Consider the following 57,671-nt stretch of genomic DNA (forward strand, 5'->3'; position numbering starts at 1 on the left):
TTTCGATGTAATATTGAAAAAAAAAGGCTATCCGATAAGGTAGCCTTTTTTGTTTTATCTAACTTCGTTATTCAAAATTAAATCTAGATATAAATTTATTTTGTCTTTTAGTTCTTTTCTTGGGGTAATAAAATCTAAGAAACCGTGTTCTAGGACAAATTCGGCAGTTTGAAATCCTTCTGGTAAATCTTTTCCTGTTGTGTCTCTTACAACACGAGGTCCTGCAAAACCAATTAGTGCACCAGGCTCAGAGATGTTTATATCGCCTAGCATAGCATAAGAAGCGGTTGTTCCTCCAGTTGTTGGGTCGGTACATAGTGAGATGTATGGGATTTTTGCTTCAGCAAGTTGTGCTAGTTTTGCTGAAGTTTTTGCCAATTGCATTAACGAATAAGCTGCTTCCATCATACGAGCACCTCCAGATTTGGAAATCATAACAAAAGGAATTTTGTTTTTGATAGAGTGGTCTATTCCACGAGCAATTTTTTCTCCTACAACAGCGCCCATCGAACCTCCAATAAAAGCAAAATCCATACAACAAATCACTAAATCTCTCCCTTTAGATTTTCCTACGGCAGTACGAACAGCATCTTTTAGTTTAGTTTTTTGCATCACATCTACTAAACGATCAGCGTATTTTTTTGTATCTACAAATCCTAGTGGATCTTTCGAGGTCATATTGGCATCAAGCTCTGTAAATTCGTTATTGTCAAACAATATATGAAAATATTCGGCACTTCCTATGCGAACATGAAAATCGTCTTCTGGACTTACCCAAAGGTTTCTTGCAAGCTCTTCGGCGTCAATAATTTTTCCTGTAGGGGATTTGTACCAAAGTCCTTTTGGAACATCCATTTTATCTTCGGTAGCTGTCGTAATTCCTTTTTCTTTTCTTTTAAACCAACTCATTTTTTTAATGTATAATGGATAACTAACAAATAATTATTTAATTGCTAATTATCAATTGTTATTATAATGTATCTACGTTATTTAAATCAGCAAAAGCTTGTTCTAATCTTGTGTTGAAAGTTATTTCGCCTTCACGAATCCATTTTCTTGGATCGTAGTATTTTTTATTTGGTAATTCATCGCCTTCTGGATTTCCAATTTGAGTTTTCAGATAATCAACATTTTTCACCACATAATCACGAACTCCTTCTGTGTAAGCGAATTGCAAATCTGTGTCAAGATTCATTTTTATAACACCATAGCCTATGGCTTCTCTAATTTCTTCGAGTGTTGAACCTGAACCACCATGAAAAACAAAATCGACTGGGTTTGCACCTGTGTTAAATTTATTTTGCACATAATCTTGAGAGTTTTTTAGGATTTTAGGCGTTAGATTTACGTTTCCAGGTTTGTAAACACCGTGTACGTTCCCGAAAGCGGCTGCAATGGTAAAACGAGGAGATATTTTTATGAGTTCTTCGTATGCGTATGCTACTTCTTCGGGCTGTGTGTATAATTTTGAGCTATCTACATCTGAATTGTCTACGCCATCTTCTTCGCCACCAGTAATTCCTAATTCGATTTCTAGAGTCATTCCTATTTTGCTCATTCGAGCTAAATAGGTTTTGCAAATTTCTATATTTTCTTCGATAGGTTCTTCAGACAAGTCGATCATGTGAGAAGAATATAATGGTTTTCCTGTTTCGGCAAAATGTTTTTCTGAAGCATCAAGTAAACCGTCTATCCAGGGTAATAATTTTTTTGCGCAATGGTCTGTGTGCAAAATTACGGTTGCACCATAAGCTTCTGCTAATGTATGAATGTGTTTTGCCCCAGCAATACCACCCAGAATGGCTGCTTTTTCGTTTTCATTAGATAATGATTTTCCAGCATTAAACAAACAACCTCCATTAGAAAACTGAATTATTACTGGAGCATTTAGTTTTGCTGCTGTTTCCATAACTGCATTTACGGTGCTTGATCCAGTTACGTTTATAGCTGGAAGCGCAAAACCTTTTTGCTTGGCGTAATTAAAAATTTCCTGAACCTGATCCCCAGTTGCAACGCCTGGTTTTATATTATGTGCCATTTTTTATTTTTTTAAGATTTACAAAATTACTAATTTAACTTTTAGAACGGATAGTTTATACCAAAATTCACTACTGTTTTGCTCAAATTTAATTCTTTAAACCATCTTTCTGTTTCTAGTTTTGCGGGATTGTAGGTTTTGAAACCAAAGTCTAGTCGGAATACAAAGAATTTAAAATCATATCTGAGTCCTAATCCTGTTCCTAATGCTAAACTTTTTAACGAAGAAATTCCAGAAAAAACTTTGGTTTCATCAGTCTCACTATCAAAAACGTTCCAAATATTTCCACAATCTGCAAAAACAGCACCATTTAAATTGCCAAATAGTTTGTATCTAAATTCGGCATTTAAAGCAATTTTCATATTGGCTTCATTAAAATCGTTTAGTCCTCCAGAGTTTCCAGGGCCTAGACTATAAGATTGCCAAGCCCTGTTGTCGTTAGATCCTCCTGCAAAGTAGCTTCTTGCGAATGGGACTGATTTAGAATTTCCGTAGGGAATTGCTATTCCAAAGAAGCTTCTTACTGCAAATGATTTTCCGTTTGTTAAATCCCAATTTTTTGCATAATCGAACTCTCCTTTTATATATTGCGAATATTGAAGACCAAAAACATTTCTAGTTCCGTCCTCTTTTTTAGTTTGCTTGGCAAGGCCAGATGCTAAGGAGAGAATGTTTCCTGCGCTTTCTAATTTTCCTCTAAAACTATAAAATTCTTTATCGAAAATATCCGTTTTTGAATCTTTTGAATAGCTGAAGTTTGCTGCAAATATCAAATTATTTTCCGTTAGTCGGTCTTTTCTTTCTTTGATGCTTTTTATCAATTTATAATCGGCAGTTTGTGTGGTTAACAAGGCATATTTATGGTTTAGTACATCATCTATAAAATTATTAACACCACCATTTTCTTTAGAAAGGTCGTTGTTATTGTTGTTGTATGTTTTTGCTAAACCATTTAATTTATTGTAGGTTGAGCGATATACATTAAAATAGTTGTCTATATTAATGTTTTTTACATACTGAATATTTACTAAATCAAATTTTGCAATTGTATTTTTTTTAGGTATCCAATTGTAATTGATGGCAGCAGTAAAATTTTCTTTGTCTAAGCCAATATTTGTTTGTTTTGCATAACCTGCGCTAATAATACTAGAGGGTAACATGGTTTTGGGAATTATTCTATTGGTTTTAAAGGGAAGAAATATTCTAGGAAAATTTAACCTGATATCAGCTCCTACTTCTGATATATTAAAAAATTTATTCCCTGTAATTGCAACGTCTCTCGACGAGCCAATGTTACCATGCAATCCTATTTCCAATGTTTCGGCACCTCTAAATATGTTTCGTATTGAAACTCCTGAGCCTCCAGTTATACCAAAAATTTGAATATTGGAACGTGTAAAATCGGCATTGGCGTTAAAATGAAATTTTGGTTTAGATGTCAGGTAAATATTAGCTTGAAGTGATTTCGATATTGTGTCCTCAATATATTGAACATTAGGATAATTAAATACTTTTAAGTTGCTTAACGAACGCAATGTTAAGGATCTTTTGTCATCGTTATACAAACTGTCTTTTTGTATAAAAACGGCATCGGTAATGGCTTTTGCTCTGTATCTTAGTTTGTTAGGGCTGTAAAGGTTGAAGTTTTTGTACGTTGTGCTATCGTTTTTCGATTTGTTTTTTGCCGTAGTATTATCTACAAAAAGATTAACCTGACTTATGTGGTATATTTTGTAGGGTTTCGATCGAATAGAATCTTCGGTTTTAGTAACTTGATCGGTAATGTTAATTTTTACGGGTGCTTTTTTATTTGGGTTTAGCGTATCGACTACAAAATGAATGCTTTGTTGCTGAAAATGATATACACCATGGTTCCTGAAATAATTGGTTATTCGAGATCGTTCGTTACTAAAATTGGCTACTTTATATTGTTGCCCTTTTTTAATATACGATTTAGATTTAGAAAGTAAATATAACGAATCGAGCGCAGGGGTTTCAATTTCGTGCGAAATAGTATCTAAAAAAGTCGCATCTCCTGTTGTTACTGTATATTGTATGTTGCCTCGTTTTTTTTCTTGATAGGTAACCAGAAATTTCACATTGGCATCAAAAAAGCCTTGGTTAAAATAATAATCTTTTAATCTTTTTGCCGATTTTTTTGCTTTTAATGTGTCTATGATTATAGGTGGTTCGCCAGTTCGTCTTAAGAAGCTGTGCCAGCCAGAATACCAAAAAGATTGTCCTAATCTGTCTACTTGTTTTTTAGAAAGCCATTTTGCTTGTTGCTTATATTTTGCCGGATTAGCTATATACTTTGCTCTAAAAATAGAGTCGGTATTATTTTTAGCAAGGTTAAACATGTTTAAACGCAACTTATATCCAAAAATAGAAGTATTTGTTTGTTGTGCTAATTGCGAAATGATGTTTTCTTGCGAATTTTTTTCCCCGTTTACAAGAATTTCATTTTTAAGCAAGAGATGTTTACCAGCAGGAACTTTTTTTACCACATTACATGCCGTAATAAGTGCTATAATTAGAATAAATAATGATATTTTTGTAGTAATATTGCCCAAACGATTCTGAAATTTATTTCAAAAATACACTTTTTTATGGTTACTAGAAACCAAATAAAACTTATAACGAGTTTAGTTCAAAAAAAATACCGAAAACAGTACCAATTATTTTTTGCCGAAGGCGCAAAAGTAATTCAGGAATTGTTGCAATCTAATTTCGAATTAGAACATTTGTATTGTACAAAACCTATGTTTTCTGATGTTTCAGAATTAAAAAAAACAATAATTTCTGATTCCGATTTAAAAAAAATAACGGCTTTAACTACTGCAAACGATTGTTTGGCAGTTTTTAAAATTCCGCAAGAAAAACAAATTGAAAATTCGGGATTAATAGTAGCACTAGACGATATTCGTGATCCTGGAAATTTAGGAACCATAATCCGTTTGTGCGATTGGTTTGGAATCGCTCAAATTGTATGTTCCGAACAAACCGTCGATGTGTATAATCCTAAAGTAGTGCAGGCTACAATGGGATCTATTACTCGAGTAAATATTACATATCTAGATTTAGAAACTTATTTAGCCGAAGCAAAAACAGCCGTTTTTGGTACTTTTATGGACGGCAAAGACATATACAAAACACAATTACCTCCCTCAGGAATTATAGTTTTGGGTAACGAGGCCAACGGGATTTCTAAACTAATAGAAGAAAAAGTGACACAAAAAATTACAATTCCTCGTTTTGGGGACTTACAACGCACCGAAAGCCTAAATGTTGCAACAGCAACAGCTATTGTTTTAAGCGAATTTAAGAGAACTTGCTAATGAAAAGCAAAATTTATAAAAATTCCTCGAGTTCTCATTTGGTCTATATTTCCTGTCCAAGGACTATTTGGGTTGTTGTCTGGAATTAATTCGTTTTTCATACCAAAAACGCCTCTTATAGAAGGCGAAAATTTAAAATATTCCATATACAAATCTATCCCCAAACCTAGTTCGTAATTGCTTGTATTCTTGGTCATTCTGAAGCGATTGCTCGAATTATCGTCGGGAGAATTAGCATTACTAGACAAATTCATATCGGTCGAAATACCGCCAAGTACATAAGGTCTTACGTTTCCAATTCTTTTTGACGAAAATTTAAGTAGTAATGGGAAATGAATATTCGTTGTTTTTACCTCACGAAGCGCATCAACACTATTTGTAAAATGCGGAAAATGTAAATTTCTTTGAGCCGTTGACAGCCCTGGCTCGAAACGCAAATTAAGATACTCCATTAGTCGTAAATCAGCAATCAAACCTACATTAAAACCGGTCTGGCTATCTATAATAATGTCTTGGTCGTCATATTTTTTATCAATTTTAAAATCATAATTGTTAAAACCAAGATAAAAACCAAAATAGACCCTTTGCTTATCGAAATTTTCGAGATTTAAAAGCGCCTTTTTTGCAAACATGCTTTTTCTGAAAACCTGAGCATTTGCAACGGTTGATATTGTTATAAGTACTATTAATAAGCTTTTTTTACTCATTGTGAATCGTAAAATTTATAATTATTTTTTAGAAGCGCAGTAGATGGTTGCTACGCCAAATGTTTGAGGCAAATGTTTTACTTCTATAAACCCAATTTTTTGTAAAATATTGTTCAGTTTTTCTCCGTAAGGAAAAATAGAAGCAGAATCCGACAAATATTGATACGCCACTTTGTCTTTAGAAAACATTTTGCCTATAATAGGTAATATGTTTTTAGTATAAAAACCGTAACCTTGTTTGAAAGGAAATTTTTCTGGAACCGATGTTTCTAAAATTACAAAAACACCATTTGGTTTTAGTACACGCAATATTTCGGTTAGTCCAATTTCTAGGTTTTCAAAATTTCTAATCCCAAAAGCTACCGTTACCGCATCGAAAGTGTTCTCCTCGAAAGGAATTTTTTCCGAATCGCCTAGAATCATCTCTATTTTAGGGGATAATTTTTTAGCTTCTATTTTTTGTTTTCCCACTTCTAGCATTCCTATCGAAATGTCTAATCCTATGATTTTTTCAGCTTTGGTATTGGCTAATAAAATGGCTAAATCTCCAGTTCCTGTGGCAATATCTAAAATGTTATTTGGATTTTTTGCGGCAACCATTTTTAGGATTTTCTTGCGCCATTTTACATCGATACCAAACGAGATAACTCTATTCAGATTATCGTATTTTGACGAAATGGTATCAAACATTTTTGCGACCTGTTCTTTCTTTCCAAGTTCAGAATCTTTGTACGGTTTTGTGCTAATAGACATAAAAAATATTTTAGCAAATATAAAACTAAATTCCGAATGTTTAGAAAATGGTGTATTATAGGTGTATTAAACTTTTTATTTTTTTTATCTAACTAAAGTTAGTTAGATAAAAAAACACCACATATCTGGTATTGTGTGTTTTAATTTGTTTGTGTAAGTTTATAATCTAATAAAGTTCTTTTAATTAGTAGTATTTAATAGTCTTAGATTAATGTAGCGGGGTAGTACAATTTGTTGCATTTCTTCATCAAAATTGGCAATTATGTTTTTTCAATTGTAATTTTAAGTGCAAACGTTTTTTTGGTTAATTTTTTTTGGAGATTTTAGTTTTTTTTTCGCTTCTTTCTTAGTGGTATTTGAAGGGGTGGTGTTAAAATTTTTTCTCTGTTTTTATTGGCTTATATGATTTTGGTGAAATAATAAACGCAAAATCGATTTTTGATTGTCGAATTAAATACCATTAAAACAGCTTATTAGTATAAATAACACTTCGTTTTTGGAGTGTTATTTTTTTATGTTTAATTCTAGAAGAAACAGCTTTTTTTAAATCTCGTTATTTGGGCGTTACCAAAAAGGGTCTGCCTTTGCATTACAACCGAAGTTCTTGAAACTTCTATGAAAATATGCTGAAAATCCTTAACACAAAATCCTGTAAGTAATCGATTTTTTTTCTAACAAACAGTCTTATTTGGTTTAAATTATTTTAGTATAAGTTTCGAAAGTAAACGAAAATTGATGTTTTTCGTCTTTTTCATGAAACTGAGAAGAGACTAATTCCCATTTTGTTAAATCTATTGTTGGGAAAAACGCATCAGCATCAAAATCGCCATGCACACGAGTGAGTTCTATGCAATTGGCGATATTTATAGATTGTTTGTAAATTTCGCCACCGCCAATAATAAAAATAGTTTTGTTTTTCGGACAAATATCAATAGCCTTTTCGATTGAATCTACTACAAAGCAATCCTCAGGAAGACTGTAATTCTTGTTTCGAGTAATAACAATGTGGGTTCGGTTGGGTAATGGTTTAGGGAAACTTTCAAAAGTTTTTCTTCCCATAATAATATGATGGCCTGAGGTTATGGCTTTAAATCTTTTAAAATCATCGGGTAAATGCCAAATAATCTGATTGTCTTTTCCCAATTCGTTGTTCTTGCCAGCTGCTGCAATAATTGTAATCATTATTTGTTATTTGTATCTAAATCTTTTTGTAATTGCTCTATTTTTCGTTCTTGTTTGGCAATAAGTTTGTCTATTTGTGTACGTTCCCAGTTTTTGTTCATAAAACTATCGGTAATAAAAACCCTAATAAAATGCAGGACAAACAGGAAGCTTAAAATGGTAATTACCCACAAAAACCAGTATGTTTCAGGGTAAAATCCTAATAATTTATTTATTACCACAGAAAATATACTGAGCAATACAAAAAAAACAAAATGAAAATACAATTGTTTTTTTTGTTTCAAACGTTGTCTGGCGTATTCGTATTGTTCGTGTTGAGCGTTTTCCATAGTATTTAAATTATGGCTAAAGATAATTTTTTTTTTGGAAAAATATTTGACAAAAAAAATAAAACTATAATTTATAAGTTACAGAGAGTATGAAAATTCTTGGTAAGACGTAGGTTATTTGCTCACTGATCTATAATCTGAAAACGAATAATTATTCTTTACTTTATTGTCTAATAAGTTATTTGCAAATATTTCGAATTCGAACGGATTATTATTTTTTTGATAGCGGATAGATGTATTTGCAACTTCGTAAAAATTGATTTGATTCATACTGTTTGTGTTTTTTAAATTTTGATATTCCATTTTGTACGTCCAAAATTTAAGAAAAGTTAATTCAAAATCGGCATTAATTTCGTCCGAACGGTAGGCTGTTTTGGTAAGACCCGAAAGTTGGTTGAAACCCTTTGTATATCCAATATTAAAATCAGGCCATTTTCTGTAAGCGGTTTTTAGTGAAAATCCTATTTTTTGATTGTTTTTGTCGTTTATGGTCGTAATTTTATTAACGGTTTGAATATAATTTAGCCAATTTAAATGGGTGTTTAATTTTAAACTAAACCGATAAATTTTTTTGCTAATGGAACTATTTATAGCCCAATTTGTTTCTGGATTATTGGTTAATATAGGTGTGTTGTATTGGTTTATTCCCTTTATTTCAACCTTATTTCTAGTTGTTTGTACTTTTTTAGTGTAATTTGCCATGAGATTAATCATGACTCCTTGGTACATATTTATCTTCGAATAGCCAATATTTGCCGAATGATATTGCTCATTTTCTAATAAGGAATTTCCTTTAAAAACTAGATTGTAGGTTTGTAGCGTAAACTGGTTGGCTATCTGACTAACTTCAGGAAATGTATTTGATAATTTGTAGGCAAAATTGATAGATTCTGACTGGTTGAATTCGTAATCGCTATTCCATTGTGGTTGAAAAAGTGTTTTTGATATCGAATAATCAGTGTTTGTTTGATTGCTTAGTAAATGATACCAGTGAAGGTATATGCCGGGTTTATTTGTCCATTTTCCTAGTTTAAATTTGTATTCAAAGCCAATATAAGTATCATTTAATTTGTAATTTGTATTGTTTCCAAAACCAGCAGCAGAAAAATCATTAATAGTTCCGTTGGTTAGCCATTGCTTTTCGGAAGTTTGAAAACTAGATGTTCCGTAATTATTCCCAATATTAGAATACAAATGGTTAAAATTATTAATAATCCAATAATGTTTAAACAAAGCATCGATACTATTATTTTTTGTTTTTTTTATTTGTTCGATGGTATAATTATTATCACTTTGTAGCGGAATTAAGCTAGATAAAAAAGCTTGGTTGGTAAACCAATGACTATTAGGCTTGTTTTTCTCATACGTTTGGTTGATTACAAAAGTGGTTGTGTGATTGCTATTAATGCTCTTATGCCATTCTATATATTGTTTGATTGATGTGTTGTCGGCATTTTTTTGTGTTTCAAAAAAATTGAAATTAATATTCGCAACCGAATTTATAGTAGTGTTTGTTTTATTGTTACTACACTGATATTGTATGTTATAATACCATTTTTCTTTGTCGTTTGGCGAATAATCTAGTTTGATATTTGCAATACCTAAAATTGCACGATTGTTGTTGTTTTCAGATTTGTTTTCGGAAACGAATAGCGTATTTTGTAAATAAGTGTTCCTGTTTTCTATTCTTGAAGCGGTAAGTGCTTTAGAGAGTATCCCGTAACCAGAAAATGTTAATTTCTGTGAGGCATCATAACTAAAATTTGTGGCGCTAAACTGGGATTTGTTTAGTACTACATTTGTATTATCATCTGCGAATGAATATAAATTTGTAAATGATTTTCGCCCCGATAGAATACTACTTCTACCTCCGTCAAAACGCATTAAATCATCAAAAGTAAAGGTGCTTTTGCCTATATTATTGCTATCGCCTATGTAACTAATGTTTGTTTTAGGACTGTAAAAAAATATTCCTGCATGACCTAAATAAAAGCCGTTATTACCTGCTAATTCAACCCCTGCTTCTATATCGCCAAAAACAAATTTCTTTTTGTCTTCTTTTAATTTTACATTTATTGCCAGATCGTCGGAATGGGAGACTTGCTTCATAAATCCTACTTGGTTAAAATGATCTATAAGTTCAATTTTATCTAAGGCATCGGCGGGAATGTTCTCGACAGCTAGCTTGGAACCACCGCCAAAAAACGATTTTCCTTCTACCATCATTTTAGTTACTTTCTTGCCTTGTACAGTAACACCACCATTTTTATCGACCTCGACACCAGGTAGTTTTTCTAGGATTTCTTTCATTTTGCGCTCATGGCCGTTGGCAAAACTTTTTACATTAAATATTAGCGTATCTTTAGATTAAACGGCAACCGCTCCTTTTATGTGTGCATGCGATTCGTATCCTTCGAGTGTGAAATCTTCAAATTTAAAATCGAAAATATTTTTTACTGCTGGATTCAAAATCATTTTGGGTAATGGTTTTGGCTCGCGTGACAATTGTAGCGCTACTTGTTCGAAATGATTATTGTAAATATGTGCATCGCCAAAAGTATGTATGAATTCTCCTGCTTGCAAATCGCAAACTTGTGCAATCATCATTGTAAATAAGGCGTATGAGGCAATGTTGAAAGGAACTCCTAAAAAGATATCGGCGCTACGCTGGTATAATTGGCAAGAGAGTTTTCCTTCTGAAACATAAAACTGAAAAAAAGCATGGCAGGGGGGTAAAGCTACTTTTGCATTGGCAACATTTTCTGCAAATGATTTTGTGGTGTCTGGTAAAACCGAAGGATTCCAAGCAGAAACAAGCATTCTACGGCTGTTTGGATTGGTTTTTAGGGTTTCTATTAATTCGGTAATTTGGTCTATTTCTTCGTTATTCCAGTTGCGCCATTGGTGTCCGTAAACGGGACCTAATTCGCCATTTTCGTCTGCCCAATCGTCCCAAATTTTTACGCCATTTTGTTGTAGGTATGCAATATTTGTTTCTCCTTTTAGGAACCAAAGTAATTCATGAATTATAGACTTTAGATGTAGTTTTTTTGTGGTAACCATAGGGAAACCTTCGGCAAGATTGAAACGCATTTGGTAACCAAAAACACTTTTTGTTCCTGTTCCTGTTCTGTCGCCTTTTTGGGTTCCGTTGTTTAGAACGTGTTTTACTAAATCTAAATATTGCTTCATTTTTTTGGCTTTGTGCTTTAAGCAGTATGCCTTAAGCTTATTGCCTAGTGCCTTTTGCGTAATGCCTTTTTTATATTTCTCTTTTCGATATTTCGTCTCTTATTTTGGCTGCTTTTTCGTAGTCTTCGTCATTTACGGCGGCTTCTAATATTTCTTGCAGTTCGGATAAACTGTATTTTGTGAATAAATTTTTGCTGTCGTTGCTTTCTTGCGAAAATGGTTCGGAAGCAGAAAGTACGCTGTCTAGGTCGTGTTCTGGACTGTCTGAGTCTGGATTTATTTTTAAGAATATTCCTGCTTTGTCTAGTATGTTTTTGTAAGTAAATATGGGTGCGTTAAAGCGTAGTGCTAGTGCAATGGCATCGGAAGTTCGGGCGTCTATGATTTCTTCTATTTTATCGCGTTCGCAAATCATGCTGGAGTAAAATACGCCATCTACTAATTTGTGAATGATGACTTGTTTGATTATTATGTCGAATCTTTCGGCAAAGGTTTTAAATAGATCGTGTGTGAGCGGACGGGGTGGTTTTATTTCTTTTTCGAGCGCAATTGCGATTGATTGTGCTTCGAAAGCGCCAATTACGATGGGTAATTTTCGGTCGCCATCTACTTCGTTCAGAATAAGTGCATAGGCACCATTTTGTGTCTGACTGTATGATATTCCTTTTATTGTTAGTTTTACTAAACTCATCTTTAGATCTTAGATTTTAGATTTTAGAAATTATAAAATCTATATTTTTTTGATATGAATTGGATTTTCGGATAGATTCCAAAAAGGCAATACAATTTCCTATTTAGCCCTGATAGCAGCAAGTATCCTTGTCATTGCGAGGCACGAGCAGTTTTTTTGACAAGATACTGCGGATAGCAGGTATATGGTTTGCAAAGTAACAAAAACTTTTGGCTTCAAAAAAACCTTAAATAAAAAAAATGAGCTACATAATTTGGGGTTATATAGCTCATTTGTATGGAAAGTGTTGTTTTATGAGTTTTGTGCTTTGAAAGCTTTTAGTTTTTCGGTTAATCTTGGAAGGATCTCGAAAGCATCGCCTACGATTCCGTAATCTGCAACTTTAAAGAATGGTGCTTCTGGGTCTGTGTTGATGACTACTTTTACTTTTGATGAATTGATTCCTGCAATGTGCTGAATGGCTCCTGAGATTCCTACGGCAATGTATAGGTTGGTGGCTACTGGTTTTCCGGTTTGTCCTACGTGCTCGCTGTGAGGTCTCCAGCCTAAGTCAGATACTGGTTTAGAGCAAGCGGTTGCGGCACCAAGAACAGCGGCTAAATCTTCTATCATTGCCCAGTTTTCGGGTCCTTTAAGGCCACGACCTCCTGAGACTACTACATCAGCATCTGCAATGGTTACTTTTCCTGATCCTTTTTCTACTGATTGTACTTGTACTGAGAAATCGGCATCGGAAATAGTTGGTGCAAAATCTTCGGCGGTTGCTGCTCCGGTATTTTCGAAAATTCCGTAAGAGTTTTTGCTTAAACACAGTACTTTTATGTCGGTATTTATTTGGGTAATATTGAAGGCTTTGTTAGAGAAAGCGGTTCTTTTTACTTGAAATGGTGACATGTTTGTGGGTAATCCTACAACATTTGAAGCAAATCCTGCCTCGAGCGATACTGATACGAGTGGTGCAAGATATAAACTATCTGTTGATGAGGATAGTAAAATTAATTTTGCGTTTTCTTTTTGCGCTGCTTGTTTGATGGTGTCTGCGTAAGCTTTTGCTGTAAAATTAGCCAATTTGTCGTTGGTAACTTTTAGTACTTTGTCTATTCCGTAGTTAGAAAGTTCTGAAACATCGTTCATGTTTACAGTAATTGCTGTAACGGTTTGTCCTGTTGTTTCTGCAATTTTTTTGGCGTAAGAAGCCAGTTCGAAAGCTACTTTCTTAAATTTTCCTTCTGCTGATTCTGCATATATTAATATTGACATAATAATTTTAGATTTTAAATTTCAGATTTCAAATTTTAAAAATTGAAACCGAAAATAATTATTTATTTTAGAATTTGAAGTGAATTATAATGTTTAATTTAGAGGTTGTGTTTGCTTTTTAAGCAATCTTATATCTAAATTTTAGAATCTTATATCACTTTAGCCTCGTTGTGTAATAAGTTGATTAATTCGTCTAGGTTGTCAGCATTTATTAGTTTTACAGCTGATTTTGCGGCAGGTTTTTCAAACTTAACCGCTTTGGTTTCTGATGTTGCACTAATAGGTTCTAGGATTGTTAAGGCTTTGGTTCTTGCAGTCATGATTCCTCTCATGTTCGGGATGCGCAAATCTTTTTCCTCGACTAATCCTTTTTGACCACCAACGATTAATGGTAAAGTAGTTGAAACGATTTCTTTTCCGCCATCTATTTCGCGAGATGCTTTTGCGGTAGTTCCGTCTATAGTTAATTCGGTACAAGAATTTACAAAATTCATGTCTAATATCCCAGCAATCATGCCAGGTACCATTCCTCCGTTATAATCTAACGATTCTTTACCTGCAATAACAAGGTCGTAACCGCCATTTTTTATAACTTCTGCTAGTTGTTTGGCTACAAAAAAACCATCGGTTGGGTTTGCATTAATACGAATTGCTTCGTTAGCGCCAATGGCTAATGCTTTTCTTAGCGTAGGCTCTGTGTCTGGGCCACCAACGTTTACAACAGTTACATTTGCGCCTTGTTGCTCTTGGAACCAGATGGCTCTTGTAAGGCCAAATTCGTCATTTGGATTAATTACAAATTGTACGCCATTGGTGTCAAATTCTGAGTCACCATTGGTAAAATTAATTTTTGAAGTGGTATCAGGAACGTGGCTGATGCAAACTAATATTTTCATGTGCTTTGTCTTAAGATTGAAAAACAAAAATAAGATAAATAATTTAAATAATATACTATGCGTGCATAATATTTTTAAGAAATTATTTCGTTTTTGAAATGATTATTTTCAATAAATTGAAGTATGAATAATAATTATGCTTTTATATGATTTTTAATTTTTACTTTTGCTGTTCAATTTTACAGATATACATAAAAATATATGAGAACGATACAATTTAGAGAAGCCATTTGTGAAGCCATGAGCGAAGAAATGCGTCGTGATGAATCAGTTTACTTAATGGGTGAAGAAGTGGCCGAATATAACGGTGCTTATAAAGCCTCAAAAGGAATGTTAGATGAGTTTGGTGCAAAAAGAGTTATAGATACACCAATTGCAGAACTTGGTTTTGCTGGTATTGCAGTAGGATCTGCAATGAATGGTTGTCGTCCTATTGTGGAATATATGACTTTCAATTTCTCGTTAGTTGGTATCGATCAAATTATCAATAATGCAGCAAAAATGCGTCAAATGAGTGCAGGTCAGTTTCCAATGCCAATGGTTTTTCGTGGGCCAACTGCTTCGGCAGGGCAATTAGGGGCAACACACTCGCAAGCTTTCGAAAACTGGTTTGCCAATACTCCAGGGCTAAAAGTTGTTGTGCCAAGTACTGTTTATGATGCAAAAGGTTTGCTAAAAGCAGCCATTCGTGATAATGACCCAGTTATTTTTATGGAATCCGAACAAATGTACGGAGATAAAGGAGAAGTGCCAGAAGGAGATTATATTATTCCTCTTGGTGTTGCAGATATAAAAAGAGCAGGAACTGATGTTACAATTGTTTCTTTTGGAAAAATTATAAAAGAGGCTCATATTGCTGCCGACGAATTAGCCAAAGAAGGTATTTCATGCGAAATTATCGACTTACGAACAGTTCGACCTATGGATTATGAAACTATTTTAACTTCTGTTAAAAAAACAAATAGATTAGTAGTTCTAGAAGAAGCTTGGCCTTTTGCTTCAGTGGCTTCAGAAATTACTTATATAGTACAAGAACGCGCTTTCGATTTTCTAGATGCACCAATACAAAGGATCACTACTGCCGATACCCCAGCACCATATTCGCCAACTTTACTAAAAGAATGGTTGCCTAACGCACAAGATGTTGTTAAAGCGGTAAAAAAAGTAATGTATAAATAAATTATTAAACGTTCTTAGATTATTGCAAGTCTAAAAGCCTGATTGCCTAGTGGTCTAAGTAGTTTAAAAAAAAACTATATTTGAAACTTCATCATTCATTGATGAAGTTTTTTAGTTAACATTTTGTATGAAAAAAATATTTATAATCTTCGGTTTCTTGCTATCAATAAGTAATGTCGCACAAACTAAAGTAAGTGGTGTTGTTTATGACGATACCAATGCAACTGTTCCTTATGCAAATTTATGTTTTAAAGGGACTCGAGAATGTGTGACGTCCGACGAAAATGGGCGATTTTATTTAGAATCTGAATCCGATAGAAAAATTTTATCAATTTCATTTGTAGGTTTTAAAACTAAAGAAATTATTCTTACCAAAGCGGTAAATTATGACATGAAAATTTCTTTTTCAGGAGCAAATACACTAGATGAGGTTAAGATATTTTCTGGAAAAACGTCTAAAAAAAACAACCCAGCACTCGATATTCTTCGAAAAATATGGGAACGAAAACGTAAAAATGGTTTGCGTCAGTTTAACCAATACCAAATGAATAAATATGAAAAAGTAGAGTTTGATATGAATACCATCGACTCTGCTTTTATGAAAAATATAGTTTTTAAAGGGATGGAATTTATTTTTAAACAAGTAGATACCTCAAAGATTACAGGAAAAACATACTTGCCTGTTTTTATAAACGAATCATTATCTGAGGTTTATGGAGACAATACAAACGGTAAGACGAAAGAGGTATTAAAAGCAAACAAAAATTCAGGGTTAGGAACAGGAAATGGCGTAGATACTTTTATTAAAGATTTATATCCGCAATATGATATTTATAATAATTATCTTAGTTTTTTCGACAAAAATTTTGTTAGTCCACTGTCTAAAACAGGAATTAACACCTATAATTATGTATTAAGTGACAGCGCATTTGTAGATAAAAAATGGTGTTATAATATTGTGTTTTATCCACGCAGAAAAAACGAACTAACTTTTAAAGGCGATTTTTGGGTAAATGATACCACATTTGCCATCAAAAAAATAAACCTTACCGCATCGAAAAGCGCAAATGTAAACTGGGTAAAAGAAATATATATAGAACAAGAATTTGATGTTTTAAACGATTCTGTTTTTCTTTTAAAAAGAGATTACATGATGTCAGATTTTGCACTTAATAAAAAAGAATCATCAAAAGGAGTTTACGGAAAACGCACTACACTTTATAGTGATCATAAATTTAATGAAGTCAAGTCTGATAAGTTTTACAAAGAAGATGTAAATAATTTCGATCAAAGTATATTTACAAAGTCTGACGAATTTTGGCAAGAAAATCGTGCAGAATCTTTAAATAAAGATGAAGCAGGAATATATAAAATGCTAGACACTCTTAAAACAGTCAGGAAGTTTAAACAAATGTACACGCTTGCAGGGATTTTAGGTACAGGTTATGTGTTAAACGGCAAAATAGATTACGGCCCAATATTTTCATTTATAGGATATAACGATGTTGAAGGGCTAAGATTACGAGTAGGAGGAAGAACCTATTTTAGTCCAAATGACAAATGGCGATTGCAAGGCTATACGGCATACGGATTTAAGGACGATAAAGTAAAATATGGATTTTCTGGAAAATGGATGGTCGATCCTAAAAGCAGGCTAATACTATCAGCAGGAAACCGCCGTGATATAGAGCAAATAGGGGTAAGCCTTACAACATCTAATGATATTATGGGAAGAAGTTTTGCTTCCTCATCAATATTTGCAGGAGGAGATAGGAGTAAATTAACAAATGTAAATTTAACCTCAATCGGAGCAGGATTCGAACCCTACAAAAATTTAATATTCAAAGCAGGATTGTCATACAGGACTTTAGCCTCTGCATCATCAAAATTTAGTTTAGATTTTTATAAAACCCTGCCTAGTACATTAAATCCAAATGGCATAAAACAATCAGAGGTACGACAATCAGAAGTAGAAATTGGAGTAGATTATATGCCAGGCAGAAAAGTGGTAGGCTATGGTGTAGAACAATTACAAGTAGATAAAAATTACCCCAGAATATATATAAATTACAATCAAGGCTTTAAAGGGATCTTAAACAGTGATTTTGAATATAAAAAACTACAATTATATTACCGTCAGCCAATATTAATTGCAGGAATGGGACGCTTGCTCACAACATTCGAAGTAGGAAAAATATTTGGGGGCGTACCATTAGGGCTTATAGCAGTCATACCAGGAAACCAATCCTATTTTATAATAGAAAACACATACAGTCAGTTAAATTATTACGAGTTAGTTACAGATCAATACGCATCATTGCACCTAGAACACGATTTTAACGGAAGGCTTTTTTCTAGAATACCCTATCTAAAAAAATTAAATTTACGAGAAATTATAGGAATAAAATCTATATACGGAAGTGTGTCAGACCAGAATATAGCCCTAAACGCATCAGGATTTAAATACCAAGCTCCTACAAATGGTTATTGGGAATACCATGCAGGAATAGGAAATATATTTAAAGTATTCAGACTCGATTTTGCTTGGAGAGGCAGTTATGAAAATCTTCCAGAAGCTAATAAATTCTCAATTAAAGGGTCTTTCGGATTCTATTTCTAGATACTTTATTCAGTTTTATGACACAATATTTATTTTGGTTGAAGCAAAAAAAAAGGTTTTTCGTTTCAAAGAAAGCTTCTTGAGTTCTAAATGAAATAAAAGAATTGTGAAGTAATTTAGGCTAGAGTTAGCAGTATGATTCGAAGAAAAAACATATAATGTTCAGAATTAAAAAACAAGAATACACATTAGTATTAAAAATAAATTACAAAAAAAACTAACTTCAAGCGCCTAAATTGTAACTTTTTACTACTTTTGCATTCTCAAAAAAATAAGAAAATGACAACAGATAAAATAGAAACTTTCGACGTTCTAGTCGAAATTCCAAGAGGAAGTAGAAACAAATACGAATACGATTTCGATTTAAAAAGAATGCGTTTCGATCGTATGTTGTTCTCCTCAATGATGTATCCAGCAGATTACGGATTTATACCAGAAACATTAGCGCTAGATGGAGATCCGCTAGACGTATTAGTGCTACTAACAAAACCAACCTTTCCTGGTTGTGTGATCGAAGTAAAGCCAATAGGTATTTTTAATATGGCAGACGACAAAGGGCAAGATGAAAAAATAATTTGCGTTCCTGTTTCTGATCCAATCTGGAATTCGTTAAACGATTTGTCAGATATTAATGCCCATTTAGTGAAAGAAATCGAACACTTTTTTCAAGTTTACAAAGACCTAGAAAACAAAAAAGTAGAGGTAAAAGGGTGGGGAGATGTAAAAGAAGCAAAAGAAATTATAGCACAATGTGTAGCTCGTTTTCAAGCAATAGAAAACAAACCAGCAGGATTATTTAGCATTAAATAGTTTTTTATTCCTATAAAAAAAAGCAACATTCTGAAAAGAGTGTTGCTTTTTTTATAATATTATCCTAAAATTAATAAATTGCAGCAGGTTTTCTGGTTAGTCGATTACCCCATTTTCGATAATACTAAAACTTTTCTCTTTACAATTTATTTCGGCATTTAATCCGTATGGGATTGTAAATGTAGGGCTTGTATGTCCGAAATTCATTTCTGTTACAATAGGCAACTCTGTTAATTGTAATTCGTCTCTAATAATTTGCAATAAAATTTTGTTGTACTCTTTTGTAAATTGATTGTTGTATGGTCTTCCTAGAATGACTGCTTTTATTTTATGAAAAACCCCTTGAGCGGCATAATTCCAAATAATCCATTTAAAATTCATGGGAGGCATCATAACTTCTGAAGTTTCTAAAAATAAAATGCTATCTTCCCAATCACTTGGTTGAAACCAATATTCAGTTGATTTTAGAAATTCTAATACTTCAAGACAGCCACCTATTAGTTTTCCTTGAACTTTAGTTTTTCCTTGTAAAAAATTCCAACCATTATTTGGAGTTAATTCTCGTTTTTTATTTGCTAATGATTTATCTGTCCATTCGAGTCTTTCGCTTGTCCAGCCGTTACTATTTGGTAAAATTTGTCCAATTGGCTCGGACGAAAAAAGCGTTTTCTTAATGTCATCTATTTGGTATTGTAGCATTCCTCCGTTTTCTGCAAAACCCACCAATATTGATGTTCCGTAAAACGAAGATAATCCTGCCTTATAACAAGTAAGATGTGTAATGGTACTGTCTGAAAAGCCTAAAAATATTTTTGGATTTTTAGTGATAATTGAGAGGTCTAAATAAGGTAAGATTCTAACGCTGTCTTCTCCGCCAATATTTGTGATGATTGCTTTTATAGAATTATCTGAAAAAGCCTCCATTAAATCATCTGCTCTTGCTTGTGGGTTTTTATTTAACCAGTCGGCAGATTTTAAAGCATTTTTTGTTTCGATTACCTCTACTTTAAAATTGTCTTCAAGCTGTTTTTTTCCAGTCTGATAACGGTAGGGGAATTCTCCAGCACCTCCCCACGACAAGGAAATGGTGGCTACTTTATCTCCTGGTTTTAATGCTTTCGGTTTAATAAGTGTTTTCATATAAATTCTAACTAACGTTTTTTAGGCGTAGGTTGCTTATACTAAAATAATTTAAATTTTCAAATTTGCCAATTATTTTTAGAATAAACCTTAATTTAACTTAAAATTAATTTGTAATCCTTCTAATTCATTTAGTAATTCGTTTGAGATTTTAATTTTCAGTTTGCGGCTGTTCATAGAAATTTTATTAATTATTTTTGTTTCTTCGACTTCGGTAGTAATTGTTGGTTCTGGATTTTCAGATTCTTGAATGTCTCCATTTTCGTCTAATGCAACTTCTATATCATTGGCTTCTAGAGGTACTGCTTCAATTTGTTTTTTAATTCGTTCTAATTCTAAAATATCAAAAGATACAGTATTATCTCCTTTATTCGCATCAAAAATAGTAATCAATTGAGAAACTAACTCTTCTTGCAAAACGTTTATATCTAAGTGTATGACTAATTTTTTTGCGAAAATTCGCAAGACATCTTGTATAGATTCTACTTGCAGAAAGTTAATTTGCGGATCCGATTTTTTACCTGTATCCCGATTTACCCAACCGTCTTTTATATTAACTCGGATATACACAAACTGATTTTGTACTAGAAAATGTCTGAATTTTAGGTATTCTTCATTAAAAATTCTGAACTCATTATTTTCATCATATCCTTCTAAAACAAAGGTTGCCCAGCCTTTTCCGTTTTTAGCAGTTCTGTGTTGTACATTGGTTACAATACCTCCAAAAGCAAGGTTTTTGCCTACGAATTGTTCTAGATTTTTTAGAGATTCGAGTTTGTTGTTGCAAAAATATTTCATCTCGAACTTGTAATCATCTAAAGGATGACCTGAAATATATATCCCAACAACTTCTTTTTCTTTGGCTAGTTTTTCCATCGTATTCCACTCTTCACAGGGTGGTATTAGAGGTTCAGAAATTTGCACATCGCTCGTGTCTCCAAACAAACTGACTTGCGACGAATTTTCGTTTTCTTGAAATTTAGCGCCAAATCGTATGGCTTTTTCGTAGAAAGTTAAATTATCGCCATCGGTATGAAAATATTGTGCCCTATGTGTGTTTTCAAAACAATCGAAGCCACCTGCGAGAATAAGGTTTTCGATGGCTTTTTTGTTAGCAGCACGCTGATCGACACGCTTGGCTAAATCGAAAATAGATTTGTAACTTCCGTCTTTTCTGTTTTCGACAATGGTATTTACGGCGCCCATTCCCACACCTTTTACAGCGCCTATTCCGAAACGAACGGCATAATCATCATTGACCGTAAATTTGTAAAATGATTCGTTTACGTCTGGGCCCAAAACGGCTAATCCCATGCGTTTGCATTCTTCCATAAAAAACGAAACTTGCTTAATATCGCTCATGTTATTAGACAAAACTGCCGCCATATATTCGGCTGGATAATTGGCTTTTAGGTAGGCGGTTTGGTAGGCAATCCACGCATAACAAGTAGAGTGCGATTTGTTAAACGCATATTCGGCAAAGGCTTCCCAGTCTTTCCATATTTTTTCTAGTTTGTCTTCGGCATGGCCTTTGGCGACAGCCTGACTGACAAATTTAGGTTTCATTTTGTCTAGGACATCACGTTGTTTTTTTCCCATGGCTTTACGCAAAACGTCGGCATCACCTTTAGAAAAATCGGCTAGTCTTTGTGATAAAAGCATTACTTGTTCTTGGTAAACGGTGATTCCGTATGTGTCTTTTAGTAGTTCTTCGCAGGCTTCAAGGTCGTATTCTATAGGTTCTTCGCCATTTTTTCGTTTAATAAAACTTGGTATATAAGCAATAGGTCCTGGGCGATACAAGGCATTCATGGCAATTAAATCATTAAAAACTGTGGGCTTTAGTTCCTTCATGTATTTTTGCATACCTGCACTTTCGTACTGAAAAATTCCTACTGTTTCGCCACGTTGAAATAATTCATAAGTCTTTACATCATCAATAGGAAATGTGTCTGGATCGAGTTGTATTCCCGTTCTATATTTGACAAGTTTTACAGTGTCTTTTATTAAGGTTAGGGTTTTTAGTCCTAAGAAATCCATTTTTAATAATCCTGCACTTTCGGCAACGGAGTTGTCAAATTGGGTAACATATAAATCTGAATCTTTAGCGGTGGTTACAGGAACAAAATTAGTAATGTCGCTTGGAGTAATAATAACTCCACAAGCATGAATTCCTGTGTTGCGAAGATTTCCTTCTAGGATTTGTGCTTGTTGAATGGTTTCGCCGCCTAAATCTTCTTCTTTAGAGAGTAATATTAATTCTTTCATTCGGTCGAAATCTTCTGGTCGTAAGACTTTTTTAATTTCAACTTCGGTGTCGTTCATAAAACGGGCTAAATTCCATTTTCCGGGAAGCATTCCGGGTAATAATTTGGCAATTTTATCGGCTTCAAAAAGCGGTAAGTCTAATACTCTGGCGGTATCACGAATGGCAGATTTTGCTGCCATAGTACCGTATGTAATAATTTGTGCAACTTGTTTTTTCCCGTATTTTTCAATCACATAATCCATGACTTTGCTACGTCCTTCGTCATCAAAATCGATATCGATATCGGGAAGCGATACACGATCTGGATTTAAGAATCTTTCGAAAAGCAGATTGTATAAAAGGGGGTCGATATTCGTAATTCCTAAGCAATAGGCAACAACGGAACCTGCTGCAGAACCACGCCCTGGTCCAACAGAAACGTCCATTTTTCTGGCTTCGGCAATAAAATCTTGCACGATTAAGAAATAACCAGGGTATCCTGAGTTTTGTATGGTTAGTAATTCGAAATCTATTCTTTCTTCTATTTCGGGTGTTATTTCGGCATAGCGTCTTTTGGCACCTTGGTAAGTAAGATGATGCAAGTATTTGTTTTCTCCTCGAACGCCGCCATCAGTTTGGTCTTCGGGAACTAAAAACTCTGTTGGAATTTCAAACTTTGGAAGTAAAACGTCTCTATAAAGCGAGTAAATTTCTATTTTATCTACAATTTCTTGAATATTGACAATGGCATCTGGTAAATCAGAAAATAATTGTTTCATTTCTTCTCCCGATTTGAAATAATATTCCTGATTAGGCAGGCCAAATCGATAACCACGACCACGACCTATTGGAGTTGCTTGTTTTTCTCCTTCTTTTACACATAGCAAAATATCATGGGCATTGGCATCGTCTTTAGAGATGTAAAAAGTATTATTGGTCGCAATGAGTTTTACTTCATGCTTGTTTGCAAAAGATATTAATGTTTGATTGACACGATTCTCGTCTTCTTGATTGTGTCGCATCAATTCGAGATAGAAATCGTCTTTAAATTTCGATTTCCACCAAAGTAAGGCTTCTTCTGCCTGATTTTCGCCAAGGTTTAGGATTTTGCTAGGAATTTCTCCGTATAAATTTCCTGATAAAACAATAATATCTTCCTTGTATTGTTCGATTACATTTCTGTCTATTCTGGGTACATAATAAAAACCCTCTGTGTATGCAATAGAAGACATTTTGGCTAAATTATGATAGCCTTTTTTGTTTTTTGCCAAGAAAACAACTTGGTAACCATTGTCTTTTTTGGATTTGTCTTTGTGGTTGTCGCAAACAAAAAATTCGCAGCCCACGATGGGTTTCATTTCTACTTCAGTGGCTTCTTCTCCGTTTTCTATTGCAGTAGCATTTTTTTTAGCGGCAGTCTTATTCTGATTCAAAACATCTCGAACAAAATGAAAAGCACCCATCAAATTGGCATGGTCTGTCATAGCAACGGCCGACATCTTGTTTTTTGCGGCTGCAGCTACTAATTTTGCTACCGATATTGTAGATTGTAAAACCGAAAACTGTGTGTGATTGTGCAAATGTGCAAATTTTGCGTTTGCTAAATTTTGCGTAATTTCTGTTGAAATTGGCGTTTTTGTTTCAACTTTTTTAGCTTGTTGAAAACGTTTGGCTATCTCGGCAGAAGCTTCTTTTAGGTTTATGTGTTTTAAACCTAAAAGTTGAATTTCTCCTTGGTTTTTGCGTTGAAATTCGTGAAAATAATGTGCTTCAACGTCGAGTTCTTCTTTGGTAAAAGCTTCTCTTTTTATTAATTCTAAAAAACAACGAGTCGTTGCTTCAACATCGGCAGTAGCATTGTGTGCTTCCGAAAACGGAATTTGAAATAAATATTGATGAAGTTCTGTAAGTGTTGGTAATTTGAATCTTCCGCCACGACCTCCAGGTAATTTTAGTAGTGATGCAGTAACTTCGGTACAGGTATCTAAAACTGGCATTTTTACCATATCTGAACTAATATTGGCACGATAAAATTCGCAACCCATAATATTGACATCGAAGCCTACATTTTGTCCAACTATAAATTTAGTTTTTGAAAGAGCGATATTAAATTGCTCTAAAACTTCTTGCAATGATACGCCTTGTTCTATTGCCAATTCGGTAGAAATGCCATGAATACGTTCGGCATCATAAGGAATATTAAATCCTTCTGGTTTGATTAGATAATCTTGATGTTCGATAAGATTTCCCATCTCATCGTGCAATTGCCATGCGATTTGGATACAACGAGGCCAGTTGTTAGTATCTGTTATTGGTGCAGACCAACTGCGAGGTAATCCTGTGGTTTCGGTATCGAAGATTAAATACATATTTCTTAGGGATTAGTAACTAGATAAAAGGCAGCCAAGGCGAAGCCGAACGGAGCTAATAGTTATTGAAACAAAAATACATTTTATGTAGTTGTTTGTCAATTTTAGTTATTAACAAACATAAAAAAAAACCATCTCGAATGAAATTATTTTTTTGTTTGCTTGGAAAATATTTTATTTTTCGGATTTAATTTGCAAATAAAAAAACCTTTAATATCAGTAGTTTACATTCTATTTGGATTTACTCTGCAAATAAGAAATTAAATATTTAAGCATAATATGGAATATATGTTGCGTATTTTCTTGATGTTATTTCAGGATCAGAAAGTTTAATCAATCTAGCTTCAAAAGTATCGGATATTATTCTTGAAGCAACTGATGAATTGTTTTTATCAATACCAAATCTTTCTCGAACGGATTGATTATTTAATTCCTTTCTATCTTCAAAAAGCAAACAAGCATGTTGATAACAGGCTCTTATTTTTTCTGTTTTCGACATTTCTTTTAACTCTTTTGGCGGAAACAAAATTACCTTTGTGTGTGATTCACTTTTTTCAAATTTAACTGCTGGTAATTTTCTTGCCTCAATTGCTTCAATTGCTCTGTCGATACCACTGCCTCTTCTTTCGCATATTCCTAACAAAAGCATTGTTTGAGCAAGAATTTCATTTCTTGATCTTGGTGGCATATCCAATAATCGGTTGAGATCATTTAATGGCGCTCCAGGATTTGTTATAACAAACCTGTTTGAGAAAATCTCAATTGTTATGGGCATGCCATCAATAGCAAAATCCTGATGTACTAAAGCATTCGCAATAAACTCTCTAATGGCAACTTTTGGATAAATTGGTACGTCTTTTCTAATTCCTTCAATAATTTCAGTTTTTGGTAACTGATTTAAAACATAGTTTATCATTCCTTCAAAGCCAGCAGCATAACCATAAACTCCATTTTGCTCTTTTTCTAATTCTCTATTGTTGCTGCCAACATATTGACGAACAATAACATTTCTTCCATTTAATTCTGGATAATCATTTATATCATTCGCAAATAAGATTGCACCTAAATTTGTAATACTCCAAGAATCATTTTTTTTATTGATAAACTTATATTCTACAAGAGTATTGAATATTGCATCTGTGTTTTTTGGCGTATTTTTATCTAAAAGCTCAAATAGTTTTTGATAATTTATTTTTTTCAAAACTTCTGTCTCTGATAAATTTTCCAAAGCGTTTATCTCTTCAAATGGAACACCTCTTGACTGGGAAATTAAAATTTGAACCTGTTTTTTGTTCATTTTAACAGTTTGACCAGCAGAGCGTGTATAGCAATTGTATAAATTATTCCCTCTCAAATGCGCTGGCTTTTCTGGCTGCTCAGGAATATGTATAAAAAGCAAATTAAAACCTTCAAACTCCATTATGCTATGTTCCAAAGAAATAGATGTACTTAAATTATTTCTTGCAATATTTCCTAATAAAGTAACCGTTTTATCGGCTTCTTCCTGTGAAATAGAAAACAAACTAGCATCATTATTTACACCATAAACCAAAAGACCTCCGCCTTGCAAATTAGCAAATGCACAAATATGTTGAGCCAATCTGTCTGTTTTTGAAGATAAACCACTCTTCCAATCAAGTTCATTGAGTTATATAGGCACAGGGAACAAACTGTCTCTTAATATGATTAATGCTTTTTCTTTCCAAGTTTCCATAATTATTTTTTTCTAAAACAATCAGACAAATCAAAATGTCTGTAAATTTAATTTTTCATTGTTTATACTTTTGCATCTTCTATTTCATTACTCATTGAAGTTGTTTAAACTTTTTGCACAATTACAAAAATACATTTTATGTAGTTGTTTGTCAATTTTAGTTATTAACAAACATAAAAAAAAACCATCTCTATAGAGATGGTTTGATATATTTTTTGAAAATAAGTTAGATTAGTATCCGCCTCTGTTTCCACCACGGTCGTTAGAACCACCACCACGGCTGTTCCCACCACCATTGTAACCACCACGAGAATCACCACCACGGCTGTTTCCACCACCATAACCACCACCACTTGGGCGACTGTTATTGAAGCTTTTTCTTTCACCTTCTGGTTTTGGCTCTGATTTGTTTACAACAATAGCACGTCCGTCAACAGTTGCACCATTTAACTCATCGATAGCTTTTTGACCTTCTTCGTCATTTGGCATTTCAACAAAACCAAATCCTTTACTTCTACCTGTAAATTTATCAGTAATAATTTTTACTGATTCTACAGCACCGTAAGCCTCGAAAGACTCTCTTAAATCTGCTTCCTCGATACTCCAAGGAAGGCTTCCAACAAAAATGTTCATATATTATATTTATTATATTAGTACAAAGGTAAGTTATTAATATTCTAAATTGCATGATGTTAAGCTTTTATTTTAAAATAAACTCTTTTTCAGTGCTTTAGAAGTGTAAATGCTTGTGGTTAATGCTTCCTTTTATAAGAATTTTATTCTTTTAAAACTCATTATTTGGGTGTTGCTACAAGGGTTGGTTTTATATTGCAAACGAAGTTCGTTAAGCTTCAATAAAGATAAAAGGATGGTAAAATACTTAACGCAAAATGCTGTAATTAATAACGTTAGGTCTGATTATTTTACTGGAATCTTATAAAAAACACCATTCTGGCAACTAGCTATTTTTCTGTTTACGGCATCATAGGCTATAAATTTAAAATTGCCTGAAATTGTTGTTCCGTTATATTCGGTAATTGTAATTTCGCCATTACTTTTAGATACATTTTGTACGATAAATGTTGCGTTTGCATCTCCGCTAGCGATAGTTATTATATCTCCCGCCCTGTAGTTGTTTCCCATTGCATTTGTTGTAACGCTGGTAATTACTCCGTTTGTGTTTGCAATTATGTCAACTTTTAATCCAAATCCAGAACCGCCCACTGTGGGTACAAGGCTTGATGTTGTATAACCTGTTCCTCCTGTAGAAAGTGTGATCTTATTTACTGATGACGAAGCTATTCCGGTGGTGTAAATGAAATTCGAGGAAGCTTTTGTTACTGTATATGAAGCAAAATTTGAAGCGTCAGTAGTTCCTAAAACGTGTGTTCCTAATGTTGCCGAATTTAAATTTAGCGTTACATTTCCAGTGGCAAATCCTTTTATTGTCATCTCGCCAGAAGCACTTTTTGTAGCCGAAAAGTTGGTTGCTTTCCATATCGAATTGTCGATAAATCCTTGAAATGCTGGATTGTTAAATTCGACATTTTTTTCGCATGATGTTAATATGATAGCAGAAAGAAATAAAAATAGAACTTTTTTCATTTTTTTTAATTTAAAACTTAATTAATAGCTACAAAAATAACCGATTACAATTAGAAAACTAATAAACAGTAAAAATAATTAAAGTAAAAAGCAAAAAACGAATACTTTAGCTTTATCTATCGGAAAAAAATGTATATTTGCACCCTTAAATAACGAGGTCGAGTACCTCAAAATTAATCATAAGATTATGTCAGTAAAAATTAGATTACAAAGACACGGTAAAAAAGGAAAACCTTTTTACTGGGTAGTAGCTGCAGATGCACGCTCAAAAAGAGATGGTAAATACCTAGAAAAAATAGGTACTTACAACCCAAACACAAATCCTGCGACAGTAGATTTGAACCTTGATGCTGCCGTGAAATGGTTGCATAATGGAGCTCAGCCAACTGATACCGCTAGAGCAATTCTTTCTTACAAAGGTGCTTTATTAAAACACCACCTTGATGGAGGAGTTCGTAAAGGAGCATTAACACAAGATCAAGCCGATGCAAAATTAGCTACTTGGATTGAAGCTAAATCTGGAAAAGTTGACGCTAAAAAAGAAGGTTTAACTAAAGCACAATCTGATGCTAAAGCTAAAGCTTTTAAAGCTGAAACAGTTGCAAACGAAAAACGTATTGCTACACAAACTGAAGCGGCTAAAGCTTTAGAGGCTGTAGTTGAAGAAGCTACTACTGAAGAAGTTGTTGAAACTGCTACAGAAGAAGCTAACGAAGAAAAAGAAGCTTAATATTAAATTTGCAAAAATGCGTAAAGAAGACTGTTTCTACTTAGGTAAAATTGCAAAAAAATTTAGTTTCAAAGGGGAGGTTCTGGTCTATTTAGATACAGACGAACCTGAAATGTATGAAGATTTGGAATCAGTTTTTGTTGAAGTAAACAAAAATCTGGTTCCATTTTTTATTGAAAATAGCAACCTACATAAAGCTGATTTCCTTCGCGTTCGTTTTGAAGACGTAGATAATGAAGAAGAAGCTGATGCTATTATGAATTGCGAAGTATATCTTCCGCTAAAAATGTTGCCAAAACTTACAGGCAACAAATTCTATTTTCACGAAGTCATTGGTTTCGAAATCGAGGACAAACGTGTTGGTGTTTTTGGAAAAATTGTTTCTATAAATGATACTACCGCTCAGCCACTTTTTGAAGTTTTAAATGGAGAAGTAGAAATGCTAATCCCAATGATTGACCATTTTATTGTAAAAATAGATAGAGAAAACAAAAAAGTAGTAATGGATTTGCCAGAAGGACTAGTTGAAATGTATCTTTAGTTATACTTTTTAAGTTGTTATCCTTTATAATTAAATTAAAAACTTCAATATTTTTGAAGTCTGAAATTAGCAATCATTATCCAAACCCAAAATAGCGAACAAGCGAAGCAATATACAATTACCAATTTTATGTTCTCATTCAAACAATTTTCTGTTCAGCAAGACAAAACGGCCATGAAAGTTGGGACTGATGGTGTTTTACTTGGTGCTTGGACCCCTATAAATCATAACCCGATTTCTATTTTAGATATAGGAGCAGGAACAGGTCTAATTGCTCTAATGCTGGCGCAACGTACTTCTGCTGTGCAAATTGATGCTTTGGAAATTGATGAAGAAGCTTACGAGCAAGCGACTGATAATTTTGAGAACTCTCCTTGGAGTGATCGTTTGTTTTGTTATCATGCAGGTTTAGATGAATTTGTCGAAGAGCCAGAAGATGAGTATGATTTAATCGTTTGTAATCCGCCATTTTATGCAGAAAATTATAAAACCAATAGCGAACAACGAGATTTGGCTCGTTTCTCAGATGCCATGCCTTTTGAAGAACTAATTGAAGCTGCAGATTTATTGCTGTCTGAAAACGGAATTTTGTCCGTTATAATTCCGTACAAAGAAGAAGAAAAATTCGTCACTTTAGCTAATGAATTTGAGTTATATCCTATAAAAATAACCCGAGTAAAAGGAACGCCAACTTCTGAAACCAAACGTAGTTTGTTAGTGTTTAGTAGAAACAAACAAAATTGTGAACAAGATATATTAGTTATCGAAACTGATCGGCATGTTTATACTAAAGAATATATTGCATTAACCAAGGGCTTTTATTTGAAAATGTAAATTTCTAATACCTTTAGTAAATATCAAAATAAAAATAAACACCTATTTTTTCGCAGTATTAAATTTAGGAGATGATTTTTTTTCGTTTTCTGAAAACAGTTATATATTTGCTAGAAATTACAACTTATAGGACGAACAATTTTTGATTAAAAAAACCCAACTAAAAGCTGGGTTTTTTAAAAATTATCTTATTTGAAAGCTGGAATTCCGGTAATATCCATACCTGTAATAAGTAAGTGAATATCATGAGTTCCCTCATAAGTAATTACGCTTTCTAGATTCATCATGTGGCGCATGATAGAATATTCTCCAGTAATTCCCATTCCTCCAAGGATTTGGCGTGCTTCACGGGCAATGTTTATTGCCATGTCTACATTATTTCTTTTAGCCATCGATATTTGAGCAGTTGTTGCTCTTCCTTCGTTTCTTAAAACGCCTAATCGCCAAGTTAGTAATTGTGCTTTTGTGATTTCGGTAATCATTTCAGCTAATTTCTTTTGTTGTAATTGTGTTCCAGCAATAGGTTTGTCAAACTGAATACGCTCTTTTGCGTAGCGCAAAGCGGTGTCATAACAGTCCATAGCTGCTCCAATAGCACCCCAAGCGATACCGTAACGAGCAGAATCAAGACAGCCAAGTGGTGCCCCTAATCCAGATTTGTTTGGTAATAAGTTTGCTTTAGGTACTTTTACATTATCAAATATTAATTCTCCTGTTGCCGAAGCACGCAGTGACCATTTGTTGTGTGTTTCTGGAGTAGAAAAACCTTCCATTCCTCTTTCTACGATAAGACCGTGAATTCTTCCTTCTTCATTTTTTGCCCAAACTACAGCGATATCTGCAAACGGCGCATTCGAAATCCACATTTTTGCACCATTCAATAAATAGTGGTCGCCCATGTCTTTATAGTTAGTAATCATGCTTCCTGGATCTGATCCGTAATTTGGTTCGGTTAAACCAAAACAACCAATGAATTCTCCAGTAGCTAATTTTGGTAAATATTTCATTCTTTGCTCTTCATTTCCGTATTTCCAAATAGGATACATCACTAATGATGATTGTACAGATGAAGTAGAACGAACGCCAGAATCTCCACGCTCAATTTCTTGCATGATTAATCCGTAAGAAATTTGGTCTAATCCAGCTCCTCCATATTCTACAGGGATATATGGGCCGAAACCGCCTATTTCGCCTAACCCTTTTACAATTTGTTTAGGGAATTCTGCTCTTTGTGCAAAATCTTCAATAATTGGAGATACTTCTTTCTTAACCCAGGCACGCGCAGCGTCACGGACTAATTTATGTTCTTCAGACAATAAGTCGTCTAATAAGTAATAATCAGGAGATTGGAATAAATCTGGTTTCATTGTAATGGTTTTTTTAAATCGATACAAATTTACATAAAGATAGTTTAATTATGAATTAAAAATCACGAATTACCATAAAAAAAGCAAATATATGCTAGATTTTAGGGTGTTGAGATTTTAGGGCTTGTGGCTTTTATTGTTCTTTTAAAAAGTTTTTTACTAATTCGTAAGCATCTACTTTTGCTACATCTAAGTCGTAATTTTTGATGATTTTGTCAAATTGTGGTGCTGTTGCTAATTCTACAGATGCTTTAGCAATGCGCATATTTATTTTGTCCTCGCTTTCGGTAGAACGTTTTTTGAGGCGAATTTTTAACTCATCTATGCTTGGTGGTTTTACGAAAACGGCCAATGTTTCTTGTTGAAATTTCGATTTTATTCGCAAGCCACCAGACACATCAATATCAAAAATTACATTTTTTCCTTTTGCCCAAATGCGTTCGACTTCACTTTTTAGTGTTCCGTAAAAATTATCGCGATATACTTCTTCCCATTCTACAAATTCCTCGGCTTTAATATGCTTTTTGAAATCTTCGAGCGAAATAAAATAATAATCTTTTTCGTTTGTTTCTTCGCCTCTTGCCTCACGAGTGGTACAGGAAACAGAAAATTCTAGATTTAAATCTTCTTGGTTTAATAAATGTCTAACGATGGTTGTTTTTCCAGAACCTGAGGGTGCTGAGAATACTAGTAATTTTCCTTTGTTCATTGTAATGTTTTTTATTTACTTTCTATTGAAAATAAAGTGTTTTAGCATGATTGATGTTTATTTTTTTATCGAAAGGAATTTCTAAAAAATAATCCAATTGCCATTTTTGTGTTTTTTGAGCCTGTTTGTTTTCTGTTTTGTCCCAAGGCGGATAAACTCGAATGGCTCTTTTTCCTTCTTTTTTGTCTGAAACTATTCCTTTTTCTATTAAAACTGATTTTGGAAATACAAACTGACCAAATCGTTTTTCTGTTTTTACATTTATTACAAATAAATCTATATGATCAGAAATTTCGAAAGGCTCAATAGAATTTTTATTTTTTTTTCGTTTCCATAAAGTTACAAATTGACCAACTTTAGTTGGCGTAATTTTTGCTTGACGAAACAAAATTTTTAGATTATTAATCTCAAATCGGTGTGCAAAATATTCTGCACTTTCTTTTTCGATTTTAATATTTGATAATTCAAAACCGCATTTGTTGTAAAGCGAGTTTTTGGTATCAATTAAAATGGAATTCATATAAATAAATCTATTGTCATTTGTCTAAAGCACATTCAGCACCTGCTCCTTAATTTTTTCCAACTCATCTTTCATCATCACGACCAGTTTTTGCATTCCAGCATGGTTAGATTTAGATCCCAATGTGTTTATTTCTCGTCCCATTTCTTGAGTAATAAATCCTAATTTTCTACCATTGGCTTCGCTTCCGTTGATGGTTTCTAAGAAATAATCTAGATGGTTGTTTAGGCGAACTCGTTCTTCGGTTACATCTAATTTTTCTAGATAATATATGAGTTCTTGCTCAAATCTGTTCTCGTCGATATTTACTTTTAGCTCTGTGATGGCTGTTTGTAATTTGTCTTTAATGTTCTGAATTCTCTCATGGTCTAGTGAGATAGCTTCTTGTAGATACTGGCGGATGTTGGCTATTCTTAGCGTGAATTCTTTTTCTAAAGATTTTCCTTCTGCTTCACGGAAATTTAGAATGTTGTTTAAGGCTTTAATGATTACTTTTTGAATTTCTGTCCATTCGTTTTCGTCTATTTCCTCACGTTCGGTTTTTAAGGCATCGGGCATTCTAACTGCCATTTTCATGAGTTCGGTTTCATCTGCATTAACTAAAATAGCACGCATTTGATTCATGTATGCTTTTACGATTGGTGCATTTACTTTTGTCGATGTTTCCTCGCCAGTTACTTCGATAAATAATGAAAAATCGATTTTTCCTCGTTCTAATTGTTGTGCAATTTGGTTGCGTAAACTTAATTCCATCTCACGATATACAGATGGCATTCTAGTATTTAAATCTAAACCTTTGCTGTTTAACGATTTTACTTCGACTGTTATTTTTTTGGTTGGTAATTGCAAAGATGCTTTGCCAAAACCGGTCATGGATTGTATCATATTTTTTTATAAAGGTGTAAAGATAATAAAAAGTGATTAGTGTTAGCTATTAGTAAAAAGTGATTAATAATTATATGACGCTCTGCAACTTGTGCTAAGTTATTCTTTTGATGACGAATTGTACAAATTAACACGAATTTTTTCGATACCCGTAAATAGAGATTTGTGTTAATTTGTGTAATTCGTGGCGACCTTTTTTTTGTTTTTTAACACTTGGTATTAATTGCGTATCTAAAAATAATTAAGTTTGTTTTTAGGTATGCAAAAAAAAAACTATTGGCTTTTTACTAATTATTTTTCATTTTTTTTGCGTTACTAAATAAACGCCCGAAAAAATTAATAAAGCCGAACCTATTTTTATCACATTCAATTCGTCTTTTCCTAAACCAATAGCAAATATTGTGGCAAATAAAGGTTGTAAATAAATGAAAACGGCTACTGTTGTAGGTTTGAGTTCTTTCATAGAAAGTAAATTTAATAAATAAGTTAAGAATGTCGAAAAGATCACGACAAAACTTATTTTGTAAAAAATGGTTACAGGAAGATTTGACCAATTTACAGCTTGAAATTCAGTATATCCGAAAGGTAAAACCATGAGAAGTCCAAATAAATATATCCACTTTACAAACGAAAAAGCATTGTATTTATCCATGAGTTTCTTCACTATAATTAGGTAAAAACCGTAAGAAACAGCATTGATAAAAATTAATAAATTTCCCAAACCAGCTTTCGGGGCATTATTCATCGATTTTCCATACAAAATAAGAAATAATGTTCCTGTTAAGCCTAAGATTAAGCCTATAATTTTTTTGGTTTTCATTCTTTCTTTTATCAAAATAGCCGATAAAACAAGAACAATCATAGGAGTTGTAACCATAATTACGGCTCCCATAATAGGCGAGGTATAACTTAATCCTTTAAAAAAAGTAAGCATATTGAGTGCCACACCAAAAAATGCTGCGGCTATAATTCTAGGAAAATCTGCTTTGTCTATTTTTTCTGTTTTAATAAACAAAGAGATTAACCAAAAAAGCAAGGTTGTACCGCCAACACGAAGTAAAATAAAACCAAAAGCATCTATGTGTTTTGGCATCACATCTTTAGCAATGGTAAAAGTTACACCATATATTATAGAAACAATTGTGGCGCCAATAAGGGCTAGGTTTCTTTTAGACACTTGTCATGGCTTTGGTTAATTTGAGAATGTTGGGTTGTGTGTTTCCAATATAAATTTCATGATTAAGCATAACAACAGGACGACTCAAAAAGGTATAATGTTCTAGAAGATATTTCTTATAATCGGTCTCGGTTAGATTTTTGTTTTTCAAATCCATCGATTTATATAATTGTGCTTTCTTACTAAAAAGCGACTCGTAGCTTCCAGAAAGTTGGTACATTTCTTCAAGGTCTGTTTCCGAAATGGGATTCTGGCGAATATCAATATAATTTAATTTATTAGCATTAGGCAGCCCTTTTATAATTTTTCGGCACGTGTCGCAAGAAGCGAGATAGTATATTTTGTTCATAATTTTTTAATTGAAAATGCAAAGTAACTTCATTTAAAACACAAATTTGATTAAATTTATAGAAATATTTATGTTTGCTGCTTTGCGGATTACATTTTATTTCTGCCACAAATTAGCAGATTTTAAATTTTTAAGTGAAACAAGTTATTTGTGTCATTATAATATATATAAATTTGCGAATTTGCGGCAAACGATAGCCTAATAAATTGATATTTAATAACAGACACATATGCAAACAACTTTTGAAATTAACCAATCTAGCAGAAATGTATTGCTACAATTTCTAGAAAACCATTCTTTAGCACAGCTGAATAAAGTTCCGGAAGGATTTGCTAACAACCTCATTTGGAACATAGGCCATGTTGTAACCGCACAGCAAATGTTAGTTTACAAGCTCTCGGGATTGCCTATGATGATTTCGGACGAAATGGTTGAAACTTACAAAAAAGGAACAAAGCCAGAAAGAGAAATTACACAAGAAGAAGTAAATGAGCTTAAGAAGTTACTGTTTTCAACCTTAGAACAAACAAAAAATGATTTTGCAAACGATATATTTGATAATTATATGGAATTTACTACAGGTATTGGTTTTACGGTAAAAAGCGCAAAATCTGCTATGGAATTTAATAATTACCACGAAGGATTACATACAGGAATTATCATGCAGATTAAGAAGTTTGTTTAGGAGCTAATTGCACTTTACACTTCAATTTTTTTTTAAAGGAAAAAGAAAAAGGATTTCCGTTTCAAACGAAGTTCACTGAACTCAAATAAAAATAAGAGATATGGGAAGTAATCGGGGCTAAAAAATAGTTAAACTTCATAATTTTGCTAAGAATAAAAAGTAAATTTGCATCTTAAAAACTAATATAATGAAATTTAATACAAAAGTTATACACGGTGGTCAGCACCACGATCCAAGTACTGGGGCAGTAATGCCACCAGTTTATCAAACATCAACCTTTGTGCAAACCAGTCCAGGGCAACCCTTAAATCCTGATTACGAGTATTCTCGTGCCGCAAATCCAACACGATCTGCCCTAGAAAATGCTTTGGCAAGTATCGAAAACGGAACACGAGGTTTGGCTTTTTCTTCAGGATTAGCGGCTACCGATTGTGTTTTGCGTTCGTTTAAAGCGGGCGACGAAATCATTGCGATGGACGATTTGTACGGCGGAACATACAGAATGTTTACTCGTATTTATGCTAATTCAGGAATCAAATTTCATTTTGTAGATATGAATGATTTAGAGAATTTCGAATCATTAATTAACGAAAATACTAAGTTAGTTTGGGTAGAAACACCAACCAATCCACTGATGAAAATTGCTGATATTGCCGAAATTGCAAAAATTACAAAAAAGCATAAAATACTTTTTGCAGTAGATAATACTTTTGCAACACCTTATTTGCAAAAACCTTTAGATTTAGGGGCAGATATTGTAATGCATTCTGCAACAAAATATTTAGGAGGACATTCTGATGTTATTGCAGGCGCATTAATCGTGAAAGACGAGGAATTAGGAAGTCAATTGCATTTTCAGCAATTTGCAACAGGAGCAACGTTAGGGCCAATGGATAGTTTTCTGGTTCTTAGAGGAATAAAAACATTGCATCTTCGTGTGCAACGCCATTGTGAAAACGGAGCAAAAGTGGCTGAATTTTTGTTAAATCATTCGAAAATAGAAAAAGTATATTATCCAGGGTTGCCTTCTCATCCGTACCACGATATTGCAAAAAAGCAAATGATTGGTGGTTTTGGTGGTATGGTAACTTTTACTTTCAAATCTGGTAAAAAAGAGGAGGCTATTTCGTTTTTAGAAAAAGTAAAAGTCTTTACGCTAGCAGAATCTCTTGGTGGTGTAGAATCTTTGGCAAATCATCCCGCTTTGATGACACATGCTTCAATCCCAGAAGATAAAAGAAAAGAAATAGGAATTACAGACGATTTAGTAAGACTAAGTGTTGGGGTAGAAGATGCCGAGGATTTAATTGCCGATTTAAAACAAGCTTTGTTGTAAAATAATCGACTTGTGTGTTTGTAAAAAATGCCGAGATTAAATAATCTCGACATTTTTTGTATGATAATTTTTTCAGTTAGAGAAAGAGAGTTTTGTGTTTTTAATTAGTTCTTTGTACTAATGCTTCTTTAGACCATCTTTGTACTTCAGCAATTTTATTGTTAGCGTAATCAACTTCGTTTAATGTGTTTTTATTCCAAAAAAACCATTTTCCAGTTTTTACGCCATTATTATACTCGCCTTGGGCTATTTTTTCTCCTAATTCTGAAAATGAAACCCATTTTCCTTCAACTTTTCCGTCTTTATAAAAACCAATTTGTTTTATATGTCCGTTATCATAATAATAAGTGGTTTTAATTAAATTTCCTTCAATTTCATATCTTGGTTCGATAGGTTGAGCAAAAACAATTCCTGACAACATCAATACGGTTAATAGTATGTACTTTTTCATGGTTTTTATTTTTAGAGTTGATAATTAATTTCATATCAAATATATAAAATTTTTTACATAAAAAACACAGTAACTTAACTATTTAGTAACATGTATTAAAAATTTAACATTTGTTTTGTTTATTTCGTATAAAAAAACGGCTACAAGAAGTTGTAGCCGTTTATTAATTTATGATAAAAGAATATTTATCTGTTTTGCGAGTTTGTGTTTATGGTATTAAGTTTACACCATTTACTGTAGACCAAGATCCAGTAACTAATGAGCTACAACCTGTTGCCGAAGCACTAGTTGACCAATTTGTACCTGGAAATGATACTGATATAGATGCTGATCTTCCAATTGGAGTTATAATATTAGTGTTTGTAACTTTAACATTTGTAACTTTAATTTTAGATGCGTTTACTTGATTTGTATTTGTAGTAGCCTCCTCAATTCTAACAACAGCACCTTCAAAAGTAACCGCTGGTGTTGCAGTGGTTGTTAAACCAGTGTAACCGTCTATTATTATGTTGTTAAAGAATCCGTTTCCTTCTCTCTTAAATTGGAAAGCATCAACTTGATTGTCATCTATTTCAGAACGACATCCAGCGGCTCTTTTTAGAGTAATGTTTGTTACTACGGGATAGTATGCGTTGTTGTTTGCTGAAGATTCTATTTCCATTCCGTAGTTTCCTTTTCCAGTTTGGTATGCGTACCAGTTTGAATTGTTTTGACCTTGCCATCCGTCTTGCCAGTCGAACGCATCATCATAGTTTCCGTAAGAGATTAGGTTCGTAGCGCTAACTGTTCCGCCAAAAAACTCATATCCGTCATCGGCACCTTTGTATGATACTAAATGGTCTAGTTTTGTTCCAGATCCGCAAGAATAAAATGTAAAGCCGTTATTTTCTTTAACACCAGAAGCTAATTGTGATCCAGCATATTCTACACGAGCATAATTTAATGAACCCCCATTGTGAGCAGGATTTGTTCCTCCATATACTATATTGTTACCATCTTCGGAAGTAGATGTTGTAGCACCACCAGCAGCATTTATTGGCGCATCACCGTATATGATAATTCCTCCCCATTTTCCAGGAATCTGAGATTTTTCTGTAAAAACTACTGGGTTAGAAGCTGTCCCGTTTATGTTTAATTTACCTCCGTTTAGTACTACTAATGCGTTGTCTACTGCAACAGTTTTGTCGCAAGTAATTGTTGATCCAGCATCGAATGTTACGGTTACTCCTGGGTTTATTTTTACAATTCCAACCAAGGTGTAGTTTCCGTATGCGTAAGTAATATTTGATGCAATTGTGCCTGTAATTGTGCCAGAAGCAGGAGCAGCAGCAACAGGAATTGCTATGGGGTCGTCATTGTTACTTGAGCAACCTGTAAAGATTAAAGCTATGATGCTTAAGCTAAAAATTAATTTTTTCATTTTGTTGTTTGTTTTATATTGTTTTCACAAAAATACTTCGACATACTTTTATAAAAGTTATCTAAATATTATATGATAGTTATGTAAATTGAATTAAAACATCAATATAACGTTAAGCAAATAAGGTGTTTTTTAGTCATAAAAAAAGCACTGAAATTTCAGTGCTTTAAGATTTAATAATTTTGTTTTTTAGAAGGTGTAGCCTAAATTTAGACCAAAACCAATTCCTTTTTTGTAGCTATCACTAATTAAAGAAGGTTCGTTTATTTTGATAACTCCAGCGCTACCAAATTCACGGTTTCTAGAAGGGTTTAATAAATTAGTGGCAGAGAATTTAACATCAAAATGATCGGATAATTTGCTTCCCCAAACAAAGTCTAATTGCTGATATGGCAATTCGTAAGTGTTGTCTTGTTTGTTTGTTCCTATGGCATAAATTCTTTTCGAGAAAACAGAATACACTAATGAGATTGTGTTGCTCCATTTTTTATCGAAATCGAACTGATATTTTAAATCGGAATTTAAAATCCATTTAGAGGCTCCTTGTAGTTCTCTTGATTGATAGGTTTCTCTAGAGGGAATATTGTAGGTTATATTCCCGTCTTCATCTTGAGAATCATAAGTTGGACTAACTTTAACTTTGGTCGACATTAATGTAGCATTAAATCCTAAAGAAAAATCTGACAAATTTTTATTTATTCTTTCTAAATCTAATATAAATTCGGCTTCGGCTCCGTAAATATTTGCCAAATCAGAATTTAAAAAAGTAGTTACCGTAGCAGTGGTAGCATTAGATACGTAAGTTCTCTCTATAGGATTTTTTATGTATTTTGTAAATATACCAAGGCTAAACATTTCTTTTGATGTTGGGAAGATTTCAAATTTTAAATCAGCATTATAATTATCACTGTTTTTTAATAACGAATTTCCTTGTATAGATGTACCATCTGCATTCAAATAAGTTAAAGGAAAGGCTTCCATAATTACTGGTTTTGTATAAGTTTTACTAGTTGCAAAACGAATATTTGCTTTGTCAGAAACGCCATATTTTAAGTTTAGTGAAGGCAAGAAATATATTTTATCATATTTTCTAGTTTCAAAAGGAGCGGTTTGCATGCCTAGTTTCCTAAATTTTGTTTCACGGTTACTTTTCTCTACTCTTAAGCCACCATTTATTTCCCATTTGTTATTAAATTTAAGTAATAAATTTAAGTAACCAGCATTAGTAAATTCGTTAAGCTTTACTTTGTAAGTCGCATTCGAATTTTCGATATTAAATAAATATGGAGCGTCAGGGCCATTTGCAATAACATCTCTATCTATTAAATCATTATTAATATGCGTATCTATACTATTTATATTTGTAGTAAATCCAGTTAAATTAGATTGTGTTGCAATGAATCTATAAGAACTTTCCATTGCTGAGGTGTTGCCGTTATATCCTAAAATTATTTTATTTTGCTTTTCTTTATTTCCAAATTTATAACTATATTCTGCTAATCCTGAAAGAAATTTGTTTCCGTCGATAGATAAATATTGATGCGAAAAATTTGTTGCGCCATAAAATGTAGTTATGTTATTATTATTGAGGCTTCCAGAAAAAGATTTTCTGTCTGGTTGGCTATATTTTGTGTTTGCAAAAGAAAACCCAGTTCTAAATATTTGACTTTTATCTTTAGCTAAAGCATATTCTCCAAGTAATTGAGCGTTCAAATAATCAGTTTTTGTAAGCTGATTGGTTCTAATAATATGATTTGGATCATCAGTCTTACGGTCAACAACACCAAATTGATCTTTTATAGAATTTTCTGTTGTTTTAATATAGAAAGTATTTAAAGATAATTTGATTCGTTGTGTGTTATAATTTAACCCCAATAATGTAGTTGCCGAGGTTTTGTATAAATATTCAGTTGCCATAAAATCGTTTGAAAATTTGTATCCAGTAAGGTCATTGTTTATTGTTCTTTCTATTCCAGATTTTACGGCATATTTATTATCAAAATTTAATGAAATTAAGTACGAAAAATTACGCTCGTTTTTTAAATTAAATTTTTCTGAATGTAAGAAACCAATACTGGTGTTTAAAGGGCTTTTTGTTTCGGTGGCATTAAAACCACTTTTAAAATATTTTCGAGATTCTTCAGTTGTAAAGGTATGGCTGAGAGGAGTACTTCCTACAATACTTGGTAATTCTCTATCCTTTCCATTAAATCCAAAAAAACCTTTTGTGTTATTGGCCTCCTCTGAAATTAAAAAATTATTTAAATTATTATTGGTTGTAAAACTTGTACCAATATTTAATTTGGTAATACTTTTTGCTCCCTTTGAGGTTTGAATATTAAAAGTTCCTCCTGCAAAATCCCCGTAAATATTAGGATTGAAAGTTTTATATACATCTATAATGCTTACAATATCTGTTGGAAATAAATCTAGAGGAATAATTTTTGTAAACGGATTGTTTGTAGGTGCTGCTAAGTCGTTAATTAATAAGTTGTTGTAACGATCTTCTAGTCCCCGAACAAATAGTCCTCGAGAATCTACCTTACTAATTCCTGTAATTTTTGTTAAACCAGCTTCAACATCGCTAACTCCTTTTCGTGACATTTCTTGGGACCCTATACTCTGTTTAATTTCAACAGCTTTCTTCTGGTCTAGCAATAAGGCCGTTTCTTTTTCCCTGCTTATTGTAGATTTTATAACCACATCTTCCATAGTAACACTGCCTGAACCAATGCTTTGGCTAATTGTTTTTTTCTCATTATTAGTAATGCTAAACAATACCGATTTCGATTCATAACCAAGAAAACTAAAAACAATTTCGTGATTTCCAGTCGGCACATCAATCGTGTATTTTCCAGTTGCATCAGTCGTAGTAGCAATTAATGTCCCTTTTATATTAACATTTGCAAAAGGAAGTGGTTCGTTTTTCAAATCCTTGTCTAAAACAAAACCAGATACAGTAGCGTTTTGAGCAAAAATACTCGTGGTAATTAGTAGAAGTAAAAAAGTAATAGAAAATTTCATCGTAATTGTATTTTTATTTTTGCAAAGGAAACCCCACTAAGTAAAGTTTGTGTTATAGGATTATTACGATTTTGTTTTATATATGTTAACTAAATGTTACTATATTAAATTTATGTAATCTTGATTTTTTTAGTTTAAAATATATTTACATTTACATCATAAAAAAAGCTAATTTTCAATATGAAAAAGAAAGAAATAAGGATTTTACTTGTAGATGACGAGCCAGATGTATTAGAAATTGTAGGTTATAACTTATCGCAAGAAGGATATCAAATTTTTACTGCCGAAAACGGAAAAGAAGCAGTTCAGAAAGCAAAAAAACACAATCCACATCTTATTATTATGGATGTTATGATGCCAGAAATGGACGGAATGGAGGCGTGTGAAATTATTAGAAAAGTACCCGAACTAAACAATGTTATTATTACTTTTCTTACTGCCAGGAACGAAGACTATTCGCAAGTAGCAGGATTTGATGCTGGTGCCGATGATTATATTGCCAAACCCATAAAACCAAAACTATTGGTTAGTAAGGTAAAAGCTTTATTGCGAAGAATAAAAGAAGAGGAAAGCCCAAAAAGTGAAACTCTAATTATAGGCGATATCGAAATAAATCGAGAAGAATATAATGTAATAAAAGACGGTGTTGAAATTATTTTGCCTCGCAAAGAATTTGAATTGTTTTATTTACTTGCTTCAAAACCAGGAAAAGTTTTTAAGCGAGAAGAAATACTAGATAAAGTTTGGGGCTCCGAAGTTGTAGTTGGCGGAAGAACTATCGATGTTCATATACGAAAACTAAGAGAAAAAATAGGAGACGAATATTTTAAAACAACCAAAGGAATAGGTTATAAATTCGAGTTGTAAATGAATTTTAATTTCAAAAAAACATACAAATTTGCTGTAATATCAGCATTGTATATAACGATTTTTGCAGCTGGCCTTTTTTGTTTACTCGATTGTTTTTTTATGAAATTAAAAACTAATAACTTAATTTTAGTGGCTTCTGTATTTAGTATTTCAATTTATATTTTTGCTCTTTTTTTGATGCAATATCGCACCGAAAAATTTATTTATCAAAGGGTTAAAAAATTGTATGAAGAAATTTCGTTTTTAGACACAAACTCTATTTTAAACCAGCCTGTAAACAGCGATTTGTCTCAAATTACTACCCAAGTACAACAATTTGCAGCCAATAAAAAACTAGAAATAGAATCCCTAAATGATCGAGAAGAATTTAGACGAGAATTTTTAGGAAACGTTTCGCACGAACTTAAAACTCCCTTGTTTACAGTTCAAGGCTATATTTCGACCTTGCTAGATGGCGCGATGAAAGACAAGATTATTCGTAAAAAATATTTAGAACGTGCCGAAAAAGGAGTAGAGCGACTTATATATATCGTAGAAGACCTAGATACAATTGCAAAGTTAGAAATAGCTGAAGGAAGAATCGAAATGACTAATTTTGACATAATAAGCCTAATTCAGGGTGTATTTGACTTACTCGAAATGAAAGCAAATAAAAAAGAAATCATGCTTTCCTTCGATTCTAAATACCATAAACCCATTATGGTTTTGGGTAACTACGAAAAAATACAGCAAGTAGTTACAAATCTCGTTGAAAACTCTATAAAATACGGAAAAATAGGTGGTTCGACCGAAATAGGAGTAGAAGAAGTCATTAATAACAAAATATTAATAAATGTAAAAGACAACGGAGAAGGAATAGAAAAACAAAATATTTCTAGACTTTTCGAACGTTTTTATAGAGTAGATAAAAGCGGGTCCCGTTCCGAAGGAGGCTCTGGGCTAGGTTTGGCGATAGTAAAACACATTATCGAGGCACACAACGAAAGGATATTTGTAGAAAGCAAATTTCGAGTAGGATCCGAGTTCTCATTTACACTTCAAAAAACAATTAACCAAAAATAAACCCTTTGTTTACAAGGGCTAAACCTGCATAACTTTAGATTTATGTATAGTTAATATTTGCTTAACAATTTAATAACATTACTAATCCATCTTTGTGGCTTAAAACAAGACAACTACAAGATGAAAAAACTATTATTACTATTATTAATCATTTCTCCTTGCTTGGCTAATGCCCAAGAAATTGTAAATGATACGATTAAAAAAGAGGTCTCTATCGATTCTCTTAAGCAAAGTTTAGACGAGCATACTATGAAATTTGGAGATATCGACGAAAGATTAGCCACAATAGAAAGTGATTTATCTAAATTAACAAAAATTAAATTATCTGGCTACATGCAGGTACAATATGATATGTACGATTTTCAAGATGATAAAGGACCTGTTTTAGGATCATCAGCACAAGCTCCAGTTACAAATTCATTTCACATAAGAAGAGCAAGGCTAAAATTTGCTTACGAAACAATAGAAGGTATAAAATTTGTTTTACAACCAGATTTTGCAGTAGATAAAGTTTCTTTAAAAGACGCTTACGTGGTTTTAAACGACCGATGGTTTATGCAAACTTATTCCTTGACATTCGGACAATTTAACAGAATAAATTATGATGTAGAGTTTTCTTCGGGTACCCGAGAGTTTCTAGAAAGAAGCAGAATGACAACTACACTTTATCCTAACGAACGTGATTTAGGAGCAAAGTTAGAAGCTAATTTTATGACAAAATACGAAATTCCGTTAAAATTACAATTGGCAATTTTTAATGGTAACTTCGGTCAAGGTGCAATAGCAAATCAAGTTCGAGATGTAGATAGCAATAAAGATGTAATGGCTCGCGCAACCTATTCTTTTCAATTTCCAAGCAAAGGTTTGGGTATAGATATTGGAGCACACGGTTATTTTGGATCAACAAAAGTTTTGCCACAAGCAGTAACAAATCCAGTAACACCGCCAGCAGTTTTTTCTGATCAAAACAACAATAATTTTACGCCAGTAGTTGGCACAACACTTAAAAAAGACTGGTTTGGTGTAGAAGCTCAAATTTATTATGACTTTCTAGGCGGAACCTCACTAAAAGGAGAATATATTTCAGGAACAATTTCGGGAAGTTCAAACCCGCTACAAACTTATACTGCTTTTGGGGCAAACAAAGTCAGAAAATTTGACGGTTTTTATCTTTCATTTACTAAAAACGTAGGAAAACATCTTCAAGCAGCCGTTAGATATGATAGTTTTGATCCAAATTCTAAACTCTCAGGAAGCAACATAACTAGAGCCGATGATTTAAAATATAATACTTGGACATTTGCTTGGCAATATTTTTATGACGAAAATGTAAAAATTATTTTAGGTTATACAATGCCAATTAATGAAAAAAGCGATTTGGTTGCGGGAGATTATGCAACTATAAATAAAGACAAAAAAGACAATATTTTTTCAATTAGATTACAAGCAAGATTTTAATAATTTAAAATAAAATTTTATGAAAACATCAAACATCAAATTAGCAGCAATTTTATTGGTCGTAATGACAATTGGATTTTCATTTACAACAGTAAATAAAATTACCATAAAAGGTTCAGATACCATGGTAATTTTGGCTCAAAAATGGGCAGAGGTTTATATGTCTAAAAGCCCAAGCACTGCCATTCAAGTTACAGGCGGGGGGTCTGGAGTTGGCCTTTCGGCATTAATAAACGGATCTACAGATATTGCCACTTCTTCACGACCACTGAAACAATCAGAATTAGAAAAAATAAAAGGTCGTTACGGAACTTTAGGGGTTGAAATTGCTTGTGCAAAAGATGGTATTACTATTTATTTAAATAAAGCAAACGGAGTTTCTGAATTGACTTTGAAAGAATTGTCTGATATTTATTCAGGGAAAATAACCAACTGGAACCAAGTTGGAGGCGCAAATGCAAATATCAAATTATACGGTCGTGAAAATAGTTCAGGAACTTATGTTTACTTTAAAGATAACGTAATCAAAAAAGATTATGCCTTAACTTGTCAAAGCTTACCAGGAACCGCAGCGATTGTAAATGCTGTAAAAAAAGACAAAAACGGAATAGGTTATGGTGGTGCAGCATTTGATAGTGGTGTAAAAGATTGTAAAGTTAAAAAAGAGGCCAATAGCCCTGCTCTTTTAGCAACGGAAGAAACTATTAGAAATAAAACATACCCAATCACGAGATATTTGTACCTATATTTAGCAACACGCCCAACGGGTGAAACCAAAAAATTTGTTGATTGGGTTTTAAGTACTGAAGGACAAAAAATAACATCGCAAGTTGGTTACTTTCCAGTAAAATAAATTTTAAGATTAAAAAACAAACCCACAGAAGGCTTTAAAAACGCTTAGGGTTTGTTTTTTAATTATTTTTTGATTTTTCAATTCAAATAAATGAAAACCAATATTCCAAATAATGATTTTTCTAAAGAAAGCCTAAAAAAACAATTTAGACTTTCTGAATTTCTTGCCGAGAAAATAATTTCGTCAGTTGCCTATACGTCGATTGCTATAATTGTATTAATTTTTGTCTTCGTTTTCAAAGAAGCATTGCCAATATTTAATTTTAGGAAAGCGAGCAAAGCTAAAACCGAAATATCAAATAACAATAATTTAAAACCAGAAACCTACGGAGCCGAAACCACCGAAGTATTAAAGCCTGAGGTTTACGGTACAGAAACCACAAGTGAATCCGCAACATTAAAACCAGAAACTTACGGAGATGTTGTTGCAAATGAAGCGCAACCTACCGAAGAAATAAGGGAATCTGAAAATCAAGGCGCAGACAATACTTGGAGTTCTTTCTTAACAACCGAATGGGTTCCTGTGTCAGACAATCCTCGTTTTGGTTTAATTGCCTTGCTTTTAGGAACACTAAAAGTCACCATAATTGCCATGTTATTTGCTGGACCATTGGGTGTTTTAGCTGCGCTTTATACATCGGCTTTTGCTTCAAAAAAAGCCAAAGAGATTATAAAACCACTTATCGAATTATTAGCCGCATTCCCATCGGTAGTTATTGGTTTTTTTGCTTTAATGATTTTAGCAACATTCTTTCAAGATGTTTTTGGTTACGAAACCAGGTTAAATGCTTTTGTAGGAGGAGTTGCCATGGCACTTGCCGCCATTCCAATTATTTATACAATATCTGAAGACGCACTTTCGGCAGTTCCTAAAACCTATACCGAAGCTAGTTTAGCTTTAGGCGCCAGCAAATGGCAAACAGCATTTTTTGTTACTTTGCCAGCGGCTATTCCTGGTATTTTTGCAGCAATTTTATTAGGAATTGGTAGGGTTTTTGGCGAAACCATGATTGCGCTAATGGCAACGGGAAATGCAGCATTAAATACTGCAAGTCCTTTCGAAAGTGTACGAACATTTGCAGCAACCATTGGCTCGGAAATGGCAGAAACTGTTTTTGGAGACACCCATTACAGTGTATTGTTTTTTATAGGTTCGTTACTTTTCATTTTCTCTTTTGGATTAAATGCATTGGCAGAATTTTATGTAAAAGGGAAATTAATTAAGAAAATTCAAGGTAAATAAATCATGAGTACAACTACAACCGAAGAAAAAAGCTTGTTCTTTTCAAGGAATACTAAATCATCTGACTTAAAAGGACGATTAATCATTGGTGCTACACTCGCTGCCGTAATCCTTATTATTGCTGTTTTGTTTCTAATCATTGGCATTATTGTTTACAATGGTTCAGATATGTTTTCTTGGGAATTCATCAGCTCTTTTCCAACCGATGGTATGACAAAAGGAGGGATTCTTCCTGCTATTATAGGTACATTTATCTTGGTAATCGTCATGTCGCTTGCAGCAGTTCCCTTCGGAACGATAACAGCACTTTATCTGACCGAATATGCGGCAGAGAATTCTAAATTTGCGGCCGCTGTAAGATTCTCAGTTAGAACATTGGCAGTTGTACCTTCCATTATATTCGGATTATTCGGACTAGGTTTCTTTATTCAATTTATAGGAGCAGGAATAGATAATACTTTCAATGATGGGCAATTACATTGGGGACAACCTAATATTTTATGGGCGAGTTTAACCATGGCCTTATTAACGTTGCCTGTTATTATCGTATCGGTCGAAGAGGCTTTAAAAACAGTACCAAGAGAATTGCGTGAAGCTAGTTTGGCTTTAGGCGCAACAAAATGGCAAACCATAAGAAAAGTAGTTTTACCCGAATCTATTTCTGGAATTATGACAGGAACAATCCTCGCAGTGAGTAGAGGAGCAGGAGAAGTTGCTCCTATTTTATTTACAGGAGCAGCATATTATTTAGCTACTTTACCAAAATCAGTGAGCGATCAGTTTATGAATTTAGGTTATCACATTTATATCATGTCGACACAATCGTCCGATGTTGAGAAAACAATGCCTATACAATTTGCAACCACATTAGTATTATTAATGCTTACCATATCGTTAAATATTGTAGCAGTAATAATCCGTTCAAGAATTAGAAGAAAGAAAATCTAAGTTTTTTCAAAACACACACAATAGAAATGAAAGACATAAAAATAGAAGTAAATAAATTATCCTTATATTACGGAGAAAAATTAGCATTAAATGAAATTTCGATGCAAATTCCTCGCAACAAAGTTACCGCATTAATAGGACCGTCAGGTTGTGGAAAATCTACATTTTTAAGAAGTATCAATAGAATGAATGATTTGATACCAAGTGTAAGAATCACCGGAGAAATGCTTGTAGAAGGCGTAAATATTTATGACAAAGATGTAGATGTTGTAAATATTAGAAAAAAAATAGGAATGGTTTTTCAAAAATCGAACCCATTTCCAAAATCTATTTATGAAAATATCGCTTACGGACCAAGGATAAACGGAATAAAAGACAAAACACAATTAGATGAAATTGTAGAAACATCATTGCGACAAGCAGCCATTTGGGATGAGGTAAAAGACAGGTTGGGCGATTCTGCCATGGGAATGTCTGGAGGACAACAACAACGTTTGTGTATTGCAAGAACATTGGCGGTAAGCCCAGATATTGTATTAATGGATGAGCCTGCGAGTGCACTCGACCCAATTTCTACTTCAAAAATTGAAGAATTAGTACATCAATTAAAAGAGCAATACACGATAATTATTGTAACACACAATATGCAACAAGCAGCAAGAACTAGCGATTATACAGCTTTCTTTTATTTAGGAGAATTAATAGAGATAGACAAAACAAAATCTATTTTTACAAAACCATCAAAAAAACAAACAGAAGATTATATAACAGGAAGATTCGGATAAAAAAGTTTAAAAGTTTATGAGTTTAAAAGGTTAGTGTCATGACATTAAACTTTCTAAGCTTTCTAAACTTTCTAAACTTCCTAAACTTTAAATTAAAAAATATGGCATCATTACTTGAAATAGAATTAGCAAAATTAAAAACTGTAATCGTAAAAATTGGTGTTTTATCAGAAAATCAAATTATTGAGGCAATGAAATCTTTGCTTTCTGATCCAAATGCAACAACAAAAAAACTCAAGAAAACGGAAAACAAAATTGACAAACTAGATGTAAAAATCGATGAAATTTGTCAAAATATTTTTGCGTTACAACAACCCGTAGCCTCAGATTTGCGATTTATTATCTCTGCCATGCAAATAAGCAGCGAGATAGAACGTATTGGGGATTTAGCCATTAGTGTTATTAAAAACTCTAAGAATGTTAAAGAAAAATACGATTTAATTATAAAATTTGATATAGCTTCGATAACAAAAAACATAGAATTAATAACCAAAAAAACCAATGAGTGCTTCGATAAACAACAAGAAAAAACCATTGGAGAAATCTTTCTTTTAAATAAAAATATCAGAGTAGAAACACAGCAAGTAATAGAAAACATTATTTCTGAAATGAAAACAAACTCAAAAGCAGTAGGGTCAGGAACTAATTTAATATTGGCTTTAAAACATCTTGAGCGTATTGGTGAGCACTGTACAAATATTGCGGAATCTATTTATTTTGTAATTAATGCAAAAACAATAAAGCACGAAAAAACTAAAATTGAGTAGTATATATTTATAATTTTAAACTGACTTTTAGTAACAAAGTCAGTTTTTTTATGTCTTCTGTTTTTAGAAAATATCAAAAAGAGATTTCCAGTTTATTTGGGTTTTAAAATCCTTTAATCCTTTGTAAAAGTTAACTTCTAAAAGTTTTTCGGTTTTAAATTTCTCTTGGTTACAATAAGGAACCAATCCTTCTTTTTTATATTTTTTAGCCAGATATTCTTGCTCGTATTGCCCAGGAGTTGGAATAAAAAAAGCTTTTTTTTCTAATTGCGCCAAATCCATTACAGTAGTATAACCAGAGCGGCACAAGATTAGGTCACTTTCGTTAAAAGAATTTTCAAGCTCTTGAGAATTCATATAATTATAAAAAGTAATTTGATCCTTTTTTTCGATGATTTGTATGGCTTCTATTTTGCCTTTTATAAAAATAATATTCCCCTTGTAATGCTCTAATTCTATAATTAATTTTTCTTCTAAAAACGTGCGTTGAGGTTCTGGTCCAGATAAAATAACCATCAAATCATACTTTTTTTTCAACGTTTTTTTTTGTAACCTACTCAGTGGTCCAATATATTTTATGGTTTCAATTTTATGAGATAAATGCCCTAATTTTCCAGTAAGGTTAGGGGTAGTATTTATATCAGGAACCCAGCATTCATTGTATTTTTTTATAATGTATTGATGCATTTTACTGGTAAACCAAGTAGTGTTTCCTGTCATCACGTTTAGCTGATGGGTGATAAAAACAGACGGGATTTTCTTGTTTCTTACGCCTAATCTATTGTCTGAAATTATCCCAGAAATATTGTATTCTTTAATGAGTTTCGTTGTTATTTTTTTTTCCAAAATAATTGCCAATACCATTTTTGGGCTATTAGCTAATATCTTTAGTTTAAAAAAAAATCCGTTTTTTGGATATTCAATATGATAAGAAGGCAACTCTATCGATGGTAGTTGCGGGAATTCTTTGCGTAATATTTCTAAAGCAACACCGTCTGAGGCTAAAATAGGAGAGAAGCCTTCGGTTTCTAAGGCTCTAATTATAGGAATGCATCGTGTGGCATGACCCAAACCCCAATTAAGGGGGGCAACTAAAATATTTTTATTCATTTTTGTAATCTTTCAAGAAAATGAGGAAGGTTTTGTACTTATTTTCTTAGTACACTTATAAACTGCTCTGCTAATTTAGTTTCATATTCAAAATCTAGGTCATTTTCCTGGAAATTTTCAGTTGTAATATGCTTGTAAAGTTTCCATTTTTTGTGATTATATTCTAAACTGGTTAAGTTTTCAATCCAATCTCCAGAATTTAAATATGTTGTTTTTCCGTGAGGGTTTTCAAATAATTCGATTTTTGGTTCATGTATATGTCCGCAAATAACATAATCATAGTTCTTTTCGATGGCTAAATCTATGCAAATTTTCTCGAAATTAGTAATAAACTTAACTGCCGATTTTACATTGTCTTTAATTTTTTTCGAAAGAGAATAAGGCTCTTTGTTCATTCTGGCCAAACACCAGTTTAAAAATCGATTAATTAAAATTAAAGAATCATATCCCCAAGCACCTAATTTTGCTAGCCATTTCGCATGATTAATAGAAGCATCAAAAACATCACCATGAAAGATCCATGCTTTTTTGCCGTCTAATTCTAGGGTTAATTTATTAAGCAAACTTATATTCCCGAGATGAAGATCGGTAAATTTTCTTAAAAATTCATCATGATTACCTGTCAGATAATAAACTTTTGTTCCTTTTGTACTAAGCGAAATTATTTTCTGAATAACTTTAAGGTGATTTTTAGGGAAATAGGATTTTCTAAACTGCCAAATATCTATGATGTCTCCATTAAGGATTAATATTTTGGGCTTTATAGAAGATAAATAATTTAATAATTCTTTTGCATGACAACCATAAGTTCCTAAATGCACATCTGAAATAACAACAATTTCTAGTTTTCTTTTTTCCAAAATATAATTATTTTATACAAAGACAAGAATTATAGGTAATGTAAACGTTATGTAAACATTATCATAAGTTTATATCTATTGATTTATATTTTCTTATTTTTGCCAAAATATTAATTGAAAACGTGGGAAGTAAAAATAAATTAAAGAGATTTGGAGAAAATGAAGCGTTTGGTAACGTTTTTCAGCCAACTCGTGAGGAAGTAGTATCAAATTCATTTGGTTTAAGAGGAAAATGGAAGCAAGATTTTTTTAAGAATGATAATCCAATTATTTTAGAATTAGGTTGCGGAAAAGGCGAATATTCAGTTGGTTTGGCAACCAAATTTCCAAATAAAAATTTTGTTGGTATCGATATAAAAGGCGCTCGCTTTTGGCGTGGTGCAAAAACGGCTGTCGAAACAGGACTTCATAATGTTGCTTTTGTTCGTACGCAAATAGAATTGATAAATCATATTTTTGCCGAAAATGAGGTAGATGAAATCTGGATCACTTTTCCAGATCCTCAAATAAAATACAAACGAACCAAGCACCGAATGACCAATTCTGAATTTTTGCAATTGTACAAAAAGATCCTAAAACCCGACGGAATTATGAATCTGAAAACAGATTCAGAGTTTATGCATGGTTATACTTTAGGGTTATTGCATGGCGAAGGCCACCAAGTCTTATACGCCAATCATAATGTATATACAAATGAAGGGTCGCCAGAGGAAGTAACTGAAATACAAACATTTTACGAAAAACAATATTTAGCAATAAATAAATCTATTACATATATTCGCTTCAAAATTAAGTAGTTATAAGTATGGGCTTAACCCACCCATTAACCCCAAAAAATGTAAATAATGAGTATCATCACACCACTTTTTTTAGGTTTTATTACTTCGCTAGTAGGTGTTTTTCCGCCAGGACTTATTAATATGACAGCAGCTAAGATTAGTACGCAAGATGGTAAAAACCGTGCTTTGTTGTTTACTGCGGGTGCATTAGTAGTTGTTTTTTTTCAAACATTGGTCGCATTAATTTTTGCAAGATACATTGCCAAACATCAGGAAATAGCGATTTTGCTTCGAGAAATTGGGTTTGGAATTTTTGCAATTCTAACTATTTACTTTTTATGGATTGCAAAAGAGCCTCAAAAAAAAGAGCAAAAAGAATTTAAAATAAAAAGTAAAAAAAGTCGATTTTTTCTAGGAATGTTTATTTCTGTAATTAATTTTTTACCTATTCCTTATTATGTTTTTGCTAGCGTGGGTTTAGCGTCATTTGGGTGTTTTACTTTCAATATAAATTCAATATGTAGTTTTGTTGTAGGGGTTGTGTTTGGTTCTTTACTCGTTTTTTATAGTTATATTTCTTTTTTTAAGAAGATCGAGGCCAAAACGGATTTTCTAGTTAAAAACATGAATACAATAATAGGTTCAATTACTGGATTTATTGCAATCTTGGCTTTGTATCATATTCTAAAGTATTACTTCAAATTATAAGTAAGTATTGATGATGATTTTGTGTCGTGTTTTTTGTTATAAATATTGATATTCAAAGCGTGATTCATAATTTTAAATTCATATTTATGTCAGCAACAGGCGATAATTTTTTCGAACGGGTTTATGTTCTTGTAAGGCAAATTCCTTGCGGAAAAGTAACTTCTTATGGCGCTATCGCAAGAGTTTTAGGCACTGCTCGTTCTGCTAGAATGGTGGGTTGGGCGATGAATGCCGCTCATAATATTAACGACGTTCCTGCACACAGAGTCGTAAATCGTAAAGGGTTGCTTACTGGAAAACATCATTTTGAAGGTGCAAATATGATGCAGCAATTATTAGAAAATGAGGGTATTGTTATAATCGATAATCAGATTCAAGATTTTGATGCCGTTTTTTGGGAGCCAATTATGGCAAAATAAAAAAAGGAAAACGGATGCCTTAAATGTCTTATGCAGTTCAGACTTGAAACATATAAGACATTTAAGAGCTATAAGAAAATATTGCTAAATTTTACTTATTAGGTTTTACTAAGAAAGCGTTCGGGTATTTCTTTTTTAACGCGCGTAGTTTATTTTCGGCTTCAATTCTAGTTTTGTAATTTCCAACCCAAACTTTATATATTGGCGTGCTAAAAACAATTGTTGCATCAATGTTTTTATTCTCTTTTCTAAAATCTGTCAATGCTTTTTTGCTCGTTACGCTTTCTCCTGTAAAAATCTGAATTTTAAAACGGTCGTTTATTGTTATCGATCCGTTTAATTTTCTTTTTTCGTTTAGTAATTGTTCAAATCTAGGATCCTGTAAAACAGAATTTTTCATCTCTTGTGAGAAAGAATTAAATGGTAAAAACATCAAAAAAGCGATGCCGTAAAAGCTTCTTTTAAAAGTTAAGATTCTCATAATGAATATATTTTTAGGCAAAAATACATTTTAACTTTCTAAACAAATCAAAAAATATTATTTAGAATTAATATAAATTGATAATTAAGATATATTTAAGGTTTTGAGAATAGTACATAAGTCGTATTTTTGTCGAAGTTTTTTAAATGGCAAATTAGATTTATTTCGAAAATCGCAATAAAGATAATGTCAAATTTAAATGTTAATCATTTAATAGTATGAAGAAAGTGGGTAACCATAAATCGATTTCAAGGATAATAGCGCTGAGTTTAGCGTTAGTAATGTCCGTTTCTCTAAATTCCTTTGCGCAAACAGCTGCTCCAGTTGTTGATGCGACTACTGCTCCTGCCGCTGGTGGAGATGCTGTACAAGGAAAAGCACTTTTTAATTCGAATTGTGCGGCTTGTCATAAGTTAGATGCTAAAATGACAGGTCCAGCTTTGCGTGGTGTAACTGCAAAACATGATAAAAAATGGTTTTACGGTTGGATCAAGAATAGCTCTGCACTTATCGCTTCAGGTGATGCAGATGCTGTAAAGGTTTTTAATGAGAATAATAAGGCTGTAATGACTGCTTTTCCTCAATTATCAAACGCTGATATAGATAATATCTTAGCGTACACAGATACTGAGATAGAAAAGCCAGCAGTTTTAACGCCAACAGCTGGTGCTGAAGGTGCTTCGTCAGAAGGTGGGATATCAAACAATTTAATTTTAGGATTGTTGACTGGTATTTTAGCGGTTTTAGTCGCTATGTTGTTTATGGTAAACAATGTCTTGGGTAAAATTGCAAAAGCTAATGGTATAGAAGTAGCTGCAAAAGAAAAGACCTTGCCTATCTGGAAGGCTTTTGCTAAAAATCAGTTTTTAGTATTGGTTTCTGTTGTGTTGCTAATGTTGGTGAGTGCGTTTTTTGTGTACGGTTACCTATCTCAAATAGGTGTCGATAAAGATTATGCGCCAATTCAGCCAATTCACTATTCGCATAAAATTCACGCTGGTGATAATGGGATAGAATGTAAGTATTGCCACTCTTCGGCTCGTGTGAGTAAGAATGCTGGTATTCCTTCGTTAAATGTTTGTATGAATTGTCATAAAAATATTTCTGAATTCCAAGGGGATAAAGATTCTACTTATGTTGAATATACTAAAGAGTATTACACTGGAGAAATTCAAAAACTATACGATGCGGTGGGTTGGGATAAAACATCTCAAAAATACACTGGGAAAACAAAACCAGTAAAATGGATTCGAATTCATAATTTACCTGATTTCGTTTACTTTAATCACTCACAACACGTAACAGTTGCTGGGATCGAATGCCAGAAATGTCATGGACCAGTTCAAACTTATGAAATTCAAAAGCAATTTGCACCACTAACAATGGGTTGGTGTATTAATTGTCACCGTGCAACAGATGTGAAAGTAGAAGGAAATGATTACTACAAAAAAATTCATACCGAACTTTCTAAAAAATATGGTGTAGACAAGTTGACTGCAGCGCAAATGGGAGGTTTAGAATGTGGTAAATGCCATTACTAAAATAGTTAATAGGTTAATTGTATATCTTTAACCGAAAACTAAATGACGAAAAAAAAATACCGAATAAACGAATAAACGAATAAGAAAATATGTCATCAAACAAAAAATACTGGAAAAGTGTTGAAGAGCTAAACGAAAATAGTTCTATTGTTGAGACGCTTAGAAATAACGAATTTGTAGAAGAAATTTCAACAAATGAATTTTTAGGTGATGCAGTTACATTAGCTACATCTTCTACAACACGTCGTGACTTTCTTAAGTACGTTGGATTTACTACGGCTGCTGCCTCTCTTGCGGCTTGTGAAGGTCCAGTGCATAAGTCAATTCCTTATGTAGTTCAACCTGAAGAAATTGTGCCTGGAGTTGCAGATTATTATGCAACTACTATTGCAGATGGTTTCGATTTTGCTAATGTTTTAGTAAAAACTCGTGAAGGTCGTCCTATTAAAATAGAAAATAATAAAATTGCTGGTGCAAATTTCCACGCAAATGCACGTGTTCATGCTTCTGTATTGTCATTATATGATAGTATGCGTATGAAAACTTCGAAAATTGCTGGTAAAGACACAATTTGGGAGCAGGCAAATGCTAAAATTAAAGCTAGTATAGCTGATGCTAAAGCAAAAGGAGGAAAAGTAGTGTTGCTAACAAATACTTCTGCGAGTCCATCTACAGATAAGTTAATTGCTCAGTTTTTAGTTTCAAATCCAAACGCAAAGCATGTAACTTATGATGCAGTTTCTTCATCAGAAGCTTTAGATGCTTTTCAAACGGTTTATGGTGAGAGAGCTTTGGCAGAATATGATTTTTCAAAAGCTAATGTAATTGTTTCTATTGGTGCAGATTTCTTAGGGGATTGGCAAGGTGGTGGTTTCGATGCGGGTTATGCGCAAGGACGTATTCCTCAAAACGGAAAAATGTCACGTCACTTTCAGTTTGAATCTAATATGACACTTTCAGGTGCTGCTGCCGATAAGCGCGTGCCAATGACGGTTGCTAATCAAAAACAAGCATTAGTTCAAATATATAATGTAATTACAGGTTCTTCTATAGGTTCTTCTAAAGATGAAGCGGTGATGAAAGCTGCGCAACAACTAAAAGCTGCAGGAAGTAAAGGTGTTTTGGTTTGTGGTATCGATGATAAAAATGCTCAATTGTTAGTTTTAGCTATCAATAAAGTGTTGTCAAGCGAAGCTTTTAATACAGCAAATACACGTCAAATCCGTAAAGGAAATAATGCTGATGTGAAACAGCTTTTAGCCGACATGAAATCGGGTGCTGTTCATACTTTAATTATGAATGGTGTAAATCCTGTTTATTCTTTGCCAAACGGAAAAGAGTTTGCAAATTCATTAAAAAAAGTAAAACTTTCTGTTGCATTTGCAATGAAAGAAGATGAGACTGCTGCTGTTGCGAATATTGCAGTTGCAACACCTCATTATTTAGAATCTTGGGGAGATGTAAGTATTGTTAAAGGAAGTTATGCTTTAACACAACCTACTATTCGTCCTTTATTTGATACTGTTCAATTTCAAGATGCTTTGTTATCTTGGACAGGAAACGCTCAAACATATTATGATTATTTACGTTCTTCTTGGTCAGGTGCAAAATCATGGAATCAATTGGTTCATGACGGTGTAGTTTTTACAGAAGGAATTTCAGCTAGTGCAGGAGTTGGTGCCGATTATA

At 33.0% G+C, this 57,671-nt stretch carries 51 protein-coding genes and 1 pseudogene (1 of these 52 running past the window's edge); 22 read left to right on the forward strand and 30 right to left on the reverse strand.

Annotated elements, in window-relative coordinates; genetic code table 11:
• Positions 1-54: 54 nt before the first annotated feature.
• From accD to tamL, 3 genes are all read right to left on the reverse strand, one after another.
• The gene (gene accD, locus B0A57_RS04200) at positions 55-909 is read right to left on the reverse strand and encodes an acetyl-CoA carboxylase, carboxyltransferase subunit beta (RefSeq protein ID WP_011962493.1); all 855 of its coding nucleotides are present in this window, start codon (positions 907-909) and stop codon (positions 55-57) included.
• A gap of 61 nt (positions 910-970) precedes the next feature.
• A complete protein-coding gene (gene fbaA, locus B0A57_RS04205) occupies positions 971-2,038 on the reverse strand; it encodes a class II fructose-bisphosphate aldolase (RefSeq protein ID WP_034099140.1) in 1,068 nt (355 codons plus the stop codon).
• Positions 2,039-2,079: 41 nt separating this feature from the next.
• Positions 2,080-4,611, reverse strand: a complete 2,532-nt coding sequence (tamL, locus tag B0A57_RS04210) for a translocation and assembly module lipoprotein TamL (protein WP_034099138.1) — start codon at positions 4,609-4,611, stop codon at positions 2,080-2,082.
• A 36-nt stretch (positions 4,612-4,647) separates the two neighbouring features.
• Between tamL and B0A57_RS04215 the strand changes: the two genes are divergently transcribed.
• Entirely contained in the window at positions 4,648-5,376 is a 729-nt protein-coding gene (locus tag B0A57_RS04215; RefSeq protein WP_034099136.1) for a TrmH family RNA methyltransferase, read from the forward strand.
• On the opposite strand, the gene porT is transcribed toward B0A57_RS04215, so the two are convergent.
• From porT to B0A57_RS04260, 9 genes are all read right to left on the reverse strand, one after another.
• A complete protein-coding gene (porT, locus tag B0A57_RS04220) occupies positions 5,373-6,083 on the reverse strand; it encodes a type IX secretion/gliding motility protein PorT/SprT (RefSeq protein ID WP_011962497.1) in 711 nt (236 codons plus the stop codon). The genes B0A57_RS04215 and porT overlap by 4 nt on opposite strands.
• 21 nt (positions 6,084-6,104) lie before the next feature.
• Positions 6,105-6,836: a bifunctional demethylmenaquinone methyltransferase/2-methoxy-6-polyprenyl-1,4-benzoquinol methylase UbiE gene (gene ubiE / locus B0A57_RS04225; protein ID WP_011962498.1), complete on the reverse strand. Its 732-nt coding sequence runs from the start codon at positions 6,834-6,836 to the stop codon at positions 6,105-6,107.
• Positions 6,837-7,529: 693 nt separating this feature from the next.
• Positions 7,530-8,018 (reverse strand): dihydrofolate reductase, encoded by a 489-nt coding sequence (locus B0A57_RS04230; protein WP_011962499.1) that lies wholly within the window; start codon positions 8,016-8,018, stop codon positions 7,530-7,532.
• Positions 8,018-8,347, reverse strand: a complete 330-nt coding sequence (locus tag B0A57_RS04235) for a 2TM domain-containing protein (RefSeq protein WP_011962500.1) — start codon at positions 8,345-8,347, stop codon at positions 8,018-8,020. Before B0A57_RS04235 ends, B0A57_RS04230 begins: the two co-directional genes overlap by 1 nt.
• A 114-nt stretch (positions 8,348-8,461) precedes the next feature.
• A complete protein-coding gene (locus tag B0A57_RS04240) occupies positions 8,462-10,657 on the reverse strand; it encodes a hypothetical protein (RefSeq protein WP_052079076.1) in 2,196 nt (731 codons plus the stop codon).
• Between the two features lie 57 nt (positions 10,658-10,714).
• Positions 10,715-11,539, reverse strand: coding sequence for a thymidylate synthase (locus B0A57_RS04245; RefSeq protein WP_034099129.1), 825 nt, complete (start codon positions 11,537-11,539; stop codon positions 10,715-10,717).
• A 70-nt stretch (positions 11,540-11,609) separates the two neighbouring features.
• Positions 11,610-12,230, reverse strand: coding sequence for a bifunctional nuclease family protein (locus B0A57_RS04250; RefSeq protein WP_011962505.1), 621 nt, complete (start codon positions 12,228-12,230; stop codon positions 11,610-11,612).
• 291 nt (positions 12,231-12,521) lie between these two features.
• Entirely contained in the window at positions 12,522-13,490 is a 969-nt protein-coding gene (locus B0A57_RS04255; protein WP_011962506.1) for an electron transfer flavoprotein subunit alpha/FixB family protein, read from the reverse strand.
• 149 nt (positions 13,491-13,639) lie between these two features.
• Complete coding sequence (locus tag B0A57_RS04260) at positions 13,640-14,386, reverse strand: electron transfer flavoprotein subunit beta/FixA family protein (RefSeq protein ID WP_011962507.1); 747 nt, start codon at positions 14,384-14,386, stop codon at positions 13,640-13,642.
• A 201-nt stretch (positions 14,387-14,587) separates the two neighbouring features.
• On the opposite strand from B0A57_RS04260, the gene B0A57_RS04265 reads away from it, so the two are divergent.
• The 3 genes from B0A57_RS04265 to B0A57_RS04275 all read left to right on the forward strand — a co-directional run bounded on the left by B0A57_RS04265 (position 14,588) and on the right by B0A57_RS04275 (position 18,995).
• A complete protein-coding gene (locus B0A57_RS04265; RefSeq protein WP_011962508.1) occupies positions 14,588-15,565 on the forward strand; it encodes a pyruvate dehydrogenase complex E1 component subunit beta in 978 nt (325 codons plus the stop codon).
• A gap of 127 nt (positions 15,566-15,692) precedes the next feature.
• On the forward strand, positions 15,693-18,185 hold the full coding sequence (locus B0A57_RS04270) for a DUF5686 family protein (RefSeq protein ID WP_038465992.1): 2,493 nt from the start codon (positions 15,693-15,695) through the stop codon (positions 18,183-18,185).
• 279 nt (positions 18,186-18,464) lie between these two features.
• A complete protein-coding gene (locus tag B0A57_RS04275) occupies positions 18,465-18,995 on the forward strand; it encodes an inorganic diphosphatase (RefSeq protein ID WP_011962510.1) in 531 nt (176 codons plus the stop codon).
• Between the two features lie 96 nt (positions 18,996-19,091).
• Here the strand turns inward: B0A57_RS04275 and B0A57_RS04280 are convergent, their stop codons facing one another.
• The 6 genes and pseudogenes from B0A57_RS04280 to B0A57_RS04305 all read right to left on the reverse strand — a co-directional run bounded on the left by B0A57_RS04280 (position 19,092) and on the right by B0A57_RS04305 (position 28,071).
• The gene (locus B0A57_RS04280) at positions 19,092-20,135 is read right to left on the reverse strand and encodes a S66 family peptidase (RefSeq protein WP_011962511.1); all 1,044 of its coding nucleotides are present in this window, start codon (positions 20,133-20,135) and stop codon (positions 19,092-19,094) included.
• Between the two features lie 90 nt (positions 20,136-20,225).
• Entirely contained in the window at positions 20,226-24,752 is a 4,527-nt protein-coding gene (dnaE, locus tag B0A57_RS04285; RefSeq protein WP_034099123.1) for a DNA polymerase III subunit alpha, read from the reverse strand.
• A 268-nt stretch (positions 24,753-25,020) separates the two neighbouring features.
• The gene (locus tag B0A57_RS12435) at positions 25,021-26,049 is read right to left on the reverse strand and encodes an ATP-binding protein (RefSeq protein WP_316930245.1); all 1,029 of its coding nucleotides are present in this window, start codon (positions 26,047-26,049) and stop codon (positions 25,021-25,023) included.
• A 6-nt stretch (positions 26,050-26,055) separates the two neighbouring features.
• Positions 26,056-26,382 (reverse strand): annotated as a pseudogene (locus tag B0A57_RS12415) (AlbA family DNA-binding domain-containing protein); the annotation flags it as partial.
• Between the two features lie 315 nt (positions 26,383-26,697).
• Complete coding sequence (locus B0A57_RS04295; protein ID WP_011962513.1) at positions 26,698-27,099, reverse strand: RNA recognition motif domain-containing protein; 402 nt, start codon at positions 27,097-27,099, stop codon at positions 26,698-26,700.
• 285 nt (positions 27,100-27,384) lie between these two features.
• On the reverse strand, positions 27,385-28,071 hold the full coding sequence (locus B0A57_RS04305) for a DUF6252 family protein (RefSeq protein ID WP_034099119.1): 687 nt from the start codon (positions 28,069-28,071) through the stop codon (positions 27,385-27,387).
• Between the two features lie 187 nt (positions 28,072-28,258).
• Between B0A57_RS04305 and B0A57_RS04310 the strand changes: the two genes are divergently transcribed.
• The 3 genes from B0A57_RS04310 (at position 28,259) to B0A57_RS04320 (ending at position 30,176) form a co-directional block, all read left to right on the forward strand.
• Positions 28,259-28,801, forward strand: a complete 543-nt coding sequence (locus tag B0A57_RS04310; RefSeq protein ID WP_011962515.1) for a 30S ribosomal protein S16 — start codon at positions 28,259-28,261, stop codon at positions 28,799-28,801.
• A gap of 16 nt (positions 28,802-28,817) precedes the next feature.
• The gene (rimM, locus tag B0A57_RS04315) at positions 28,818-29,342 is read left to right on the forward strand and encodes a ribosome maturation factor RimM (protein WP_011962516.1); all 525 of its coding nucleotides are present in this window, start codon (positions 28,818-28,820) and stop codon (positions 29,340-29,342) included.
• Between the two features lie 129 nt (positions 29,343-29,471).
• Positions 29,472-30,176, forward strand: a complete 705-nt coding sequence (locus B0A57_RS04320) for a tRNA1(Val) (adenine(37)-N6)-methyltransferase (RefSeq protein WP_011962517.1) — start codon at positions 29,472-29,474, stop codon at positions 30,174-30,176.
• Between the two features lie 188 nt (positions 30,177-30,364).
• Here B0A57_RS04320 and B0A57_RS04325 read toward each other — a convergent pair whose 3' ends face one another.
• From B0A57_RS04325 to B0A57_RS04350, 6 genes are all read right to left on the reverse strand, one after another.
• On the reverse strand, positions 30,365-31,543 hold the full coding sequence (locus B0A57_RS04325; RefSeq protein WP_011962518.1) for an acyl-CoA dehydrogenase family protein: 1,179 nt from the start codon (positions 31,541-31,543) through the stop codon (positions 30,365-30,367).
• Between the two features lie 133 nt (positions 31,544-31,676).
• Entirely contained in the window at positions 31,677-32,252 is a 576-nt protein-coding gene (gene gmk, locus B0A57_RS04330; RefSeq protein ID WP_011962519.1) for a guanylate kinase, read from the reverse strand.
• Positions 32,253-32,274: 22 nt separating this feature from the next.
• Entirely contained in the window at positions 32,275-32,772 is a 498-nt protein-coding gene (locus B0A57_RS04335; RefSeq protein WP_038465997.1) for a MepB family protein, read from the reverse strand.
• A gap of 24 nt (positions 32,773-32,796) precedes the next feature.
• Positions 32,797-33,657 carry a YicC/YloC family endoribonuclease gene (locus tag B0A57_RS04340; protein WP_011962521.1) on the reverse strand — a complete coding sequence of 287 codons (861 nt, stop codon included), beginning with the start codon at positions 33,655-33,657 and terminating at the stop codon, positions 32,797-32,799.
• A gap of 298 nt (positions 33,658-33,955) precedes the next feature.
• Entirely contained in the window at positions 33,956-34,834 is an 879-nt protein-coding gene (locus B0A57_RS04345; protein ID WP_034099114.1) for a DMT family transporter, read from the reverse strand.
• The gene (locus B0A57_RS04350) at positions 34,827-35,183 is read right to left on the reverse strand and encodes an arsenate reductase family protein (protein ID WP_034099111.1); all 357 of its coding nucleotides are present in this window, start codon (positions 35,181-35,183) and stop codon (positions 34,827-34,829) included. Before B0A57_RS04350 ends, B0A57_RS04345 begins: the two co-directional genes overlap by 8 nt.
• A 229-nt stretch (positions 35,184-35,412) precedes the next feature.
• Here B0A57_RS04350 and B0A57_RS04355 point away from each other — a divergent pair, with 229 nt between their 5' ends.
• Complete coding sequence (locus tag B0A57_RS04355; protein ID WP_034099110.1) at positions 35,413-35,868, forward strand: DinB family protein; 456 nt, start codon at positions 35,413-35,415, stop codon at positions 35,866-35,868.
• A 187-nt stretch (positions 35,869-36,055) separates the two neighbouring features.
• The gene (locus B0A57_RS04360) at positions 36,056-37,204 is read left to right on the forward strand and encodes a cystathionine gamma-synthase (protein ID WP_011962525.1); all 1,149 of its coding nucleotides are present in this window, start codon (positions 36,056-36,058) and stop codon (positions 37,202-37,204) included.
• Positions 37,205-37,304: 100 nt separating this feature from the next.
• Here B0A57_RS04360 and B0A57_RS04365 read toward each other — a convergent pair whose 3' ends face one another.
• The 3 genes from B0A57_RS04365 to B0A57_RS04375 all read right to left on the reverse strand — a co-directional run bounded on the left by B0A57_RS04365 (position 37,305) and on the right by B0A57_RS04375 (position 42,099).
• Positions 37,305-37,655, reverse strand: a complete 351-nt coding sequence (locus B0A57_RS04365) for a toxin-antitoxin system YwqK family antitoxin (protein WP_011962526.1) — start codon at positions 37,653-37,655, stop codon at positions 37,305-37,307.
• Positions 37,656-37,863: 208 nt separating this feature from the next.
• Positions 37,864-39,075, reverse strand: coding sequence for a hypothetical protein (locus B0A57_RS04370; protein WP_034099108.1), 1,212 nt, complete (start codon positions 39,073-39,075; stop codon positions 37,864-37,866).
• Positions 39,076-39,264: 189 nt separating this feature from the next.
• Complete coding sequence (locus tag B0A57_RS04375; protein ID WP_034099106.1) at positions 39,265-42,099, reverse strand: TonB-dependent receptor; 2,835 nt, start codon at positions 42,097-42,099, stop codon at positions 39,265-39,267.
• A gap of 180 nt (positions 42,100-42,279) precedes the next feature.
• Here B0A57_RS04375 and B0A57_RS04380 point away from each other — a divergent pair, with 180 nt between their 5' ends.
• The 8 genes from B0A57_RS04380 to phoU all read left to right on the forward strand — a co-directional run bounded on the left by B0A57_RS04380 (position 42,280) and on the right by phoU (position 50,084).
• Positions 42,280-42,966: a response regulator transcription factor gene (locus B0A57_RS04380; protein WP_011962529.1), complete on the forward strand. Its 687-nt coding sequence runs from the start codon at positions 42,280-42,282 to the stop codon at positions 42,964-42,966.
• Complete coding sequence (locus B0A57_RS04385) at positions 42,967-44,031, forward strand: sensor histidine kinase (protein WP_034099104.1); 1,065 nt, start codon at positions 42,967-42,969, stop codon at positions 44,029-44,031.
• A 120-nt stretch (positions 44,032-44,151) separates the two neighbouring features.
• Positions 44,152-45,489, forward strand: coding sequence for a porin (locus tag B0A57_RS04390; protein WP_034099103.1), 1,338 nt, complete (start codon positions 44,152-44,154; stop codon positions 45,487-45,489).
• A 19-nt stretch (positions 45,490-45,508) separates the two neighbouring features.
• The gene (locus tag B0A57_RS04395; protein ID WP_034099101.1) at positions 45,509-46,342 is read left to right on the forward strand and encodes a phosphate ABC transporter substrate-binding protein; all 834 of its coding nucleotides are present in this window, start codon (positions 45,509-45,511) and stop codon (positions 46,340-46,342) included.
• A 90-nt stretch (positions 46,343-46,432) separates the two neighbouring features.
• A complete protein-coding gene (gene pstC, locus B0A57_RS04400; protein WP_034099099.1) occupies positions 46,433-47,584 on the forward strand; it encodes a phosphate ABC transporter permease subunit PstC in 1,152 nt (383 codons plus the stop codon).
• A gap of 3 nt (positions 47,585-47,587) precedes the next feature.
• Positions 47,588-48,532 carry a phosphate ABC transporter permease PstA gene (pstA, locus tag B0A57_RS04405; protein WP_038466001.1) on the forward strand — a complete coding sequence of 315 codons (945 nt, stop codon included), beginning with the start codon at positions 47,588-47,590 and terminating at the stop codon, positions 48,530-48,532.
• A gap of 26 nt (positions 48,533-48,558) precedes the next feature.
• Complete coding sequence (gene pstB, locus B0A57_RS04410; RefSeq protein ID WP_011962535.1) at positions 48,559-49,317, forward strand: phosphate ABC transporter ATP-binding protein PstB; 759 nt, start codon at positions 48,559-48,561, stop codon at positions 49,315-49,317.
• A 101-nt stretch (positions 49,318-49,418) separates the two neighbouring features.
• Positions 49,419-50,084: a phosphate signaling complex protein PhoU gene (gene phoU / locus B0A57_RS04415; RefSeq protein ID WP_034099093.1), complete on the forward strand. Its 666-nt coding sequence runs from the start codon at positions 49,419-49,421 to the stop codon at positions 50,082-50,084.
• Between the two features lie 63 nt (positions 50,085-50,147).
• Here phoU and B0A57_RS04420 read toward each other — a convergent pair whose 3' ends face one another.
• Together B0A57_RS04420 and B0A57_RS04425 are read right to left on the reverse strand one after the other, a co-directional pair.
• Positions 50,148-51,194, reverse strand: coding sequence for a glycosyltransferase (locus tag B0A57_RS04420; protein WP_011962537.1), 1,047 nt, complete (start codon positions 51,192-51,194; stop codon positions 50,148-50,150).
• A 38-nt stretch (positions 51,195-51,232) separates the two neighbouring features.
• Positions 51,233-52,054, reverse strand: coding sequence for a UDP-2,3-diacylglucosamine diphosphatase (locus B0A57_RS04425; protein ID WP_034099089.1), 822 nt, complete (start codon positions 52,052-52,054; stop codon positions 51,233-51,235).
• A 122-nt stretch (positions 52,055-52,176) separates the two neighbouring features.
• Between B0A57_RS04425 and trmB the strand changes: the two genes are divergently transcribed.
• The 3 genes from trmB to B0A57_RS04440 all read left to right on the forward strand — a co-directional run bounded on the left by trmB (position 52,177) and on the right by B0A57_RS04440 (position 53,960).
• Entirely contained in the window at positions 52,177-52,851 is a 675-nt protein-coding gene (gene trmB, locus B0A57_RS04430; protein ID WP_034099088.1) for a tRNA (guanosine(46)-N7)-methyltransferase TrmB, read from the forward strand.
• 48 nt (positions 52,852-52,899) lie between these two features.
• Complete coding sequence (locus B0A57_RS04435) at positions 52,900-53,541, forward strand: lysine transporter LysE (protein WP_034099086.1); 642 nt, start codon at positions 52,900-52,902, stop codon at positions 53,539-53,541.
• 86 nt (positions 53,542-53,627) lie between these two features.
• Positions 53,628-53,960, forward strand: a complete 333-nt coding sequence (locus B0A57_RS04440; RefSeq protein ID WP_011962541.1) for an MGMT family protein — start codon at positions 53,628-53,630, stop codon at positions 53,958-53,960.
• A 91-nt stretch (positions 53,961-54,051) separates the two neighbouring features.
• On the opposite strand, the gene B0A57_RS04445 is transcribed toward B0A57_RS04440, so the two are convergent.
• The gene (locus tag B0A57_RS04445; protein ID WP_011962542.1) at positions 54,052-54,441 is read right to left on the reverse strand and encodes an SPOR domain-containing protein; all 390 of its coding nucleotides are present in this window, start codon (positions 54,439-54,441) and stop codon (positions 54,052-54,054) included.
• Positions 54,442-54,659: 218 nt separating this feature from the next.
• Between B0A57_RS04445 and B0A57_RS04450 the strand changes: the two genes are divergently transcribed.
• Positions 54,660-55,982 (forward strand): c-type cytochrome, encoded by a 1,323-nt coding sequence (locus B0A57_RS04450; RefSeq protein WP_011962543.1) that lies wholly within the window; start codon positions 54,660-54,662, stop codon positions 55,980-55,982.
• An 89-nt stretch (positions 55,983-56,071) separates the two neighbouring features.
• Positions 56,072-57,671 carry the 5' portion of a TAT-variant-translocated molybdopterin oxidoreductase gene (locus tag B0A57_RS04455; protein WP_034099084.1) on the forward strand. 1,430 nt of this gene lie beyond the right edge of the window, so only the first 1,600 of its 3,030 coding nucleotides appear in the window; the start codon lies at positions 56,072-56,074; the stop codon falls past the right edge of the window.

Source organism: Flavobacterium psychrophilum DSM 3660 = ATCC 49418, assembly GCF_002217405.1.
Taxonomy (GTDB): Bacteria; Bacteroidota; Bacteroidia; order Flavobacteriales; family Flavobacteriaceae; genus Flavobacterium; species Flavobacterium psychrophilum.

Bases quoted from the DNA above. Each gene is read 5' to 3' on its own strand.
- B0A57_RS04335 (WP_038465997.1), bottom strand. From the start codon at position 32,772: ATGAATTCCATTTTAATTGATACCAAAAACTCGCTTTACAACAAATGC.
- ubiE (WP_011962498.1), bottom strand. From the start codon at position 6,836: ATGTCTATTAGCACAAAACCGTACAAAGATTCTGAACTTGGAAAGAAA.
- B0A57_RS12435 (WP_316930245.1), bottom strand. From the start codon at position 26,049: ATGAACAAAAAACAGGTTCAAATTTTAATTTCCCAGTCAAGAGGTGTT.
- B0A57_RS04390 (WP_034099103.1), top strand. From the start codon at position 44,152: ATGAAAAAACTATTATTACTATTATTAATCATTTCTCCTTGCTTGGCT.
- B0A57_RS04385 (WP_034099104.1), top strand. From the start codon at position 42,967: ATGAATTTTAATTTCAAAAAAACATACAAATTTGCTGTAATATCAGCA.
- B0A57_RS04245 (WP_034099129.1), bottom strand. From the start codon at position 11,539: ATGAAGCAATATTTAGATTTAGTAAAACACGTTCTAAACAACGGAACC.
- B0A57_RS04350 (WP_034099111.1), bottom strand. From the start codon at position 35,183: ATGAACAAAATATACTATCTCGCTTCTTGCGACACGTGCCGAAAAATT.
- B0A57_RS04295 (WP_011962513.1), bottom strand. From the start codon at position 27,099: ATGAACATTTTTGTTGGAAGCCTTCCTTGGAGTATCGAGGAAGCAGAT.
- B0A57_RS04420 (WP_011962537.1), bottom strand. From the start codon at position 51,194: ATGAATAAAAATATTTTAGTTGCCCCCCTTAATTGGGGTTTGGGTCAT.
- B0A57_RS04440 (WP_011962541.1), top strand. From the start codon at position 53,628: ATGTCAGCAACAGGCGATAATTTTTTCGAACGGGTTTATGTTCTTGTA.
- B0A57_RS04395 (WP_034099101.1), top strand. From the start codon at position 45,509: ATGAAAACATCAAACATCAAATTAGCAGCAATTTTATTGGTCGTAATG.
- porT (WP_011962497.1), bottom strand. From the start codon at position 6,083: ATGAGTAAAAAAAGCTTATTAATAGTACTTATAACAATATCAACCGTT.
- B0A57_RS04280 (WP_011962511.1), bottom strand. From the start codon at position 20,135: ATGAAAACACTTATTAAACCGAAAGCATTAAAACCAGGAGATAAAGTA.
- B0A57_RS04445 (WP_011962542.1), bottom strand. From the start codon at position 54,441: ATGAGAATCTTAACTTTTAAAAGAAGCTTTTACGGCATCGCTTTTTTG.
- dnaE (WP_034099123.1), bottom strand. From the start codon at position 24,752: ATGTATTTAATCTTCGATACCGAAACCACAGGATTACCTCGCAGTTGG.
- B0A57_RS04380 (WP_011962529.1), top strand. From the start codon at position 42,280: ATGAAAAAGAAAGAAATAAGGATTTTACTTGTAGATGACGAGCCAGAT.
- B0A57_RS04355 (WP_034099110.1), top strand. From the start codon at position 35,413: ATGCAAACAACTTTTGAAATTAACCAATCTAGCAGAAATGTATTGCTA.
- B0A57_RS04240 (WP_052079076.1), bottom strand. From the start codon at position 10,657: ATGAAAGAAATCCTAGAAAAACTACCTGGTGTCGAGGTCGATAAAAAT.
- B0A57_RS04235 (WP_011962500.1), bottom strand. From the start codon at position 8,347: ATGGAAAACGCTCAACACGAACAATACGAATACGCCAGACAACGTTTG.
- pstA (WP_038466001.1), top strand. From the start codon at position 47,588: ATGAGTACAACTACAACCGAAGAAAAAAGCTTGTTCTTTTCAAGGAAT.
- phoU (WP_034099093.1), top strand. From the start codon at position 49,419: ATGGCATCATTACTTGAAATAGAATTAGCAAAATTAAAAACTGTAATC.
- B0A57_RS04320 (WP_011962517.1), top strand. From the start codon at position 29,472: ATGTTCTCATTCAAACAATTTTCTGTTCAGCAAGACAAAACGGCCATG.
- B0A57_RS04255 (WP_011962506.1), bottom strand. From the start codon at position 13,490: ATGTCAATATTAATATATGCAGAATCAGCAGAAGGAAAATTTAAGAAA.
- B0A57_RS04325 (WP_011962518.1), bottom strand. From the start codon at position 31,543: ATGAAACCAGATTTATTCCAATCTCCTGATTATTACTTATTAGACGAC.
- pstB (WP_011962535.1), top strand. From the start codon at position 48,559: ATGAAAGACATAAAAATAGAAGTAAATAAATTATCCTTATATTACGGA.
- gmk (WP_011962519.1), bottom strand. From the start codon at position 32,252: ATGAACAAAGGAAAATTACTAGTATTCTCAGCACCCTCAGGTTCTGGA.
- B0A57_RS04265 (WP_011962508.1), top strand. From the start codon at position 14,588: ATGAGAACGATACAATTTAGAGAAGCCATTTGTGAAGCCATGAGCGAA.
- B0A57_RS04275 (WP_011962510.1), top strand. From the start codon at position 18,465: ATGACAACAGATAAAATAGAAACTTTCGACGTTCTAGTCGAAATTCCA.
- accD (WP_011962493.1), bottom strand. From the start codon at position 909: ATGAGTTGGTTTAAAAGAAAAGAAAAAGGAATTACGACAGCTACCGAA.
- B0A57_RS04435 (WP_034099086.1), top strand. From the start codon at position 52,900: ATGAGTATCATCACACCACTTTTTTTAGGTTTTATTACTTCGCTAGTA.
- B0A57_RS04250 (WP_011962505.1), bottom strand. From the start codon at position 12,230: ATGAGTTTAGTAAAACTAACAATAAAAGGAATATCATACAGTCAGACA.
- B0A57_RS04270 (WP_038465992.1), top strand. From the start codon at position 15,693: ATGAAAAAAATATTTATAATCTTCGGTTTCTTGCTATCAATAAGTAAT.
- rimM (WP_011962516.1), top strand. From the start codon at position 28,818: ATGCGTAAAGAAGACTGTTTCTACTTAGGTAAAATTGCAAAAAAATTT.
- B0A57_RS04450 (WP_011962543.1), top strand. From the start codon at position 54,660: ATGAAGAAAGTGGGTAACCATAAATCGATTTCAAGGATAATAGCGCTG.
- fbaA (WP_034099140.1), bottom strand. From the start codon at position 2,038: ATGGCACATAATATAAAACCAGGCGTTGCAACTGGGGATCAGGTTCAG.
- B0A57_RS04305 (WP_034099119.1), bottom strand. From the start codon at position 28,071: ATGAAAAAAGTTCTATTTTTATTTCTTTCTGCTATCATATTAACATCA.
- B0A57_RS04360 (WP_011962525.1), top strand. From the start codon at position 36,056: ATGAAATTTAATACAAAAGTTATACACGGTGGTCAGCACCACGATCCA.
- B0A57_RS04370 (WP_034099108.1), bottom strand. From the start codon at position 39,075: ATGAAAAAATTAATTTTTAGCTTAAGCATCATAGCTTTAATCTTTACA.
- pstC (WP_034099099.1), top strand. From the start codon at position 46,433: ATGAAAACCAATATTCCAAATAATGATTTTTCTAAAGAAAGCCTAAAA.
- B0A57_RS04365 (WP_011962526.1), bottom strand. From the start codon at position 37,655: ATGAAAAAGTACATACTATTAACCGTATTGATGTTGTCAGGAATTGTT.
- B0A57_RS04340 (WP_011962521.1), bottom strand. From the start codon at position 33,657: ATGATACAATCCATGACCGGTTTTGGCAAAGCATCTTTGCAATTACCA.
- B0A57_RS04215 (WP_034099136.1), top strand. From the start codon at position 4,648: ATGGTTACTAGAAACCAAATAAAACTTATAACGAGTTTAGTTCAAAAA.
- B0A57_RS04260 (WP_011962507.1), bottom strand. From the start codon at position 14,386: ATGAAAATATTAGTTTGCATCAGCCACGTTCCTGATACCACTTCAAAA.
- B0A57_RS04310 (WP_011962515.1), top strand. From the start codon at position 28,259: ATGTCAGTAAAAATTAGATTACAAAGACACGGTAAAAAAGGAAAACCT.
- B0A57_RS04230 (WP_011962499.1), bottom strand. From the start codon at position 8,018: ATGATTACAATTATTGCAGCAGCTGGCAAGAACAACGAATTGGGAAAA.
- B0A57_RS04375 (WP_034099106.1), bottom strand. From the start codon at position 42,099: ATGAAATTTTCTATTACTTTTTTACTTCTACTAATTACCACGAGTATT.